Source organism: Massilia sp. Root335 (assembly GCF_001425685.1).
GTDB lineage: Bacteria > Pseudomonadota > Gammaproteobacteria > Burkholderiales > Burkholderiaceae_D > Telluria > Telluria luteola.
This window is the reverse complement of record NZ_LMCY01000019.1, coordinates 163,267-220,937: the sequence shown is the minus strand read 5'-3', so window position 1 is coordinate 220,937 and position 57,671 is coordinate 163,267. Positions and strand designations below refer to the sequence as shown.

44 protein-coding genes and 3 pseudogenes (2 of these 47 only partly in view) are annotated in these 57,671 nt (G+C 57.9%); 19 read left to right on the top strand and 28 right to left on the bottom strand.

All coding sequences use genetic code 11. The features are described 5' to 3' along the window. The 3 genes from ASC93_RS30735 to ASC93_RS29770 form a co-directional block, all read right to left on the bottom strand. Window positions 1-6,285 carry the 5' portion of a non-ribosomal peptide synthetase gene (locus tag ASC93_RS30735; protein WP_157201893.1) on the bottom strand. 5,055 nt of this gene lie to the left of the window's left edge, so 6,285 of the gene's 11,340 nt are visible here — the first part of the coding sequence; it begins with the start codon at window positions 6,283-6,285; the stop codon falls past the left edge of the window. An 85-nt stretch (window positions 6,286-6,370) separates the two neighbouring features. After that, a complete protein-coding gene (locus ASC93_RS29775) occupies window positions 6,371-7,129 on the bottom strand; it encodes an iron-containing redox enzyme family protein (protein WP_082547984.1) in 759 nt (252 codons plus the stop codon). Window positions 7,130-7,153: 24 nt separating this feature from the next. After that, window positions 7,154-8,284, bottom strand: a complete 1,131-nt coding sequence (locus ASC93_RS29770) for an amidinotransferase (RefSeq protein ID WP_229412697.1) — start codon at window positions 8,282-8,284, stop codon at window positions 7,154-7,156. A gap of 1,313 nt (window positions 8,285-9,597) precedes the next feature. On the opposite strand from ASC93_RS29770, the gene ASC93_RS12535 reads away from it, so the two are divergent. Beyond that, window positions 9,598-11,331 carry an ABC transporter permease subunit gene (locus ASC93_RS12535; RefSeq protein WP_056442030.1) on the top strand — a complete coding sequence of 578 codons (1,734 nt, stop codon included), beginning with the start codon at window positions 9,598-9,600 and terminating at the stop codon, window positions 11,329-11,331. Window positions 11,332-11,546: 215 nt separating this feature from the next. On the opposite strand, the pseudogene ASC93_RS12530 reads toward ASC93_RS12535, so the two are convergent. The 5 genes and pseudogenes from ASC93_RS12530 to ASC93_RS12525 form a co-directional block, all read right to left on the bottom strand. Continuing rightward, a pseudogene (locus ASC93_RS12530) lies at window positions 11,547-12,442 on the bottom strand (radical SAM protein); the annotation flags it as partial. A gap of 291 nt (window positions 12,443-12,733) precedes the next feature. Continuing rightward, entirely contained in the window at window positions 12,734-14,791 is a 2,058-nt protein-coding gene (locus ASC93_RS30730; protein WP_157201892.1) for a hypothetical protein, read from the bottom strand. After that, entirely contained in the window at window positions 14,788-15,255 is a 468-nt protein-coding gene (locus ASC93_RS29765) for a hypothetical protein (protein WP_082547983.1), read from the bottom strand. Before ASC93_RS29765 ends, ASC93_RS30730 begins: the two co-directional genes overlap by 4 nt. Next, on the bottom strand, window positions 15,248-16,174 hold the full coding sequence (locus tag ASC93_RS29760) for a hypothetical protein (protein WP_082547982.1): 927 nt from the start codon (window positions 16,172-16,174) through the stop codon (window positions 15,248-15,250). Before ASC93_RS29760 ends, ASC93_RS29765 begins: the two co-directional genes overlap by 8 nt. Window positions 16,175-16,438: 264 nt before the next feature. Beyond that, on the bottom strand, window positions 16,439-17,584 hold the full coding sequence (locus ASC93_RS12525) for a PA0069 family radical SAM protein (RefSeq protein WP_056442028.1): 1,146 nt from the start codon (window positions 17,582-17,584) through the stop codon (window positions 16,439-16,441). A 285-nt stretch (window positions 17,585-17,869) separates the two neighbouring features. Here ASC93_RS12525 and ASC93_RS32050 point away from each other — a divergent pair. Beyond that, window positions 17,870-18,052: pseudogene (locus ASC93_RS32050) on the top strand (IS5/IS1182 family transposase); the annotation flags it as partial. Here the strand turns inward: ASC93_RS32050 and ASC93_RS30725 are convergent. From ASC93_RS30725 to ASC93_RS30710, 7 genes are all read right to left on the bottom strand, one after another. Then, complete coding sequence (locus ASC93_RS30725) at window positions 18,045-18,674, bottom strand: HAD domain-containing protein (RefSeq protein ID WP_229412702.1); 630 nt, start codon at window positions 18,672-18,674, stop codon at window positions 18,045-18,047. The pseudogene ASC93_RS32050 and the gene ASC93_RS30725 sit on opposite strands and share 8 nt — an antisense overlap. Window positions 18,675-18,921: 247 nt before the next feature. Further along, window positions 18,922-19,530, bottom strand: coding sequence for a hypothetical protein (locus tag ASC93_RS12520; RefSeq protein WP_157201890.1), 609 nt, complete (start codon window positions 19,528-19,530; stop codon window positions 18,922-18,924). A 145-nt stretch (window positions 19,531-19,675) separates the two neighbouring features. Then, window positions 19,676-19,834 (bottom strand): antitoxin Xre/MbcA/ParS toxin-binding domain-containing protein, encoded by a 159-nt coding sequence (locus tag ASC93_RS32800; protein WP_368854520.1) that lies wholly within the window; start codon window positions 19,832-19,834, stop codon window positions 19,676-19,678. A gap of 176 nt (window positions 19,835-20,010) precedes the next feature. Beyond that, window positions 20,011-20,394 carry a hypothetical protein gene (locus tag ASC93_RS30720; protein WP_157201889.1) on the bottom strand — a complete coding sequence of 128 codons (384 nt, stop codon included), beginning with the start codon at window positions 20,392-20,394 and terminating at the stop codon, window positions 20,011-20,013. A gap of 39 nt (window positions 20,395-20,433) precedes the next feature. Next, on the bottom strand, window positions 20,434-21,519 hold the full coding sequence (locus ASC93_RS12515) for a CAP domain-containing protein (protein WP_157201888.1): 1,086 nt from the start codon (window positions 21,517-21,519) through the stop codon (window positions 20,434-20,436). A 76-nt stretch (window positions 21,520-21,595) separates the two neighbouring features. After that, window positions 21,596-21,976: a hypothetical protein gene (locus ASC93_RS30715; protein WP_157201887.1), complete on the bottom strand. Its 381-nt coding sequence runs from the start codon at window positions 21,974-21,976 to the stop codon at window positions 21,596-21,598. Window positions 21,977-22,142: 166 nt separating this feature from the next. Next, on the bottom strand, window positions 22,143-22,547 hold the full coding sequence (locus ASC93_RS30710) for a hypothetical protein (RefSeq protein WP_157201886.1): 405 nt from the start codon (window positions 22,545-22,547) through the stop codon (window positions 22,143-22,145). A 223-nt stretch (window positions 22,548-22,770) separates the two neighbouring features. On the opposite strand from ASC93_RS30710, the gene ASC93_RS29750 reads away from it, so the two are divergent. The 6 genes and pseudogenes from ASC93_RS29750 to dmeF all read left to right on the top strand — a co-directional run bounded on the left by ASC93_RS29750 (window position 22,771) and on the right by dmeF (window position 25,920). After that, window positions 22,771-23,103 (top strand): helix-turn-helix domain-containing protein, encoded by a 333-nt coding sequence (locus ASC93_RS29750; RefSeq protein WP_082547980.1) that lies wholly within the window; start codon window positions 22,771-22,773, stop codon window positions 23,101-23,103. Window positions 23,104-23,319: 216 nt separating this feature from the next. After that, window positions 23,320-23,529, top strand: a pseudogene (locus ASC93_RS29745) (YnfA family protein); the annotation flags it as partial. A gap of 139 nt (window positions 23,530-23,668) precedes the next feature. Next, window positions 23,669-23,983 (top strand): hypothetical protein, encoded by a 315-nt coding sequence (locus tag ASC93_RS12510; protein WP_157201885.1) that lies wholly within the window; start codon window positions 23,669-23,671, stop codon window positions 23,981-23,983. Window positions 23,984-24,099: 116 nt separating this feature from the next. After that, on the top strand, window positions 24,100-24,375 hold the full coding sequence (locus tag ASC93_RS12505) for a metal/formaldehyde-sensitive transcriptional repressor (protein ID WP_056442016.1): 276 nt from the start codon (window positions 24,100-24,102) through the stop codon (window positions 24,373-24,375). A gap of 5 nt (window positions 24,376-24,380) precedes the next feature. Then, a complete protein-coding gene (locus ASC93_RS29740; RefSeq protein WP_082548005.1) occupies window positions 24,381-24,557 on the top strand; it encodes a DUF1289 domain-containing protein in 177 nt (58 codons plus the stop codon). Between the two features lie 82 nt (window positions 24,558-24,639). Further along, a complete protein-coding gene (gene dmeF, locus ASC93_RS12500; protein ID WP_056442013.1) occupies window positions 24,640-25,920 on the top strand; it encodes a CDF family Co(II)/Ni(II) efflux transporter DmeF in 1,281 nt (426 codons plus the stop codon). A 302-nt stretch (window positions 25,921-26,222) separates the two neighbouring features. Here the strand turns inward: dmeF and ASC93_RS12495 are convergent, their stop codons facing one another. The 5 genes from ASC93_RS12495 to ASC93_RS12480 form a co-directional block, all read right to left on the bottom strand. After that, on the bottom strand, window positions 26,223-28,505 hold the full coding sequence (locus tag ASC93_RS12495) for a heavy metal translocating P-type ATPase (protein ID WP_082547978.1): 2,283 nt from the start codon (window positions 28,503-28,505) through the stop codon (window positions 26,223-26,225). A gap of 203 nt (window positions 28,506-28,708) precedes the next feature. After that, window positions 28,709-28,882 (bottom strand): hypothetical protein, encoded by a 174-nt coding sequence (locus ASC93_RS32795; protein ID WP_368854517.1) that lies wholly within the window; start codon window positions 28,880-28,882, stop codon window positions 28,709-28,711. Window positions 28,883-28,940: 58 nt separating this feature from the next. Further along, on the bottom strand, window positions 28,941-32,045 hold the full coding sequence (locus ASC93_RS12490; RefSeq protein WP_056442010.1) for a Tn3 family transposase: 3,105 nt from the start codon (window positions 32,043-32,045) through the stop codon (window positions 28,941-28,943). A gap of 116 nt (window positions 32,046-32,161) precedes the next feature. Continuing rightward, window positions 32,162-32,395 (bottom strand): hypothetical protein, encoded by a 234-nt coding sequence (locus ASC93_RS12485; protein ID WP_056442007.1) that lies wholly within the window; start codon window positions 32,393-32,395, stop codon window positions 32,162-32,164. A 92-nt stretch (window positions 32,396-32,487) separates the two neighbouring features. Continuing rightward, window positions 32,488-34,383, bottom strand: coding sequence for a potassium transporter Kup (locus tag ASC93_RS12480; protein ID WP_056442005.1), 1,896 nt, complete (start codon window positions 34,381-34,383; stop codon window positions 32,488-32,490). A gap of 285 nt (window positions 34,384-34,668) precedes the next feature. On the opposite strand from ASC93_RS12480, the gene ASC93_RS12475 reads away from it, so the two are divergent. The 8 genes from ASC93_RS12475 to kdpE all read left to right on the top strand — a co-directional run bounded on the left by ASC93_RS12475 (window position 34,669) and on the right by kdpE (window position 44,344). Further along, complete coding sequence (locus ASC93_RS12475) at window positions 34,669-35,358, top strand: hypothetical protein (RefSeq protein WP_056442003.1); 690 nt, start codon at window positions 34,669-34,671, stop codon at window positions 35,356-35,358. Between the two features lie 43 nt (window positions 35,359-35,401). Then, window positions 35,402-36,184 carry a TorF family putative porin gene (locus tag ASC93_RS12470; protein ID WP_056442000.1) on the top strand — a complete coding sequence of 261 codons (783 nt, stop codon included), beginning with the start codon at window positions 35,402-35,404 and terminating at the stop codon, window positions 36,182-36,184. 112 nt (window positions 36,185-36,296) lie between these two features. Continuing rightward, window positions 36,297-36,386, top strand: a complete 90-nt coding sequence (locus ASC93_RS12460) for a potassium-transporting ATPase subunit F (protein WP_056441994.1) — start codon at window positions 36,297-36,299, stop codon at window positions 36,384-36,386. Then, the gene (gene kdpA, locus ASC93_RS12455; RefSeq protein ID WP_056441989.1) at window positions 36,386-38,191 is read left to right on the top strand and encodes a potassium-transporting ATPase subunit KdpA; all 1,806 of its coding nucleotides are present in this window, start codon (window positions 36,386-36,388) and stop codon (window positions 38,189-38,191) included. The genes ASC93_RS12460 and kdpA overlap by 1 nt, the downstream gene beginning before the upstream one ends. Before the next feature lie 33 nt (window positions 38,192-38,224). Continuing rightward, a complete protein-coding gene (gene kdpB, locus ASC93_RS12450) occupies window positions 38,225-40,324 on the top strand; it encodes a potassium-transporting ATPase subunit KdpB (RefSeq protein WP_056441986.1) in 2,100 nt (699 codons plus the stop codon). 13 nt (window positions 40,325-40,337) lie between these two features. Beyond that, the gene (kdpC, locus tag ASC93_RS12445) at window positions 40,338-40,913 is read left to right on the top strand and encodes a potassium-transporting ATPase subunit KdpC (RefSeq protein WP_056441983.1); all 576 of its coding nucleotides are present in this window, start codon (window positions 40,338-40,340) and stop codon (window positions 40,911-40,913) included. 10 nt (window positions 40,914-40,923) lie between these two features. Further along, complete coding sequence (locus tag ASC93_RS12440; protein ID WP_056441980.1) at window positions 40,924-43,656, top strand: DUF4118 domain-containing protein; 2,733 nt, start codon at window positions 40,924-40,926, stop codon at window positions 43,654-43,656. Further along, a complete protein-coding gene (kdpE, locus tag ASC93_RS12435; RefSeq protein WP_056441977.1) occupies window positions 43,649-44,344 on the top strand; it encodes a two-component system response regulator KdpE in 696 nt (231 codons plus the stop codon). The genes ASC93_RS12440 and kdpE overlap by 8 nt, the downstream gene beginning before the upstream one ends. 52 nt (window positions 44,345-44,396) lie before the next feature. On the opposite strand, the gene ASC93_RS12430 is transcribed toward kdpE, so the two are convergent. The 4 genes from ASC93_RS12430 to ASC93_RS12415 all read right to left on the bottom strand — a co-directional run bounded on the left by ASC93_RS12430 (window position 44,397) and on the right by ASC93_RS12415 (window position 49,543). Next, window positions 44,397-44,639, bottom strand: coding sequence for a hypothetical protein (locus ASC93_RS12430; protein WP_056441974.1), 243 nt, complete (start codon window positions 44,637-44,639; stop codon window positions 44,397-44,399). 412 nt (window positions 44,640-45,051) lie between these two features. Next, a complete protein-coding gene (locus ASC93_RS12425; protein ID WP_056441973.1) occupies window positions 45,052-46,935 on the bottom strand; it encodes a DUF4209 domain-containing protein in 1,884 nt (627 codons plus the stop codon). A 333-nt stretch (window positions 46,936-47,268) separates the two neighbouring features. Beyond that, window positions 47,269-48,321 (bottom strand): DMT family transporter, encoded by a 1,053-nt coding sequence (locus ASC93_RS12420; protein WP_056441970.1) that lies wholly within the window; start codon window positions 48,319-48,321, stop codon window positions 47,269-47,271. Between the two features lie 202 nt (window positions 48,322-48,523). Continuing rightward, window positions 48,524-49,543 (bottom strand): tyrosine-type recombinase/integrase, encoded by a 1,020-nt coding sequence (locus tag ASC93_RS12415; RefSeq protein ID WP_082547976.1) that lies wholly within the window; start codon window positions 49,541-49,543, stop codon window positions 48,524-48,526. Between the two features lie 191 nt (window positions 49,544-49,734). Between ASC93_RS12415 and ASC93_RS12410 the strand changes: the two genes are divergently transcribed. Next, entirely contained in the window at window positions 49,735-50,736 is a 1,002-nt protein-coding gene (locus ASC93_RS12410; protein ID WP_056441967.1) for a DNA-binding protein, read from the top strand. Window positions 50,737-50,827: 91 nt separating this feature from the next. Here the strand turns inward: ASC93_RS12410 and ASC93_RS12405 are convergent, their stop codons facing one another. Continuing rightward, entirely contained in the window at window positions 50,828-51,490 is a 663-nt protein-coding gene (locus ASC93_RS12405) for a VIT family protein (protein WP_082548004.1), read from the bottom strand. A gap of 456 nt (window positions 51,491-51,946) precedes the next feature. Between ASC93_RS12405 and ASC93_RS12400 the strand changes: the two genes are divergently transcribed. Together ASC93_RS12400 and ASC93_RS12395 are read left to right on the top strand one after the other, a co-directional pair. After that, window positions 51,947-53,158 carry a DUF2252 domain-containing protein gene (locus tag ASC93_RS12400; RefSeq protein WP_056441964.1) on the top strand — a complete coding sequence of 404 codons (1,212 nt, stop codon included), beginning with the start codon at window positions 51,947-51,949 and terminating at the stop codon, window positions 53,156-53,158. Between the two features lie 4 nt (window positions 53,159-53,162). Further along, window positions 53,163-53,648 (top strand): MgtC/SapB family protein, encoded by a 486-nt coding sequence (locus ASC93_RS12395; RefSeq protein WP_056441961.1) that lies wholly within the window; start codon window positions 53,163-53,165, stop codon window positions 53,646-53,648. A gap of 51 nt (window positions 53,649-53,699) precedes the next feature. Here ASC93_RS12395 and ASC93_RS12390 read toward each other — a convergent pair whose 3' ends face one another. The 3 genes in view from ASC93_RS12390 to ASC93_RS12380 are tightly spaced (at most 10 nt apart) and all read right to left on the bottom strand, a layout consistent with a single transcriptional unit that may run on beyond the window. Then, entirely contained in the window at window positions 53,700-54,077 is a 378-nt protein-coding gene (locus tag ASC93_RS12390; protein ID WP_157201884.1) for a hypothetical protein, read from the bottom strand. Between the two features lie 10 nt (window positions 54,078-54,087). After that, a complete protein-coding gene (locus tag ASC93_RS12385) occupies window positions 54,088-55,599 on the bottom strand; it encodes an efflux transporter outer membrane subunit (protein ID WP_056441955.1) in 1,512 nt (503 codons plus the stop codon). A 2-nt stretch (window positions 55,600-55,601) separates the two neighbouring features. Continuing rightward, window positions 55,602-57,671, bottom strand: the 3' portion of a protein-coding gene (locus ASC93_RS12380) for an efflux RND transporter permease subunit (RefSeq protein ID WP_056441952.1). Its footprint extends 1,044 nt past the window's final position; only the last 2,070 of its 3,114 coding nucleotides appear in the window; the start codon falls outside the window, past its right edge — the gene reads right to left on this strand; the stop codon is at window positions 55,602-55,604.

Below are 57,671 nucleotides of genomic sequence, written 5' to 3'. Positions count from 1 at the left end.
ATAGTCTGGCAACACGAGTGCCAACGCGTCATGTAGCGTGGCTGCTGAGATGTGTGCATTGTCTTTACACGTGACATACGCAACCAGTTGCTTATCGCCTGCTTTATCTTCTCGCGCAACTGCTACCGCCTCACTCACACCGGGGCAGCCCAGCAACTTGGCCTCGACTTCACCGAGTTCAAGGCGGAACCCATGTATCTTCACTTGGTAATCATTTCGGCCTAAAAACTCAACGTTACCGTCTGGCAGCCACCGCCCAAGGTCGCCTGACCTGTACATCCGAGCCCCGTCTATTGAGCAAAACGTATCCAACAAGAACTTCTCTGCAGTCAACTCAGGCCGGTTGTAATAGCCCTGTGCAACTCCAGGGCCTCCAATATAGATCTCTCCGATGACTCCAATTGGTGTCGGTTCTGCATTCTGGTCGAGAATGTATATCGACGAGTTCGCGAATAGCTTGCCAACGTTATATCGGCGACTTCCTCCTTTGGTCCGCACGTAGCTCGCTGTACAGGAGATCGTCGTTTCCGTCGGGCCGTAAGTATTTATCAAAACGACATGCTTAGGTCTCACGCGCTCCCACAGTTCAACCATTCCTACCGCAAGGAGGTCGCCTGTTACATTGACGAGACGTACATTCCCAAGATCGGTGTAGGCACTCAGTGTCGATTGTTGCCACTTAGAAACTAATTGATGCCAATGTGCCGCGGTTAGGTGGACAACCGTCGGCGCAAGACTCTGATATTCGTTCGTACCAAATAGCTCTGCCGTCGGCGCAAGCGTTGCGCCAGAGAGCAACGCGGGAAAAATTTCCTCTAACGAAAGGTCGAAATTTAGCGAGTTTTGTTGAAGCACTACGTCCTTTTGGGTAAGGGTGAACCACTTTATTGCATCGCAAGTATAGTTCACCAAACTGCGGTGCTGGACCATTACCCCTTTTGGATTTCCAGTAGAACCAGAGGTGTATATAATATAGGCGAGGTCTTCTGGCGTAACCGGCACCCGCTTGACATCCGGATTGTTACTAGCATTTCCCGAAAACGACGAGTCGGCGTTTATTACGACCTTAGTCGTATTGTTAACTGGCAGGCGATCAACCAGATTTTCTTGAACCAATAATACTGAAGGGTTACAGTCGTCGATCATGAAGGATAGACGATCAATAGCATAGTTCGGATCTAGAGGAACATAAACCGCGCCTGCTTTAAGTATGCCGAGAAGAGCCGTTATCATCGTAACGCCACGCTCGACGTACAAACCTACGCGGTCATTTGACTTTACGCCTATCGAGATCAGATGATGCGCAAGTTGGTTGGCCTTAATATTCAGTTCTTTATAAGTTAAAGAGCGTCCTTCAAATACGACTGCGTCGGCTTCAGGTGCACGTGATACTTGCTCTTCAAATAATTGGTGCACACACTTATCGGCGGGATACGGGGAGACTGTCGAGTTAAATTCCTTTAGCACACGGCTACGCTCCAGGCTGCTCAGCAAGGAAAACCTTTCGACGCAACGATACGGATCAGCGACAATACCTTCAATAAGATTTTTGAAGTGCTCCAAAAACCGTTCCATTGTATTGCTGTCAAATAATTCAGTAGAATATTCCAGTTCCCCTCGCAATCCAAAGTCGGTTTCTGTAATGTTCATCGACAAATCGAACTTTACCGCTTTTTGTTGGGTCGCCAATTTCGAGACAGTTAAGCCAGAAAGCTGCATGCTCACTGTCGAGATGTTTTGAAACGCAAACATAACCTGGAACAAGGGATGACGGGAAAGATTTCTGTCGACATCTAGTTCCTGTATTACCCGTTCGAAGGGCACGTCCTGGTGGTGTTGCGCAGCGATCACGGCCTTCCGCGTCCGGGCAAGAAGTTCGACAAAGCTTGGCTTGCCAGAAAGATTTAATCGTATGGCCAAAGTATTCACGAAGAAACCTATTAGGCCTTCTGTCGCCTGCACAGTGCGTCCGGCGATAGGCGATCCGACGACAATGTCTTCTTGCCGACTCCAGCGAGATAAGAGGGCTTGGAACGCCGCCAGCATTACCATGTAGAGGGTTGCGCTTTCTCGCTTAGCTAACATTGTCAGCTCTAGCGTCGCGTCTTTTGATATTGCAAACGAAATGACCGCACCGCGATTACTCGAGATCGGCGGGCGCGGAAAATCTGTTGGAAGCTCTAAAGCTGGAGGCGATCCGGCTAACTGCTGCTTCCAGTAGGCGAGTTGAGTTTTCAGTACCTCTCCTTTTAGCCAGCTCCGCTGCCAAATTGCGTAGTCTGCGTACTGCACGCTGAGCGGTGGTAGAGGCGACCGCCGTCCTTCCCTAAAGGCACTGTACAGAGCAGAAAATTCTGACAACAGTATGTCTAATGACCAGCCGTCCGATACGATATGATGAGTTGTCATTACTAGGACGTGATCGAACTCGTCGACTTTAATCGCACAGGCACGGAACAACGGAGCACTAGACAGGTCAAATCGCTTCGTACTTTCGTCCTTCATAATGCGTAGGGCTTCTCCCTGACGCATCATGATGGGAATTCTAGTTAGGTCAACACTGCTTAATACGAACCTATCTATATCCTCCGTGACCTGAAAACACTCGCCGGAGGTTGACTCGAAGCGGGTGCGCAAAGTTTCATGCCGCTCGATCAATAAAGCCAAGGCACCCTTCAAGGCCACGATATCGAGTTTTCCTTCAAGTCGGAATGCGATCGAAACGTTGTAAGCTGCGTTTTCCGAATGCAGTTGGTCAAGAAACCAGAGCCGTTCCTGTGCGTACGAAGCGGGCGAACGAGTTTCCCGTAATTGCGCAGTCAACGGTGGCACAAGCGTCCCCTGTTCCGACGCCTGCAGGGCTTTTAGACGTTCGGCGAGGGGTCGGACTACGGGTGTTTCGAACACCACCTGCACCGGCAATTCCACTGAGAATTCTTCGCGAATCCGGGCGGCCAATCTTGTGGCTTGCAAGGAGTGGCCACCTAAAGCGAAGAAACTATCGTTCGCACCTACGGCGTTAATGCGTAGTACATCACGATATATCCTTATCAGGATCTCCTCTTCAGGCGTGCTTGGCGCAACATAACGTTGGATCGCATAATCGACTTCGTCAGGCGCCGGCAGCGCCTGACGATCGAGCTTTCCGTTCACATTCAGTGGAAGACTTTCCAGCGTCACAAAAGATGACGGAACCATATAGTCAGGTAGCGTCGCAAGTAAGCATGTCCGTATCGAGAGCGGCGAAATGTCCGCGCCATTTTCTAGACACACATAAGCGACCATACGCTTTTCGCCAACAAAATCGTCTCTCAATATTACAGCGCAGTCGCGAATCCCTCCAATCGCGGCGATCTTCGATTCCACCTCACTTAATTCGATTCGAAATCCACGCAATTTTATTTGCTGATCGTTGCGGCCAATATATTCTAGGACCCCGCTCGAAAGCCACCGGGCGAGATCGCCCGTTTTATATAACACAGCATTGGCTTCATTAGAGAATGGATCCGAAGGGAATCGCTCGGCAGTTAAATCGGTGCGGTTTAGATAGCCTCGTGCGACCCCCGCACCGCCGACATAGAGTTCGCCTACGGTTCCAATTGGAACAGGTTTTCCGGCGCCGTCCAAAATATAAATACGGGTGTTAGATATTGGCGTACCGATAGGCACCGTGGATATTTCTCTAGCCGTGTGCGCATTACAATCGTACATGCTCGCAACAACGGTTATTTCAGTGGGGCCATAGGCGTTAAATACCTTGGTCGCTTTCCCCCAACGACGTGCTAATTCTGGCGGGCATATTTCCCCGCCCATAATAAGGACCTCTAAAAAGGGCAATCCAACAGGGCTCCCCAGCGCGGCAACCGTGCTAGGCGTCAATATAGTATGAGTGATCCGATTATGCTGCAGCGTTCTCTTTAATGGCTCGCCAGGGCGCAATTGTTCTGTTGTCGCCAAGTACAGTCGAGCCCCGTTGCAGAGCGCTACCATGCACTCGAATACTGATATGTCGAAACTTAGTGATCCGGCTTGCAACATCCGGCTCGCCAATCCGATATTGCAGAGTTGTCGTTGCGTGAGCGCGAGATTGGTCACCCCGCGGTGTTCAATCATTACGCCTTTAGGTTGGCCGGTGGAGCCTGACGTATATATAACATAGGCTAAAGAAGATGAACTAAGTCCTGGCACAACCGGATTATTGTCCCAATGCGAACTAACAGGTTCGGTATCGAGGTCGACTATTAGGACTCGAGTATCAATAGATAAAACCCTGTCCCTCAAGAGCCCGTGCGTAAGAAGCACTGCAGGCTTACTGTCATCAAGAATATTGGCAATCCGCTCAATGGGATAAGTTGAATCGATTGGTACATAAGCGCTACCTGCTTTGAGTGCGGCCAGCATGCTCACTATCGATTCCATTCCTCGCTCAAAGAATAACGCAACCGTCTGTCCGGGACCTATGCCTGCCGCGATTAAGCGATATGCTAACTCATTTGACTTTGCATTCAGTTCTTTATATGTAAGCTGTTGTTCGCAAAATACCAAAGCGACATTATTGGGACTTGTGCTGACCTGCTCCTCGAACAGTTGATGCACGCAATCTTTCCGAAGAAAATCAATAGCTGTTGAGTTGAACTTTTCGAGAACAGTGTGGCGTTCAGAATCGGTTAACAAAGATACATTGTCGACTAGGTGCTGTTGATCTGCTGCCATTATCGTCAGCGTCTGACGGAGGTAACTGATATGACGCCGAATTGTTTCAGCGTCGAATAAGGCACATGCATAGTTAAGCGTACCAGCAATTCCCTTTGCGGACTCTTCCAGCTCTAACGTTAAATCAAATTTCGCGGTCCTGTCTTCGATTTCGATTTCGGTAACTTCTACTCCCGGAAAAGTAATGGGAACCCCTTGGCCATCTTTCCATCCAAAAGCGACTTGAAATAACGGACTGATACCTGGACTACGATTCGGGTTTACTGATTCGACAATTTGGTCCAGAGGCACATCTTGGTTTTCGCTTGCATCAAGCATAGCTTCGCGGACTGAAACCAATAATTCCGCGATCGCTTTTCTCTTCGGCAAGACGATACGCAAGGGGATTGTGTTCACGAAAAGCCCAATCATATCTTCGGTTTCCGGTCGTTGGCGATTAGCCACCGGAACACCGATTACGATATCGCTCTGACCTGAAATCTTTGCCAATACGATTGCCCATCCAGTCAGCACGGTCATAAATAAGGATACGCCGCAGCTTTTACTTAAAGATCGCAGACGAGCCGAAAGCGTAGAATCGAACTCTACTGCAATGGAACGGCCGTGAAAGTCCTGCTTAGAGGGACGCACATGGTCGGTGGGTAATTCAAGGACTGGCGGGGCGTTTGCCAGGACATCTCGCCAATAATTTAGCTGACTAGCGAGCCCACCTTTGGTCAACCATTGCCGTTGCCAGACAGCATAATCGACGTATTGAATTTGAAGCGGTCGCAACGGACTGGCTGCGCCGGTTGAAAACGCTAGATAGAGTTGGCTAATTTCTTGCTTCAACAGGCTCATTGAGCGTCCGTCAACGGCGATATGATGCAGCGTCAGCATTAAGATGTGGTCGTCGTCAGCTATTTTCATTAGCTTTCCTCGGATCGGAGAATGGGTCTCCAGATCAAAAGGTGCGGCCGCCTCTTCAACCATCTGGGCATCCAGTCGATGCTGTATATTGTCCGACGTCTCTTCCTGAGTGAAGTCGATGCACTGGAGCTCAAACCCTCCGAAGTCGGGAAGAACTCTTTGCAGTCCGACTCCGGACACTTCTACTATCTGCGTCCTTAAAATCTCATGTCGCTCGATACAATGACAGATCGCATCATTCAAGGCCCTTGTATTTAGATAACCTTTCAGTCGCACCGCAACTGGTACGTTGTATGCTCGACTTGCGTTGTCCAGTTGCGATAGAAACCAGAGCCGCTGCTGCGAGAGCGACAAATCAGACGCGATATCACGTGAAACCTTACGAATTGGCGTGAGACGATGTTTTTGGTGAATTCGTATGATTTTCGCTAGCTCGGATAGCGAATTCGCCCCCGCAATGAGCCCGGCTGACAAATTGACTTGAAAAAGTCTATTTATCTGAGTTGCGGCTTGCTTAGCGCTTTCCGCATTACCTCCGAGCTCAGAAAAGCTATTGTTTCGCCCAATATTCGAAAGGCATAGGACTTGACGCCAGACCGCTGCGATGGAAGTTTCTACCGCCCCCACCGGGGATGTGGTTTCTATTTGATTATTGCCGTCCATATTTCCGTTTTTTATTGAGCTTTTCCGCAATGAGACATGATACTGATGATGCACACACGTCTCGTATGTGCATCATCGATGGTTCTTACCGCGAGGCGGCCAGTAGATCTATTGAGGAACTGGTTAGCACTTCCTGAGCCCGAGGAGGCGCACCGATTTCGGCTGCCATTTCGTTAAACATTCTTGCGTAAGCGGCGTCATATGCACGAACTCCGTCAAAAACGATATCTCTGCTGTTTGGCCGCAATTCAATCCACTTAGTAGCAAAAGTGGTGAGGCTCGACACGTGGCCGTCTTCAACTGCACAGTGAGCGTGAAGATATACCCAGCCCGGATGGTCACGGTTTCCAAGAACGCTTAGCCACCCTTCAAATTCGCGGCGACTGGTCAGCTCGGAGGCTAGGTGCACACCTAAGGCGAAATCTAATGGAGATTGACGGAACCAATGGTTCATGCTTGCTTCCATTGCGGCAGCGCCTGGAGTCGAACTGCACCGACTTTCCATTATGGTTCTATCAACTCCGAAAGCCTCGCCAAACCGTGCCAATAGTTCTGTGTGTGTTTCGCCTCCGCGCAAGCCATACTCATCCGCTGCAGCGTCGAGGACCCATGCGGTCATGGCATGCGCGTCAAAAGGCGCGATTGGCATCAATTCATCGGTCAGTCGGGCTGCTAAGTGCGCAATACCCGACGGTGCCGTTCTGTGTAAGGAGTAGATACTGCAAATATATACTTCAGCGGCCTTCTGTGACATTGGCTGGCATTCACCCAGCTTTCGATTAAATTTCTCAAGAGCGTCGAATGATTTGCCCAACATTTCGGTCAACGTGTTTTCGATAGTCATAGTTTCCTGCTGCTTATTATGAGATTAAAGATCGTTCGTTGCGTGTCGGCGGCGAATATCAGCCGTGGCGCAGTGGAAGGAACCTCCGAATGAGTAGAAGGCACGGAAAGGCACGGGAATCGGCTCGAAGCCCCAATTGCGTAACGCTTTGATCAATGGTTCTTCACTTGCCTCTACAATGACGCGACGCTCGTCCAGAGATATGACGTTCATTACTACCCACGGGCTACACATCCTCATTGGATGAGAGGCCGGCAACGTGGAGCGAGGCGCGGGAAGTAGATCCCATCCCTTAAGGACCGCAGGCACATCTTTTACCCGTTCCGGGTTGATCAAGAGCTTGCCGGGAGCAAGCGGCATAATCGATGCGTCAATATGCATGGGATGGGCGTCGTGAAATTGATGTTCGTGGATGGTATAAGATGGTCCGAGACACCGCCTTACCCACTCGATACCCGCAGCATTGGTTACATGACTACGTTGCACCACAATATCTCGTCCGAAACGGACAAAATCGGCGGCATCAAAAACTGGCTCGAATTCGGTAACAGCTGACTGCCATTCTTCGCCGAACAGTTCTTGACCATTACTAAACTGAGTAGAGAATAACTCAGCACTCAATTCGGGGCGGGGGGCAGGCAACCACCGGGCTCCGTTATTGAAATATTCTTTTAACAGCGCCCGATACGCTGTTCCTTCAAAATACCTACTCCTCCACGCCATCGGAGATTCGATTATGACATCGCCAACGACCAGCAAATAGTCCCGGGGCATCGCGGCATATAATCCTGATTGCTGTGACCAGTTAGGTGTGCTAAATGGCTTGGCGAAAGACTCAGTGCTAGGACGCTTAACCGTGACGCCCTCGGACTTCAATACTGCAACAAGATTCTCTAATTCACGCGAAGCAGCCGCAACCTCATTCGCTGGCCATGGCTTGCCGCCGTAAGCCCGAAAAAAACTTTCCTGTCCATCTGGCACTACGGCTTCGATCATTGGATCCCAAGTAGGAACTGCGGCACCATCAACTACTCCGACAATGACCTCTTCCAAAGTATCCCACTCGTTTGCGCTATATACGCGCTTTTTCGCTGCGCCACATAAAAGGTCGTTGATCGGTTTAACCTCTTCGTAAGAATCGTGCTTGCCCAACATCTTTTTATGCTCCTATTAAGTAAAAATATTTAAACATTAATATCACTCAACCTTGAGGCGTTCCGCCTCGCTTGGTCGAAGAACTAATCCTGTATGCGGCCCCACATAAGAAGCTTAAATCGATTTATTTGATACTGTCGATCTGTTTGGCAACCAATTGACTTAAAAATTTTAATTAAAGCGCTTGTGGGAGTATGCGTACGATCTATTCAACCGACTCCCTCCAGGGCGCACAGATATGAATCTGTTAGTGCGAGACCGGGGAATGGTGAATTTCCAGGCACGCTGAAGTAAACCAACAATCGAGCACGACCGGATTTAAGCATCGTCGCAAAAATTCGAGGTTGGCAAAGTTCTTTGACGCGATTGCTGAGGATGCGAGGTCTATGGAGTTGTAAGCACAAATATGAGCGGTGGTTTAGTCAAGCTTCCATGCCAAGTTGGATAGGTATAAGAATTTATTGAGGTTGAAACTGTGAACCAGAAGCCGACTGAATTTGACTATCAGGATATGTTGTTAGCATGAAATTGTATGCAGACTATCGCCGCGAAATCTCTCCAATTCTCACTCTTCTGTGTTTATTACTAAACCGTAATTTTGACCTGAGTTTCCTTGACGAATGGGAGTTGCGTACGTACTATCCCGCTGTTTAAAGTTCTTTCTGAGCTCTCGTCGCGGGCACGTGTTCGAGTGGGAGTTGTAAGCGGCTTCTGGCTTATCTGTCCGTAGCGAGATAACGTCGCGGATTGCAAAAGTGCCCGCGCGACTCCTCCCCTGCCGTCGTCTAGTGTTATGTGCATGACGGTTTCGTCAGACTGGAACGCTGGGCGGGTGGTTGCGAGAGCACCCGGCGGCAAGACGCAGCGGCAGCCAGTGGGCCGGCGGCGCGGAATGGGAAGCCGCCCACGATCTTGCGATCACGCTCAAGGCGTACGGAACACAGCGAGGCCGCTGCTATACGCAACTTGGGCTCAGGTTCACTGTCTTTCCCGATCGACTGGACCTCGACGCTGTAGTAGGTTAACGCATGGGCTTGCACGGCGAAGAGCGATATCACACATTCGGGTTTACATACGCCGGTAAGGTTCGTCATTGGCCCGGCCGGCGATTGCGCGAGCATTTGAGCGAGACTGAAACAATTCTGCTTTGTCATAGTCGGCGTGCACACACCAGCACTTGCGAACCTAATTTGTACGGTCAGCAATATTGCTTGACGCGGTAGCACATTGTCAGTAGAACCTGCTACTGAACGCATTGGCCTGCAGAGATCGATGCTTTACGCCTACACAAGCTTTCCGCTAAAGAAAAAGTTATGTTCGAACTATTTACGCCTGGCCGTACCGGTCGGTCGCTTTTTGACACGACACCAAACCGTTGGGACTGGGCGCTGCTTCCGATCGTATTGGCGGCGCTGGCTGCCGTCGGCTACGGCGCCATGCAAATGACACGCCCGTTTACTCTGGGCCAGCCTACCCCTATCTCACTCGATCCAATCTACCTGCCGTATTACTTGTTGCGAACGATCTTGCGTATGTTCACGGCACTCGGCTTCGCTTTATTATTTACCTTTGTCTTTGCGGTTGTCGCTGCGAGATCACGCGCTGCAGAGAAGATTATGATCCCCCTACTAGACATACTGCAATCGCTACCGATCCTGGGTTTTCAAGCGATCGCAATTGCCCCCTTCATAGCGCTTTTTCCTGGTAGGTTGCTCGGGGTCGAGTGTGCAGCGATATTCGCAATTTTTACTTCGCAAGCCTGGAACATGGCCTTCTCCTTGTACCAGTCGATAAAGACGATTCCTCCCGAGCTTGGCGAAGCTGCACGTGTGTTTCGCCTGTCCGCCTGGCAGCGCTTCTGGCGCCTGGAGCTGCCTTATGCGATACCGGCCTTGCTCTGGAATATGATGATGTCAATGTCGGGAGGCTGGTTCTTGCTGGTCGCAGCCGAGGCGATTTCCGTGGCTAACCAAGACATCAAACTGCCTGGCATCGGTGCTTATATCGCTGTAGCAATCGATCAGAAAAGCGGCCGCGCGATCGCCTACGCGATCGGCGCCATGTTCACTGGCATCTTGTTGTACGACCAGCTGTTCTTTCGGCCGCTCCTGGCTTGGGCCGATAAGTTTCGCTTCGAAGAGTCGCAAGGAGATGTCTCCCAGCAGTCTTGGCTGCTGGACTGGGGTCGGCGCAGCATTTGGATGCGCGCGCTGACAGACCGCATGTGGGCAGCAGCAGCACGAACGCTTGGATGGTTTGCCCTCCCGCTTGACAGCCAACTCATGCAGGCTCCAGACCGAAAGCGGTTCCGGATCAGCCCGCAGCTATGGAACACGTTATTTGGCGTCGTTGCGCTTGTCGGTTTGCTACGCTTCGTACAGTTCGTGCATACCGAAGTCGGCTATGGCGAAGCTTTGCATGTTGTCGGGCTCGGCTTGATCACGCTAGTACGTGTGATGTCGTTGATCGCCTTGGCATCGCTATTTTGGGTGCCAGTCGCGGTTTGTATAGGACTACGCCCCCGTTACGCACAGAAGGTCCAGGCGCTCGCGCAGTTCCTGGCAGCTTTTCCCGTGAACCTGATTTATCCATTGGTGGTGTATGTCGTCGTGCACGAGCATCTTAACTTGAATATTTGGCTGAGTCCTTTGATGGTATTCGGAACACAGTGGTACATTCTGTTTAATGTGGTCGCAGGCGCTTCCACACTGCCAACGGAACTGCGCCTGGCGGCGGACAATCTTGGGTTAACGGGCTGGTTGAAGTGGAAGCGTGTGTACTTGCCGGCAGTGTTCCCGAGCTTCGTCACCGGCGCCATTACCGCCAGTGGTGGCTCCTGGAACGCGGCCATAGTGGCCGAATACGTAACTTGGGGAAAGACCTCACTGATTGCTGACGGCTTGGGCAGCTATATCAAACAAATGACCGACGCCGGAGACTTTCAAAGAGTCGCGTTAGGGATCGGAATCATGTGCGTGTTCGTGATGCTGCTCAACCGATTTTTTTGGCGTAAGCTTTACTTGCTTGCCGAAGATCGCAGCCGTTGAAATCGATTTAAGCTCTCGAGCTGCACGGCTGCCCGAAAGCAACTAATCGTAGACGATTAATTTCTTGCTGGCCACAGACTTCCATCACGACCAGCATTGCGCAGAATAAACTCTTAGGGTCCGGCAAATGGGGCAGACGTATCGCTGTTACTGACACTCGGGGCGTCGTAGCAGACCGTGAGTGCTCTTATGCACCCACAAGTCGATTAAGTCGATTAGAACAAGTCCATCTGCGCCGCCGCCGCGCTGGCATGTTTGACCACCGACTTTGGCACCACCAATGGCCGCCGGAACTGCGAGCTGTCGATGATGCTGAAGCGGCTCATGCGGCCCTCTATGCTGAGGCGCTTGACGGTCTTGGTGTAGCGCTGACGGATCGGGTCTGCCCAGATACCCTCGCCCGTCGTGTACTTGCCGAACTCGCTGTCGTACTTCTTACCCCCACTCAGATCTTTGATGCGGTTCATCACGCGTTGGGCGCGGTCCGGGAAGTGGGCGTGCAGCCATTGCTGGAATAGCGGGCTGATTTCCCAGGGCATGCGCAGCACCGTGTAGTGGCGTCGACCGCGCCGGCGTCCTTGGCCGCTTCCAGGATGCGCTCGATTTCCGGATCGGTAACGAAAGCGATGATGGAGGCGACGCTGACGCTGACGGCAATGCCGGCCTCGGTCAGGGTGCGGATCGCGCGCAGGCGGCGCGCCGTCGCGGCCGCGCGCGGCTCTAGCGTGCGCGCGATTTCGCCGTCCAGCGTGGTGAGCGTGATGGCGGAGCAAGCCAGGCCTTTTCCCTCCATCGGAGCGATCAGGTCGACGTCGCGCTCGATCAGCGCCGACTTGGTGATCAGGCCATACGGGTGGTTGCACTCGCCCAGCACTTCCAGCCCCTTGCGCGTGATGCGGCGCTCGCGCTCGCAGGACTGATAGGCATTCGTGTTGACGCCGATGGCGATGTTTTCCGGTACGTAGCCGGGCCTGGCCAATTCGCGGCGCAGCAGGTCGACGACGTTGACCTTGGCAAACAGGCGAGTTTCGAAATCCAGGCCAGGCGACAGGCCAAGTTATCTATGTGAAGGCCTGGCAAAGCAATAAATGCATCCATGTTCAAATCCACGATGTCCTACCCGCCAAAATACATACTTATGGCACGCCATCGTTCTGAAGATTGCGTTTTAGCCCGCCGTATAAGTACGTGCTCGAGCCACCACGTTGCGTATGCATGCAGTCGTACTTTGTGATCCGCGCGCTCGCGCCTGCGCCTATCGTGGCCAGCTAAGTATCACTGGCCGTCCACGACTGCAGGCTGCGCGTACTGCGCCTCAGCGGAATTTATGACTTAACCGAGCACGATGTTCCGACTTGCGAATCGGCATATGATGATACGCTCCCAGTTTTTCAATATCTATTTAACTTATTGGAAAGGGTCGAATCAATTTATCTCCCCACTCGATGAGCTTGAACTTCACGTTCAATGTTGCCTGGGTGAAGACACTATCCATTTCGTCAAAAGACGCTGCAACTATACTTTGCAAACCAGGCTCTAAAGCTAAGAGTTGGAAAAGAGCATGCTGGCTTTCGACACGCATAGAATGCTGACCAGGCTCATCGAGCATTAGGACTCCGAGATGGTTTCCTCTTACTTCCCGGTTCGCCGAAGTTTGATAGAGGGCCAAAAGATAACTCCAAATTAGTCGAACAAAATCACTTGCACTCGAGTCCGCCTTAATATCTGTTCTATTCTTCCTATTGATTTCTCGAAGCTCAATGTGTTCCAATACAGGAGTAAGAGTATCTCGGCTGATCTCGACATCTCTAATAGAAGCACTTTCATAACCAAACGAACCTGCGTTTGCCCGGAACCATTTCTCGAAAATAGCAATTTTCTCTTGATCGTTTTCGGCATACCTCTCTTTGGGAAGCTTAGCACGATGCCCTTGGTTCACTTTAAGTTGGCGGGCGAGACTCTCTAGGTTGGGAAGCTTTTCATGCATTAAGCGGTCAATTTCGGCCAACTTTTCGACTTGCGACTCGAGGTACACTTGACGGCGGATCATGGCTTTGGACTGCACAGCGCCAGTGCTGACGTCGCCGCGTAGCGCCTTCAAATGATCACTCTTGGCGGCCAACCGCCGTCCTAGTTCGGACGATATCCGCTCGACTTCTTCGATATCACTTCGAAAGCCTGCGATTTGGCGGTCTAGCATCGAACACTGATTCTTCAGGTAGGCAATGTTTTCGTCCAAATTCATTACAGGGCCAGTTATCGCGCCCCCCAGAAGTGTCTCTGATACATTTTGAAAGCAGGTCGGACATCGGCCTTTGGCCAGATCAAGATCGTAGTCTCCTCCCAGCCCTTTTAACTTCTGCGCAGTGCGATTTCGCGCAAGATCTTCTCGCGCCTCAGATAACAATTCTTCATATTCTTTCAAGGACGCTCGTTTTAGCGTTAGCTGAGTAATACTCTGCTCATGTAAGAAATTTAATTCCCGGAGTTCCGTGGCTGCTGCTTCAAGTTCGGCCACAGCCTCATCACCGGTAGCTTTCTCGTAGTTTTCTATTTTTTCTTCTAGAGCACGATATTCTTCTCTCAACTGAGTCCGATATTGTTGAAGCGTTATTTGGCGGTCTCCAGATTTTCTTATAAGCTGGACAAGCCTCTCATTGAATGAAGAGTCCGGGCGATTCGGGAGTCCTTCAATAGCAAAACCCTCACCATTAGCTGCCCGCGTCAATTCTCCAACAGCTTTAATCCAGTCTTCGTGAATTTGGAGTGACTCGCTGTTCAATCGGTGCTTGAGTGCGTCGGTATCAAAAACCTCCAGTCCAAGCAAGAACTCGACAACTTTGGTTCTAACTTCTCGAATTCCGTAAAATGGGATAGTTGCAATATAGTCAGTCCAACCTCGCTTCTGCTCGACCGCATGCGCGGCGAAAATCGTTTGCAAATAAAGTTTCGCCTCACCGCCAGATGAAGTTGGAACTGCGGGTAAGCGTAGGTTCAAAAATCTCTCAAGAAACCGATGAAATCCCTCTTCCCTTTGTGCTGCACCCGCGTCATGGATGTAAGTCGGCTTAGCGTTCTCAAAAGGTAAGTGCTTTGTCAAGCATCTTCCTTCAAATATTTCAATTAATTTCGTGTGGCGTTGTTGATGTTTAATTGCCCGGCGAAGAGTTACGCTCCTTCCTTCGTCATTTGTAATCTCTGCGAATACTTCTGATACCTGTACATCATGACGCTTGCCCTCATATAAGAAATGATCGCGCACACCATATGGAAGAGATTTCTCATCGCGCCCGCCGACAAGCTCTTCCATACCGATAGAGTACAAAATTGTGTTGAAGAGAGTACTTTTACCTGCGGAGTTACGTCCACGGACGACAGTTAAATGGCTGCCAAACTCAAAACTAAAGCCGTAACTCCCCGTGCCTGTAGAAATATGTAACTTAACAGCATTTATTTTCATGACTCTCCCCATTTGTCTGACACTTCCGAAACCATTGCTTCGGTGAGCGCCTTCCCGAGCGCAGACAAAAACGATCGCTCGCTCTCAAGATTCTCAGTGTTTCTGCAAATGTCTCGTGCAAATTTTTTTCCAATTTCGGATATCTGGTAACCAGTGGAAACTTGATACACCAGGTTCTCCGCCTCGGCAAATCTCAGCGCAATCGCGACAACTGGATCGAACCCCCACGCAGCGAGCTTCAGTTGGCCATTTTTAACAGATTCAATTAACTTCGCTCGGCGCTCTTCAGTCTTTAAAGCCCAGTTCATCAACTGAAGGCGCGGCAACGAAGATTTGCCTCCGCGGGAGGCCAGCTCTAGAATTAAAAGAATCTGCGCGATTTTATAAAGCGGTCTATGCTCGGGAAATACTGGGGATGCACGTCGAATGAATCGCAATGTTCTTGTCTTCGTAAATTCATTCATAATCTAACTGGCAGATAGCAAGCCATCGTGCCATGATGTGTCGCGCCACTTGGCTCGCGCTGGTTTGATTAAATGCTGGTTGCAAGTCATGAACAATCCTTGCAATCAATCCATTTGAAACGTGACTCGTAAGCTCCTCGGCCGAACCATACCATAAAATTGCTTTTTCTCGGACCTCGTTTTCGTACTCATTTATGAGTGCTATCAGTCGCGCATGAAGCAATGGGGCACTCTTTTCAATTCCATGTAAAAAATTGTCCGCCTCGACAAAATTTTTTAATGTGTTTCCCACCAAAGTTTCGAGTAAACGGTCATACGAAGGAGCGCCGCGCTTAGGCTCAAGCCGAGCAACACTTTTTCTTCTTAGGTTAGCCTCATATTCTTCCGGAGGATCTGTCAAATCTTCAAGTTTTGGCGATACAGAGAAGAAATCCAACGCCTCACCCTGTGTAGACTGGATTTGCCGAATTTCAAGCAGATAATGCTCGGCGTCATGCAAGAGGATACGAAAGTCGTCTGCCACATGGGGTAACTTAGCAGCCGAAACTTCTTTTTCCTTTTTTCGCGCATGCCTTAACAGCGCGTTCGAGGCCAACTCCGGCGTAACAAAAACCCAATTTTTAATCTTCACCGATCCTAGAATATCGACAAGATCGTCTTTGTTGTCTCGGAGTTTGTTGATGTCCTCTGTAATCTTATTCCGCTGCTTTTCGTACAGTTCGCTACGCGAATATTGCTTTTCGGGGCAATAGCACTGGAATCCGTACCCTGTTTCTGAGGTATAGCCTTCCAATCCATAGTCCCCCGGGCTTACCGGGATATGCTGATAGCCATCAACACCGTACTTCCTCTTAAATACCAACTGGCAAAGGTTCTCCCAGCTAGTTCCATTGAAGGCTCCGAACGCAGTCGCAAACATGATTGTTGTAGTTGTTGCCGTTATCCGGAAAACTACACACTATTTGGCGTTAATGCAACTTTTTGTCCCCACTAAAGGACCCGATATGCTGGACTAAGCGGTGCTTCTGTACTTCTAGCGCTGACTGGGCGCTGGCTTCCATCACGCCCAGCACCTCACAGAGAAGACTTTTAGGGTTCGGCAAATGGACGCGAACATATCGCTGTTACCGAAACTCGGCGCGTCGTAGCGGACCGTGAGTGCTCTTAAACACCCACAAGTCGATTAGAACAAGTCCATCTGCGCCGCCGCGCTGGCCTGCTTAACCACCGACTTCGGCACCACCTGCGGCCGCCGGAATTGCGAGCTGTCGGTCGTGTTAAAGCGGCTCATGCGCCCTTCCATCCCGAGTCGCTTTACGGTCTTGGAAAAGCGCTGGCGGATCAGGTCGGCCCAGATGCCCTCGCCCGTCATGCGCTTGCCGAACTCGCTGTCGTATTCCTTGCCGCCGCGCAGATCGCGGATGCGGTTCATCACGCGCTGGGCGCGGTCGGGGAAGTGGGCGTGTAGCCACTGCTGGAACAGCGGGCTGATTTCCCAGGGCATGCGCAGCACCGTGTAATGGGCGCCGACCGCGCCGGCGTCCTTGGCCGCTTCCAGGATGCGCTCGATTTCGGGATCGGTGATGAAGGGAATGATCGGCGCCACGCTGACGCTGACCGGGATGCCGGCCTCGGTCAGCGTGCGGATCGCGCGCAGGCGGCGCGAGGGCGCGGCCGCACGCGGCTCGAGCGTGCGCGAGATCTCGCCGTCCAGTGTGGTGAGCGTGATGGCGGCGCAGGCTAGGCCCTTCTCGGCCATGGGCGCGATCAGGTCGATGTCGCGCTCGATCAGCGCCGACTTGGTGATCAGGCCATAGGGGTGGTTGCACTCACCCAGCACTTCCAGCACCTCGCGCGTGATGCGCCGCTCGCGCTCGCAGGGCTGATACGCATCCGTGTTCACGCCGATGGCGATGTTTTCCGGTACATAGCCGGGCTTGGCGAGCTCGCGGCGCAACAAGTCGGCGGCGTTGACCTTGGCAAAAATACGGCTTTCAAAGTCCAGGCCGGGCGACAGGCCGAGGTAGCTATGCGATGGGCGGGCAAAGCAATATATGCAACCATGTTCACATCCCCTATATGGATTGAGAGAAACATTAAAGGGAATGTCTGGTGAAGAGTTACGACTTAGGATGCTTTTAGCAATTTCGCTGACAACCTCGGTTTTGAGCTGACGTTCGCCAGAGGCGTCCCGATCAATGTGCCACCCGTCATAAGTACGCTCCCGCGTATAGACTTCGTAGCGCCCTTGCAGATTACTGGTCGCTCCCCGTCCTTTGTACAGGTGCATTGGTTGCGGTTGGACTTCGCTGAGATTCGCACGGTTCATAGCACTCGCCTAAAAGTACTGTATATCCATACAGCTTAAGACGTAGTGTAACCATGCATCAGGGCGAATGCAACTACCAACACTACTGTATGTGTAAGCGAGTGATACGGGACAACAGATGCGTTACACAACCTGCAAGATGAGTCGGTCTCAGCAACTGACGTGCGATAATTTGCGTTTTGACAGCATAGCTCCGCAACGGTCGCCAATTCATCCAGGCGTGGGCGCATTCATCTTCTTCTAGAAAGTACTGACACTATTTGCCATCACCGCGCTGGCTGAGATATCCGCCGCTCCTCAGCCGAGCATCCATACGGCACGATCAAGGCCTGGATGGGCGCCACGCATTTCCTGACGAGGGGACTTGAACGTGTGAAGACGGGAATGAGCCTGCATGTGCTGGCCTATAACTTCCGACGTTTGCTTACACTGCTGGGCATGGCGAGCATGATGCAGGCGATCAAGGCTTACGCCCGTTTTTTGCGCCGATATGCAACCCTCTGGGACGCGATGCTGCGCGCTCTGTCGAAAAGGTCGACCGTAAGCTGCGGTAGTTTAGGCGTTCGGCCAACTGTACTTCCAGACGCTCACCTGTGCATAGAAGCTTGATTGCTGCTGACAGCTCTTCCGCCAAGCCAGGTTGCGAAAGACCTTGCCAGGGATTTTTCGGAGCTACAAGCAAATGACGCCTGTTGGAAGGCCATCCCTCGACATCATCATCTAATGCCAGCCAGCGCCCAACCCCGCGCTCTTCGGCATCAGCGGTAATGGCGTCATGTCGTCGCGGTGGGGGGAACTTGAGCATCCAACCTTGCCAGATGGTCCCTACTACTCGATTTTGCAGCGCTGGCGGCAGCTGCTGCACAGCGAATTCGTAGCCGAGTGTACGTACCCAACTCGTCGCTAGCGATATACGGACCTCAGGGAATGCCGCCAAAATAGTAACTAATAGCGATGCATGCTCGAATAGGGGACGGTCTGTCGGCTGTCCTTTCTCATATACCCGCGGCCGCAAGGGCTCGGCCTTAGTGGCGCGCACATCGGGTGGATGCAGAACGCCGTCGTAATCGAGATAGAGGATAGGTGCCATCCTAAATAGTGTACTCCTGCAACGGTGAACGCGCTGCATCACGATATCGTGCAAAACCGCGACATGCTCAGGCTTCAACATTGGTAGCCTTCCTCCGGCGTTACTTGACGGCTCAGCGCTGTCGACTGGATGTTTCGTTGCCATGGCATGCTACTCCCATATCGAAACAGCATGCCACAGCTACGTTATTAATTTTGTCTACACCCTCTAAAAGTCTTGTTAGGTCCTACGGAAGGAGTCGAAAAAGTTATGCGAGGTACGTCCCCTTTTGACTGCGAGCAGCTTTGATGACGTCACTAAACCGCTCAAGCGCGTCTTTCGGGGCTACTGGACTCGCCTCGTTACCCACTTGCTTCGCGATCCAGCCATTAGGGAAATGGAACCACGCTGCGAGTGACCAGGTATCCGAACATTCGCCGTAAGCTTTCAAGATTTCACTGATGATCGGCAGCGGTTGATACATCGCGTCGAATTGGTAACGAGGATAGTATTTTTTTCCACCGTATGAGACGCTAAAAATGCGATTACGGCGCCGCCAATCGCTCGCTGGAAGTGACTTTTTCGATGGTGGATTTTTCTGCAGCTTGTTGATTTCTTCCTCTGTCAGCCAGTCGCCTTCTTCAAACACTCTTTTAATCGTAGCCATCTGACCAATACGGTCTTCCATCATGATGCCGCCTGGACGAACTTGGGTGATAACTAATCGCGCCACGTTATCCGCTGATTCAACAAGGTCCTGGAAAGCAGTGCTGCGCGTGAGGATTTGGACTGCTTCTGTCAAAGCTTTTTCCAACGATTCTGCAATGCCGAGCGGGAGGTGCCGCGGCACTTTGACCGTCAAGCTCAGCATCTTCATATCTTCGTCTTCCCTCAACGGTGCACTCATCGTTCCTGCCTTTACCAAGCTACATTTATGGGTTGCCCCCACTCATAGGTGGTTAAACAATGAAACTTATATATCAATAAAATTCACTGCCTAGATCCTGAAATTTTTTTTCTCACTATATATAAACACCGAACTCCAACCGAATAAGATAGTCTCGTAGCGATTCAATGTTCCCTTCCGCAACTAAATCCAACGGCCGCATGCCGTTAAGTGCAATAGCCGGCGTCTTAAACCAGTTTAATGATGTAGCAATATCACCCCCAAACACTTGCATTACACTTGCTCCGATCGTATTCCAAACTTTGGTGACATTACCAACCCTCAACTTCCTCGAAAATTGGTTAGGGATACCTCGATGAGTTGGACTCCAGTAAATTTCCTTTTTACGCGATCTCATACTCATGCTTTACTCCAAATTTTTTGATGACTTGGCGTGAAAATTTGACGAAATCATGAGTTAGCCGTGGCTAACGGCGGAATCGGCCACTCCAGAATCTCTGCCACACGTAGAATCACCCATCTCGCTTCGGCTTCTGTCGTCAAATTTGTTTGAGTCAACCACGGCAAGTATTGCTCAAGTATCGCCGACTCGCTCATATGCGATCGCTTACCCTCTTTGGAATCGCGTGATTTAATTGTCAATTGCTGCGCGATTTCTTCACAGATCCGCCACCGCTCATATAGTTCGGGCGGTGTACATCCCGGTAAGTAAAACTTACCTTGGTAACTCACTACTAAAAATTTCGGCTGAGTTCCTGGAAGCATACCTGTAGACACAGGGTGAGGAAAACCCAAGGGTACTTTCAGATATTCGAGCTCATCATCTTCATTCATGTGCGCATTCGCATTAACGTTCGTGTGCCCGTTCAAGTGTCATGAGCAGCCCATCACGTCTTTGGTGTCGGTCGTGAATACCCAAGTCTTGTCGATCGCCAGACCATTTGCGCTGCCGGTTGCCGTGCCGGTGGCGGTGCCGACAAAATGGACGATGTACTTCGTGCCCGGCGTGAACGGAGCCTTGCCGACGATGTAAGCGACGTTGGCGCTCAGATACTGCAAGTTCTGATCGTTGCTGTCGCGGGTCATCAGGCGCACATCCAGCGGGGTGCTCCGCCCTTCTGGCATCACAGTGAACGAGGTCACTTTCAGAACGGTGCTGGCCTCGGTGGCGATGCTGATCGGGTAGCTGGTCTTAGCGCAGACATTTGCTTGGGTCATCTCGAATTCCTGATAGAACGGATTCGGCGACTCGGTGTGGTGCGTCATCGGTACGCCGGTCTGCTTGTCGTAGGGGAACACGCCCACGTAGTTACCAGCGTTTTTCTGCTGCTTGATGTAGCCCGCATCGATGTACGTCGGGCCGCTGTCGCTGCCCGGTGCGATGCCGGCGTCCGTCAGGCCCTGGACCATCATGGCGTTGCGGTGGAACACGGTGCTCAGCAGAGCCTGTACGGACGTTTGCTGAATACCTTCGAAGGCGATGACTTCGGTGGTGTAGTTGCTCGCGTAGCCGGCCGCGGTCACGCGATCGCCTGGATCCGCGCCGGTGAAGCCCGGCTTGCCTGCTATTTCGTGGTGCGCGTCGGCGCCGCTCTGGTTGGTCTGAACGTAGGCAGCGTGGTTCTTGGCTGCGATGTCGATGTTGGCGTTCTGGCGCACCGGGCCGAGGCCTTCGATGGCGCGGAAGGCGTTGAATTCGTCGAAGGCGACAGCTTGCACGCTGCCAGCCGGGTACGCTGCCGGAACAGCGGCTTGCAGGTCAGCCGCCTGTACAGTGCTGACAGGGGGCGTCGGCACAGGGGCTGGGTTGGTTGCAACGGAGGTAGTCGTGTTCGGAACTGAACTACCTCCACCGCCACCGCAGCCGGTCAGGGCAGCAGTGACAACACCTGCAATCAATATCCCGCAGTTATTTCGTTTCTTGTAATTTTTATCCATTTGATAGTCGATAAAAAACACATAAATTCCGGTTGCATCGAAAAGAAATCCCGAGCAAGCCGCACAAAGAATTTAATTTATATTTACAGGTTAGGTCCTATTGCGGGACGAAGATATTTTCACAGCGGTGGCAATAGAAACTGAGATTCCACTGCGCTTTCGCATCAGGATATTCATCTTTATTGTATTTTTCATTACGCTTTGCACTATTGCGATAATGTTTAATGCAATGAAAAAATATACAAACTCCCGCGATCAGTGCTGAAATCGCACCGACAGCCGAATTAAAGATCATCACACCTAGAAATCCAGCAATTGCACCACCCACCCAGGCGAACCCACCTCCGATAAAAAGACCATAGAATATCCAGCTCTCGGTACGTTTGGTCGGCATCGCCAGCTTTTTGGCAAGCTCAGTTCGCATGGTCGTGTTTGTTGAGCCTTGTGTGCCTGCAAAACCTAAGCTCCCGTCCACCATACCTACGGTCGTCGAGCTAGACGTCGAACGTCCATGACTGGTGCCGCCACTGACGATTGCAGATATTTTCTGAGTGTTCGAACTTCCGCACTTTTTGCAGCTATATTCCACTGGCACCCTCTATATTTTTGTATATTCAATAATAATTCTTGAAATTTTCCTGATCTTACCTGTCGGGCCTATGTTCCTGCCACAAACTCGACATCCTGACAATATCACTCTGCCTTAAATCATTAACTCCCCCAATCTCAATCGAACCATTTGCGCAGGAAAATACATACGCGGACTCGCCGCTGATTGCGTAGCCCTCCGATATTTGAACAATGCGCTTCAACAGGTAGTCCGCGTCTGCATGTCTTCTTGTTTGAATATGGATTCTGAATTCCTCTATTTTTTCCGACGCCAGAAATTCGATAACATTTTCAAACGTATCGAAAATAAAACGTTGCCACCTACTTTCGTCATCGATTGGAGCGACATCGAGATGAAACAAATGACTGTTTAAAGGTAACTCAACGAAGGGATAGCTGCGCAGTCCAGGCTGCCCCGATAGCGCACTGAGCACTGCCATCCCTTCGTTATCCTGAGATTTCTTGTAAACGTAAAACACGTTGGTCCTTGAGCGAAATTTGAGAGGCACGTCGATCGGCTGAGCCAGCGTTTAGCTTACGGAAACAGTGCGGCACGACGTCCCTATCGCGTCCGGCGCGCCGGGCTTTGCAAACTATACACGACAAGTAATTGTCGTGTATAGTAGGTCGTCAGGAGTCGGGCTCACGTGCATCATCGTGAGCATGACGACAACGCCCGCAAAAGCAACAGATGCAAGAAATCTAGTGAGCTTGGCCGTCGGCGACAGGCTGAAGGAGTCTCGAATGCGTGCAAAGATAAGTCAGCTGACACTGGCTTCGGAAGCACACATAGCCCGACAGTTTATATCTGAGATCGAACGCGGCGTCGCTAACCCATCTGTTGTTGTTTTAGCAAACATATGTCATGTCCTGGGTATGACACTAGCTGAGTTTTTCAGTGAGCTCGATATATCACTGCCTCCACAAGAAGACGAGCCTCGTAGGGCGAACGCGGCACAGCCAAAAGTGAAGCCCCCGGGAAGCCGTCTGCGCTAAGCGTTCTTAGGCGGTGATGCGCCCATAGGTTTTGTAAAAGCTCCGTTGCTTTAGAGAATGGAGTCATGAAGACACAATTGAAGTCTTCCCCAACGTCATCAATAACTGTAGGCACGGTCAGCGAAGCCCGCATCGAGTATCCCTTGCATGCGACGGGCATCACGTCAATCGCGGCCAAATCGGCATCACGCCTGGCATTGTGCTGTTGGATTCACCGCCTTGTCTCTTCGTACATTCGCCTGGCTGCTGACCTTACATCCCACTGCCGCCGGCCGCACATACGCGGCCTATGGCGGTGTCTACGGCACTGTGGCCCTCGCGTGGCTATCGCTCGTCGAAGGGATTCGTCCAAGTCGGTGGGATCTGGTCGAATCCATCGTGACCCTGATCGGCATGGCGATCATCATGCTCGCTCCGCGCCAATAGCAATCACTCGGCTTAGCGAAAACTCGCCTTGCATGGCATGCCGTACGGGGCTCAGTGATACCTTCGTCCCTTTCCTCATCATTTGCTCATCGGCGTGAGCTCGGTTACCAAACGCAGCCATGGGAAGTAGACGCTGCTCGTGACAATTGCCTTGCAGGTCGAACTGCTGACGCTCCGACTGTCGATCGCTGCGGTGTTCAGCCGGGACGGCAACAGTAACGGACGCAGCCTGCTCACCACGAGCGCGGTTTCGATCGCACCGCTGGTGGGCACGATTGCCAGCAGTTTCCTCGGCGGCGTACTGTCCGGCGCCTGGATCGAAGGCGTGTTGGCTTTCGCGGTCGCCGCGTCGCTATATCTGGTCACCGAAGAATTGCCGACCGAAGCGCACGAGACAGAGGGTCGGCTGGCAGCATGGCGCCTTTCCTGTTCGCGTTTCTGGCGATTCTGCTGATCGACATAGTGACGAGTCCAGGGTAGTCCGCGCGTCATACATCCGGGCAACGTTTCGCATAAGCGAGATCTCGATCTGCTAGTATACCCCCCTACCCTATATTTGGAGGTCATCGCTTGTCGCATACCACACGAGAAAAGGCGAAGCTGCTCGCCCGGGTCCGGCGCATCCGCGGCCAGATCGAGGCGGTCGAACGCGCCCTTGAGTCCGAGGCTGGCTGCTCCGAAGTCCTGCACTTGCTGGCTGCCAGCCGAGGCGCCATGAACGGTTTGATGGCGGAAGTCATCGAGGACCATGTCCGGGAACACGTCGCCGCCAATGACCTGACCGAGACGGCGCGTGCAGAAGGCACGGACGAACTACTCGACGTCATCCGCGCGTATCTTAAGTAAGCATCCTGGCCGTCAAATCACCATGCGTCGAGCTCTGCCAGTTCGACGGCAAGACCGGCTTCTGCACCGGATGCCTGCGCACACTCGCCGAGGCGCGCGAGTGGAAGAAGATGACCGATCACCGCAGGCACCAGATCATCAACGAACGCGCAAGACGCGAGAAAAAGTTGGCTGGGCGATAGCGCCGCTGGCTGAGGACAACCAATGCAAAATCTGACACACGATCCGATCCCCGCCCAAAGCCGTCTCGAACGGGAAGCGGAGATGAGCAGCTTCGAAGACGCCGCCTTCGGCGCGGGCCACGACCATATCTTCCTGGGCGTCGGCCACGAAAGCAATGAACGCAGGACCTGGGCGGTGATCGCGCTGTGCAGCGCGATGATGCTGCTTGAAATCGTCGGCGGCAGCCTGTTCGGCTCCCTGGCGCTGGTCGCCGATGGCCTGCACATGTCGACGCACGCTGGTGCGATGCTGATCGCGGCGCTCGCGTACACCTATGCGCGCAAGCACGCGAACGACCCGCGCTTCGTCTTCGGCACCGGCAAGCTCGGTGACCTGGCGGGCTTTACCAGCGCGATCGTGCTGGCGATGATCGCCCTTCTGATCGGCTACGAGGCCGTCACGCGCTTTCTCGCGCCGGTGCCCATTCATTTCAGCGAGGCGATTCCGATCGCAATCGTCGGCCTTTTGGTCAATATCGCAAGCGTTTGGCTGTTGAGCGGGGATCACCATGGCCACAGCCACAGCCATGGGCACGGCCATGGCCACGACCATGATGAACACACTCATGAGGAAGAAGTGCAGCGGATCGCCACGTCGTCCGGGGTGGTGTCGCTGTCGATCTTCGAAGATGGGGTGCCGCCCGTCTTCCGGCTGACGCCCGAACCCGCAAGCTTGACGCTACCGCCCTCGGCTCTTTCGGTCACGACGGTTCGGCCCGATGGGTCGCAACAGTCCTTCACGTTTGCCGACCGCCGCGGCTACCTGGAGTCGAAGGAGGACATCCCGGAGCCCCACGCGTTCAAGGCCATCGTGCGGCTGCCGGACGGCGAATATGCGGTTGAGTTCGAAGAGCATGCGCACGACCATGCCGACGGCCATGACGCCGCCCATCGCGACCACAACATGCGCGCCGCCTATATCCACGTCATGGCAGATGCGGCCGTGTCGGTACTGGCTATCATTGGCCTCGTGCTGGCAAAAGAATTCAACTGGCTCTGGATGGACCCGCTGGCCGGTATCGTCGGTGCGCTTGTGATCGCGAACTGGTCGTTCGGCCTGATACGCGACACCGGCGGCATCCTGCTAGACATGAATACCGACTGGAAGATGGCCGACAAGGTGCGCCACGCGATCGAAGACGTTGGCGACAAGGTGCTCGACCTGCACGTGTGGCGGCTCGGCCCGGGCCACATGAGCGCCCTGGTATCGGTTGCGACCAGCGAACCGCGGCGCAGCCCGGCCTTCTACCACGTGGCGCTCAAGCGCTTCAAGGGACTGTCGCACCTGACGGTCGAAGTCAATCCGATCGAGACTACACGCTGAGCGCTATCAGTCGGCTCCCGTTTTATGTCGGCGCAGCGTTCAGCGGAGCCGCCGCGTTTCTGATCCTCGGCCATAGCCGCAAACACAATTAGCGACGATTTAACGCTTTACCTTGCCGAGCGGTCCAGAATCGATTCAGCGGCCACGTCAGATCGCCAGGTCACGAACTACCATATCGACGCAGTACGAGGCCGAACCACGTCAGCGCCGGGCAACCGACAGCAGTCGACGGTAGCGATCGATTTTGGTGCGTGCCAACGGGTTACGATGTCGGCGTTGCTGGCCCAATACGAAGTAGCGAATTAAGAAGCAAGCCCATAGTAAATCTCTTCTTCCTGCGCAAAATGCAGACGCAAGATGGCCTCGAGCGCATACAAGGTACGGCGCAACTCCTGCATGGACGCCTCCTCATCGCCTTCACCCAGCGTCGCATTCGTAAGCCGGTCGACAATGCGGCTGAGGCGATAGATTTCGCGGTGTGTGCTACTCATGGAAGCCAGCGGGTCCTCTCCGCCGATCAAACGCGCCACCCGCGGATAGAGCGTGACATCGTCGTTCGATTCGTGCGGAAGAATCTGGTGACGAAGCGATTCGTTCAGCAATAGCAGCTCCTCTCGCATGACAGGAGCGGGTAGATTCGCTGCCTGATCCGCCAGTCGGGCGAGGCGGTCGAGCACGGGGCGCAAGCGGGCATGTTCTTCCTTCAGCTTGTCCAGATCATTCGCCGATATGCGCTCGGCACTCGTTGCCGTCTCAAGGCGAAGCACGCGCAACGCATTGAGGATCACGGCGACGTCGATCAATTCTTGCAGCAATGCGCCGGCAACCGGCGGCAAATAGCCAAATGCTGCGACAAGCATGGCGGCGATCGACAGGCCCATCCCTCCCGCAACGCTTTGCAGCGCGATGGTCCTGGTTTGCTGTGCGATCCGGACCGCAAAGGCGAGACGGTCCAGGCGGTCGACCAGCAACACCACCTGGGCGGATTCGGCGGCAGCGGCCGCGCCGCGCGCCCCCATAGCTACGCCAATGTCCGCCGCAGCCAGAGCCGGGGCGTCGTTGATGCCGTCGCCAACCATTAGCGTGACCCCATCCCTCCTCGCTTCCGAGATCGCGGCAAGTTTGGATGCCGGCGTCTGTTCGGCCACTACGGCGTCGACCGCCAATGAGTTGCCAATGGTTCGCGCCACGTCGGCCCGGTCACCGGTCAACATCACGATATGACCTACACCCAATGCGCGCAGCATCCGCAGGGCACGCGGCGTTTCCAGGCGAATCTCGTCCGCCATCTGCAGCACACCGCAGAATGTGCCGTCAATCGCGACATATACGCCGGCCGCCCCTTCGTAACCGATGCGTTCGACCAGATTCGCCGCCCAGGCTGGCCATGTCGCGGTACCGAGGACGTAGTCATGGCCGCCAATACTAATTTGCTTGCCGTCCACCCAACCGGACAGCCCGGCGCCTGCTTGTTCGATCACGCGCTCCGGAACCGTCAAGCGCAGCCCACGCTCGATGGCGGCACCGACCACCGCTTGGGCTATCGTGTGACCGGACATTTGTTCCAGCGAGGCCGCCAACCTGAGGAGCTCTTCCTGATCCACGGCGGGGGCGGCCAATATCGCAGCCAGCCGCGCTTTGCCGCCCGTTAGCGTACCGGTTTTATCGAAAAACATGGTTTTGACTTCTGCCATTTTCTCGAGCGCACCGCCATGCTTGATGAGTACACCGCGCCGGGCACAACGCGACATCGCGCTGACAATCGCGACCGGCACGGCCAGGATCAGTGGACAGGGTGTGGCTACCACGACCACTGCCAACGCCCGATTCGGATCGCCGCTGAACAACCAGGACAGCCCTGCGATACCCAGGGCCAGCGGGACGAACATGAGCGCGTACCGGTCCGCCAGCCGCGCCGCCGGTGCCTTCGATTCCTGTGCGGCCCGGACCAGGCGGATGATGTTGGAAAACGTGCTGTCCTCCTCCGTACTGGTCGCAAGTAGGTCGAATGCGTCACCGGCGTTGACAGCCCCGCTTCCGACCGACTTCCCGGGACCGTAGGACACGGGTAGGGATTCGCCAGTCAGGCTCGACTCATCTACAGTGGCGCCGGAAACGAGCGTGCCATCGACCGGCACCGTCTCGCCGGACCGTACCGCAAGGCGGTCCCCAAGGCGGACGGCCGCGAGCGGCACCTGGACGAGCTGCCCGTTTTCATACCGGTTGGCGCAGCGGGGAGCTTTACTCAGCAACGCCGACATTTCGTCCTGCGCGCGCCTTTCCGCATATATTTCCAATGCGCGACCGCTGGCGAACATCAGTGCGATGACAGCCGCCGTGAAATATTCCTGCAAGACGATTGCGCCTGCAATCGATACCAGGGCAATCAGGTCAAGCCCGAATTTTTTGTGCCATAGCGCCACAACCGTATCGGCCAATACGCCGACCAGCACGATCGAGGCACCGCCCAGCCAGATCCAGCCGGCCAGTTGGCCGAAGCCAAAAAGGCGAACTCCGCCACCAGCCACGAGCGACATGGAACAGATACCCAACTGCGCCAGACTGATTCGGTTCGTCAAAGGCATAGTAACTCATCCTTGAGACGCTAGACGGACTGTCTGCGACTTGGTTCTTGTAGAGGTCTAGCGCGCTGCTGCGAACCCTTGATGCATGAGCGCATCCGCACGACACGACAGCCGGTACGCACTGCCTCCAAGCGAACGCAACATCAATAATCCGTGTCCATTGTGCCGACAAGCATAATTTGCCGCACCTCTGATGCCCCGTGTCACGTCGGCGCTCCGAACGCAGTCCCTACAGCAGCTGACAACCCCATGGCCAGCGTACTCCAGAAGGTGACCCGGAGGATTCCCGGTAGGATGTTCGCACCGCCCGTACTCGCCGCAACGCCGCCGAGAACTGCCAAGGCAACCAGGGTCGCGCAGACCAGCGAGACAAGCAAATTGGCTATTTGTGCCCGTCCCCTCGAAAAGGTAAAAGTTTCCGAAACGCGGTGAAACTCAAGTCAACGCCCCCTCATCCCCCTCGTCAAGAGCTTGCCTCCAGTAACCTGGATCGGCGAAGCGCGCTGCCAGCTTATCCAAGTCGATATCGATCGCTTCCGGCGTGAACTCGAACTTTCCGATCAAATTGACGTGCCGCCACGCCACGGGCGAGACGCCGCGCAACACCTTGATCGCCTCTTCGTCCCCCGCCTCCCGTTTCTGCTCGTATACTTTTGATAATAATTCGGTATTGTAATAAATGATCGCGTTCGCGATTAGCCGCGAGCATTCGTTCCAGAGTTGTTGTTCGGCTTCCGTCTTGACGCGGAATTTGCCGTTGTTGACATAAGCCACCGATTTCCGGAACCGATTGTAGGCTTCCCCGCGATTCAAAGCCTTCTGCACGCTTTGCCGGAGCGTCACATCATCGATGAAATCCAGGATGTACATGGTGCGCCGGATGTTGTCCAGTTCCCATAACGCTTTCTTGGTCTGGTTCTGCCGCGTGTAACTCGACAGCTTGCGGATGATGGTCGCCTGAGTGACGTCCTTTTCGGCGAGTGAAGCCATGATGCGCTGAATATTCGGCCATTCGGCCGCGATCAATTCCTCGTAAATCCGCCGCGACGGTTTGATCAGCAAGTCCCCGTAGTCGCCCGGATTCTGGAAGCCGACCAGCTTTTCCATCTTCTTGTGCAGGTCGCGGTAGCGCGGCGCAAACTGGTAACCGAAGGTGAATAGCGACCAGAAATTGACCTGGTTGGTGCCGTGCGTGTCAGTGGAGTGTCGCTCCGGCTTGATTTCCGATGTGTTGTTGTACAGGATGTCAAACACGTAGTGACTCTCGTGCTCGTGCGTGCCGATGATCCTGGCATTGATCGGAACGTGATTGGCGACCAGCGTGTAGGCCGTCACGCCCTTTTGGAGGCCGAAATATTTCGGCGAATGCCGCGCGTTGATCGTGTTGATCTGGGTCTCGACACGCTGGCCGTCGCTGCTGGAATGCACCTCATCGCGGATATCATAGAGGTGGAATGCGGGCAATGCTGCAGTCGCATTGCTGATCGCGTCGTTGGCGGCATGAATGGTCTCCTGCCGCAGGTAATTTCGCCCCGTCGTAAGCAATTGCGCAAAGCTCAAGCCAGACACCTCGGCCATTTTACCAAGTCCCATGTTCGTGCCCATGCCGACTATACAGGCCAATAGTTCGCGCGGGTCCGGCTCGTGCTTGACGTAGCGATCGAGGACATGGCTGAACGCCTTGAGAAAGCCGGTCCGCTTGTGGACGAACCAAAGCACGTCGGCGATGCCGATGCTGGGGAGCTTGCCGTAGAACGGACTGTTCATCGGCTCTTCCTCGCTCGGATACTGGAGTGTCCACTTCCGCTTGTCGCGGCGACCGGTGACCTTGATGTGTTCGTTGACGGCGTCCTCGATGCGCTGGTTTACGGTGGCGAACTTCGCCTCCAGTTCCGTGCGCCAGTTCGCCAGCGTCTCTTCGATTGGCGTCAGCAACACTGGTGCGCCAATCTCCTTCAGGACGACGTCCTTGTGCTGCCAGCGCGCATCGCCAATCAGGTCGTCTTCGAAACGGCGGAACTCGACGCTGTCGCGGACATAGAGGTCGCCCGCCTCCAGAGCATTACGCAACAATCGATAGACCAGGAATTCGTAGCGGTCGACGTCCAACATGGTCTCCGGTCCGGCGTCGTCGCGAACATCTGCCTTCTCCCGTACCGCGAACAGATAACGTTGCAGGCTCTTGGGGATAACCTCGGTCGGAAACAGATCCGGCTTGCTTTGCCGCGGCGATTTGCCGTCGCGCAGCAACGTCTGAAGGAAAACGACCGCATCGAGCAACGGCGCATCTTCCACTCGGCCGGCAAAATCCAGCGCGCAGAACAGATGCCGTAAATTTCGCTTGAATTGGTGCGACAACGTCGAGTAATGCGCCCATTCGAAGGCGGCCTTGTCGAACGCGACGTTGCGCAGGTAGTTCGAGACGACCGGGAATTGTTCAGGTTCCAGCAGCGCAAACGCCTTGTCCTTGACGTCGTTGAACGACGCACTGTCCGGGATCGACGTGTCCGTGAACAGGTTCAGCACGTCGCCCGCGGCGCGCAGATTCTCGGTGGCGTCTTCCATGGCCTTTTGCAATGCTTCATCGGCCGCCCGCCGGGCCTGCTTTTCGTACTGGTCGACGAGGTGGATGAGCGCCTCGATCAGGTTATCGTTGATCTGCCGGAAGCGGTGATACGCGAAACACAGGAGATAGAGCCGCGTCGCTTCGAGCGACATACGGCGCAGCTTGTAGACGGTATAGAACTTGACGAGGGAGGCATAGTACTTGCCGCTTTCGGTCGACAGGCCGGCCGTTTTCAGAAACGTCTTGGCGAACATATGGATCGGTTCGAAGACGTTGCGCCGCTCGACCTCCTGCCGCAACTCCTTATAGCTGAAGTCGCGCGCTTCGCGTTTCAAAGCACTGATGCGATAGACCTGCTCGTCGGATTGCAGCAAGTCGTCGATCTGTTCCCTGGCCGCCGAGGGCAATGCTCCTTCGAGCAGCGTCGTGATCCGGTTGCGTTCGTGCGTGACGACGCGCCCGACCAAGTCTTGCAGAAACGTATAGCCGGGCGCGACGATGCGCTGGGTTTCGAGAAATTGCAGCGCTTCGCGCAGGATGAAGACCGGCTGCGTGGAGAGCATCGCGAACCGTCGGGCCTTCTGTTCCAGCTCGACCTTGACCGCCGGGTCGGCAACTCGGTAGTTGACCAGATCCAGGATGATCCGTTGCTGCTCCAGTCGCGTTGGCTTGGACAGCGCTTTGAACTCGCCGAACTTCTTTCCCGGAAAAAGAACCCGCACGAGATAGGCGATGTCATCAGCGACCTGATGCGGCTCGTAGATGAAAAAGCGCTTTTTCGCTTTGAAATAGCCAAGCTGGAGCGATAAGTGAATGGCAGCGGCGGCAGTATGCACGCGGTCCACCGCGTCGCGCTCCGCGGGGCTGAAATCGAAATACAGACGACGATCATCGTCGGTGAATCTGGGTATCTCATAGAGGGAGGCGACTTCCTCGGCGGAGAGGATGGCAAGGCGACGTTCTACAGATGGCATGGCTTGTTGCTATTGATGAAATTATGAGGCCGGCGTCTGCCAGGGCCGCTCGATCGCAAACAGGGCCGTCATTGACATGTAGATATTCCTTCTGTCTTGGTAATCTGGCACCACATTCATGCCGACAATTCGCGCGGCCGAAACGCTGCCCACCACAGCATTCGGAATGCGCCCGGCACGTCGAGGCGATCGGCGCATGGCATCGGAAAATAGATTTTCTTGACTGGCGTGACTCCGTTGCCCAAACATAGCCAGTCGATGGCGATCCAGTACATCGGCGCGTCACACAGTTCGTCGAAGAGCCATGTGACTGCCAGGATGGTAGTCCAGGCGACGAGCAGCGCGAGCACTCGGTACAACCAGCTTTTGAAAACGCTCCGCTTGATCAAGATTGCTTAGCTTGACACTTGGGAGGCGGTCACATGTAAATACTACGTCCCGCTCAGATCGCGATTTGAGCACCCAATTCGATAACGCGATTGGCCGGCACGCGATAGTAATCGGCGGCGCTCCGGGCATTGCGATAGAGGAGTGCATATAATCCTTCCAGCCAATGTGGAAGGCCTCCGCGCTTAGGCGTTGGGACCACGGTCTGGCGTGCGATGAAGAACGATGTCTCCATCACATCAAACGACAAACCCTGATCCGCGCACAAGGACAGCGCATGGGGAATGTCGCGCCCGTCCTTGAAACCATAATAGAGGTTGACCTGGAAGCAGTTGTGTCCGAGTGCCTCGACACGGGCACGCTCCCCGTCACCGATACAAGGAACGTTTTCCGGGTGCACAGTCACAAACAGGATGCGCTCGTGCGCCACCTTGTTATGGACGAGGTTATGCAGCATCGCGTGCGGTACGCCTTCGCCAACACGACGGAAATACACAGCGGTGCCTGCCACTCGCGGCGGTGGCTCGATGAACAGCGATTCCAGGAATGCGTCAAGCGGTACTGCATCCTGTTCTAGATTGCGCGATACCCTGCGGCTACCGATTTCCCAGGTCATCATGACGGTTAGAATGACCGCACCGACCACCAGCGGAAACCAGCCGCCCTGCAGGAACTTGAGCGTGTTCGCGGCAAATAGTGTGACGTCGATTACGAAAAAGAATGCGGTCGCCGCCAGGCTCAGGGCCAGGTTGTATTTCCAGCAGTAGCGGATGACGAAGAATGTAAGAATTGTCGTGATCAACATGGTGCCGGTCACTGCGATGCCATACGCCGCGCCGAGCGCATCGGACGAGCCGAATCCCACCACGGCGAGAATCACCGCGATCAACTGCATCCAGTTCATCAATGGAATATAGATCTGGCCCACCTCATCCTCGGACGTGTGCTCCACCTTCATGCGCGGCAGCGCGCCCAGCGAGATCGCCTCGTGTGTCATCGAAAACGTGCCGGAAATCGTCGCCTGCGAAGCGATTACGGTCGCAACGGTCGACAATACCACCAAGGGGTAGACGCTCCAGGCACCAAGTTGCTGAAAGAATGGATTGGCGATCGCGTCCGGGTGAGTCATGAGCAATGCCCCTTGCCCCAGGTAATTCAGCGCCAATGCGGGAGCGACAATCCCGAACCAGGCCATGCGGATCGGGCGTTTGCCGAAATGCCCCATGTCCGCATACAAAGCTTCTGCGCCGGTAAAGGCCAGCACGACGGCGCCAAGGGCAATGAAGGCAAGCGTCTTGTTGCGGACCATGAAAGTCAGCGCGTGATAAGGATTGACGGCGGCCAGCACGCCTGGCGCTTTCAGGATGTTGATCACGCCCATTGCGGCGAGCGCGAAAAACCATAACAGCATGATCGGCCCGAACCATTTTCCGATGCTGCCCGTGCCCTTGTGCTGCACCAAGTACAGGACAACGAGCACGACGATTGTAAGCGGTACAACATAAGGCTTGAGCGCCGGCGTCGCCACTTCAAGCCCTTCGATGGCCGAAAGTACGGAAATCGCCGGTGTGATCACGCTGTCGCCGTAAAACAGTGCGGCGCCCAGCAGGCCGATCAGCAGTAGGCCGTAATAGCGGCGCGAGCCATCCTTGACCGATGCACTTGCCAACGCCATCAGGGCCATGATGCCGCCCTCTCCGTGGTTATCTGCGCGCAGGATCAGAGTAACGTACTTCAGCGACACGATCAGGACAAGCCCCCAGAAAATCAGCGACACCGCACCCAGCAGGTTCGGTGTGTCCAGCATCAGTCCGAACTCCTTCGAAAAGATCGTTTTCATTGTGTATAGAGGGCTGGTGCCAATGTCACCATACACGACGCCCAGTGCGCCCAGGGTGATCAGTGCAAGCCGTCCAGTCTTTTCCTGCGGCGTGTTTGCTGCGTTATCCATCCGTGTTCTCGCGTTCGATTCTGTTCAGTGAAGGTGTGCCAATGCACAGCCAGCAACATCGTACAGACCGGCACATAAAGATTTTGTAAAAAGACGCCGCGCCGTCGGTCCAAGTGTGAGAGCGCTCCTGTAAACAAACCGTTTATCTGTGCGGATCGTCTTTTTAGAAAATCTTTACGTTTCCGAATCTACACTGCCTCGTATCGAAACACGCGAAATCAAGAGGCATTTCATGGTTGCATCGGCAATTGGTGACAGCAGTCTGCCTGTCCAGGAGGTCAGACCATGATCGTCACTATCGTCAACTGCGCGCCGCCGCGCGTTGGCGCCGCAGTGGCCGAGAACCTGGCCCTGCTGCGCGCCCGCATGGCGCGTAAGGTACTGCTGCTGGACGCCGGACCGGGGCAGGATTGCGAGCGCTGGGGTGTCGAGCGCGCCCGCGCACATTTGCTGCCAGCCATTGCCGTGCGGCCCCTGCACGGACCGGGTTGTGCCGCAAGGCTCGAGCGCCTGCTGCCGGACTACGACGAGATCGTCATCGCCACCGACGGTTGCGGCAGCCACGAATGCCGCTGGGCGCTGATCGCGGCGCATGTTGCCGTCGTTCCCCTGGCGCTTGACTACGCTGACATCGACGCCCATTACGACTGCATCGCCAGGCTCAACAGCGCTCGTATGTTCAATCCAGGCTTGCGGGTCTTGTTTGTGCCGATGGCTGGCGAACGCGACCCGGCCCCGGACGAGTTGGGCGCAGTACGTGCCTATGCGGCCCAAGTGATGGCGGCCGGCCTGGCGGGCGCCACTGTGCACCTGCCAGCGCTGGCTTGGGGTGACGATGCGCCCGGCCGCTGCGTCTGCGACATCGCAAATAGTACTGGCGCCGCCGAGATGGCGGCGCTGCATGGGGAGGTCTTCCGGGCAGGGCGCACCCGCGCGCTGCCGCAGGCGGTCTTCAGGCCTGGCTTGAACACATGAATCGAGTCGACAGTTTCAACAAAAACAAGGAATAGAAAGTATCATGAATAAATCCCTCCTTACCCTCTCCATCCTGACCGCGCTGGCAGTGCCGCTGCACGCCCAAGAAACACAGCCCGCCACGGGAACCAATGCGCAGGCGAACGCACAGCCCGACAACGTCGTCACGTTCAACGCCGCCCTCACGTCCGATTACCGCTATCGTGGTATCTCGCAGACGCACATGCAGCCCGCGCTGCAGGGCGGCGCGGACTACACGCACAATCCGAGCGGCCTGTACGCCGGCACCTGGCTGTCGACGATCAAGTGGACGAAGGACGCGGGTGGCGGCGGCGACGTCGAGTGGGACCTGTATGCCGGCAAGCGCGGCCAGTTGACCGCCGACGTGAGCTACGACGTCGGCGTGCTGAGCTACGTCTATCCGTCCAACGGTCTGAAGGACGTGCCGGGTTCCGCCAACGCGAACACGACGGAAGCCTACGGGCAGCTGGGCTACGGGCCTGCCTACGCCAAGTATTCGGTGGCACTGACCAATCTGTTCGGCTTCACGGACAGCCGGCATAGCGGCTACCTGGACGTCGGCGCCAACGTCGAGCTGGGCGACGCCTTCACGCTGAACCTCCACGCCGGCCGCCAGGACGTGCGCCACCACGACGCCGCCAGCTATACCGACTACAAGGTCGGCGTCACGAAGGACTTCGGCATCGCCAGCTTGACGGCGGCCCTCGTCGGCACGAATGCCGATGAAACCGCGTACGCGTCGCCCGCGAACGGCAAGTTTCTCGGCAAGAAGGCGCTGGTCATCAGCGTCAGCAAGACCTTTTGATCAACCGTCATAACGAGGTCACGATGGATATCGTCTTCATCGGCGCGATCGTGCTGTTCGCCGCCCTGATCTGGGGCATGGCAAGCGGCTGCGCCAAGCTGGGAGAACGCAAATGAACCTGTTCTACCTGATCGGCGCGGTTGCATCCGGCGCCCTGCTGGTGTACCTGCTGTACGCCATGTTCTGTGCGGAGGACCTGTGATGGACATGCATTCGCTGGCGCTACCGGCGCTGTTTTTCGCGATCCTGCTGGCCACGTCGTGGCCCCTCGGGATCCTGCTGGCCCGTGTGGCCGAGGGCGGACGCGTGCGCGGCTTCGGCTGGCTGCAACGGGTCGAAACTTTTCTCTACCGCGCGGCCGGCTTAGACGCGAGCGCGGGCATGGATTGGAAAGCCTACGCCCTGGCTCTGTTGGCATTCAATGCGCTCGGCACGCTGGTCGTTTATCTGTTGCAACGGACGCAGGCCTGGCTGCCCTTCAATCCCCAGGGCATCGCCAACATCAGCCCGGATTCGGCGTTCAACACCGCCGTCAGCTTCGTCAGTAATACCAACTGGCAGGGCTACAGCGGCGAGCAGGCGATGAGCTATCTCACGCAGATGCTGGCGCTGACCTGCCAGAACTTCTTCTCGGCCGCGACCGGCATCGCCGTCGTGTTCGCGCTAATCCGCGGCTTTTCATCGAAGTCGGTGCGCTCCATCGGCAACTTCTGGGTCGACCTCACCCGCAGCACCCTGTACGTGCTGCTGCCGCTGTCGCTGGTGTTCTCCGTATTCCTGATGGGCCAGGGAGTGATCCAGAATTTCTCGAGCTACCAGCAGGTCCAGCTGCTCGAGCCGCTCACGTACACGCAGCCGAAGACGGGTGCCGACGGCCAGCCCGTGCTGGACGCGAAGGGCCAGCCCGTCACCGAGACCCTGACCACCACCACGCAGACGATCGCGATGGGTCCGGTGGCGTCGCAGGAAGCCATCAAGATGCTGGGCACCAACGGCGGCGGCTTCTTCAACGCCAACTCCGCGCACCCGTATGAAAACCCCACCGCGTTATCGAACCTGTTCCAGATGGTGTCGATCTTCCTGATCCCGGCCGGCCTGTGCTTCGCGTTCGGCCGCCTCGTCGGCGACCGGCGCCAGGGCTGGGCGATCCTGGCCGCCATGACGGTGTTGTTCGTCGTGATGGCGGGCTGCGTGATGGTGGCCGAGCACCAGGCGCATCCGGGATTGACCGCACTCGGCATCGACCAGCAGGCCAGCAGCCTGCAGGCGGGCGGCAACATGGAGGGCAAGGAAACGCGCTTCGGCATCGACGCCTCCGCCCTGTTCGCCGCCATCACGACGGCCGCCTCGTGCGGCGCCGTCAACGCGATGCACGACTCGTTCACGCCGCTGGGCGGCGCGGTGCCCCTGCTGCTCATCCAGTTCGGCGAGGTGATCTTCGGCGGCGTCGGCTCCGGCCTGTACGGCATGCTGATCTTTGCGATCATGGCCGTCTTCATTGCCGGCCTGATGATCGGCCGCACGCCGGAATACCTGGGCAAGAAGATCCAGGCCTACGAGATGAAGATGACGTCGGTCGCCATCCTCGTCACGCCCGTGCTGGTCCTGGCCGGTACCGCGATCGCCGTGCTGGCGGCGGACGGCAAGGCCGGTGTCGCCAACCCCGGCGCGCACGGCTTCTCCGAGATCCTGTACGCGTTCAGCTCGGCCGCGAACAACAACGGCAGCGCGTTCGCCGGGCTGTCCGCCAACACCCCGTTCTACAACTGGATGCTGGCGATCGCGATGTGGTTCGGCCGCTTCGCCATGATCGTGCCCGTGCTGGCGATCGCCGGCTCGCTCGCGGCCAAGCAGCGCCTGCAGACCACGGCCGGCACCATGCCCACGCACGGCCCGATGTTCGTGGGCCTGCTGGTCGGCGTGGTCGTGCTGGTCGGTGTGCTGAACTACGTGCCGGCGCTTGCTCTCGGACCGGTCGTCGAACATCTGCAGTTGTTTGCCAAATAACCTGGAGTCGTCATGTCCCAACTGAATTCCCCGATGACGGCGCCCGCGGTCGCGCCGTCCGAGTCGACGGCCGGCAAGCGCCTGACCATGTTCGACACGAGCCTGGTCGGCCCGGCGCTGGTCGACGCCTTCAAGAAACTCGGTGTGCGCACGCAGCTGCGCAGTCCCGTCATGTTTGTCGTGTACGTCGGAAGCATCATCACGACGCTGCTGTACGTTCAGGCGTTGTTCGGTACTGGCGAGGCCCCGGCAGGCTTCATCCTGACCTGCGCCGTCTGGCTGTGGTTCACGGTATTGTTCGCGAACTTCGCGGAAGCGCTGGCCGAAGGCCGCAGCAAGGCCCAGGCCGCGTCGCTGCGCGGCCTGAAGGAAAGCGTCGTCGCCAAGAAGCTGGCCACGCCCAAGCACGGCACCACGTGGCTGCCGTGTCCCGCCACCGACCTGCGCAAGGGCAACCACATTTTGATCGAAGCGGGCGACGTGGTGCCGATCGACGGCGAGGTGGTCGAAGGCGTCGCCTCGGTCGATGAAAGCGCGATCACGGGCGAATCGGCACCCGTGATCCGGGAATCGGGCGGTGACTTTTCCAGCGTCACCGGCGGCACGCGCGTGCTGTCCGACTGGCTTGTCGTGAAAGTCACCACGAACCCGGGCGAGACCTTCCTCGATCGAATGATCGCGATGGTCGAAGGCGCCAAGCGTAAAAAGACACCGAACGAGATCGCGCTCACCATCCTGCTGGTGGCGCTCACCATCGTGTTCCTGGTGGTCACTGTGACCCTGCTGCCGTTCTCGCTGTATTCCGTGGAGGTGGCCAAGGCAGGTACGCCGGTCACGATTACCGTGCTGATTGCGTTGCTCGTGTGCCTGATTCCCACCACCATCGGCGGCCTGCTGTCGGCCATCGGCGTGGCCGGCATGAGCCGTATGATGGGCGCGAACGTGATCGCGACGTCCGGCCGCGCGGTGGAAGCGGCAGGCGACGTCGACGTCCTGCTGCTCGACAAGACGGGCACTATCACGCTCGGCAACCGCCAGGCGGCCGCCTTCCTGCCGGCGCCGGGCGTGACCGAGCGCGAACTCGCCGACGTGGCACAGCTGGCGTCTCTGGCCGACGAAACGCCGGAAGGCCGCAGCATCGTCGTGCTGGCCAAGCAGCGCTTCAACATTCGCCAGCGTGAGCTGGAGAGCCTGCATGCCGTGTTCCTGCCGTTCTCGGCGAACACCCGCATGAGCGGTGTCGATTGCGGCGAGCGCCAAATCCGCAAGGGCGCGGCCGACGCCGTGCGGCGCCACATCGAGGCACTCGGCATGCCGTTTCCGGCCGAGGTCGTGCGCACGGTCGAAGACGCCGCGCGCCGCGGCAGCACGCCGCTCGTGGTGGCGGATAGTAACCGCGTCATGGGCGTGGTCGAGCTGAAGGACATCGTCAAGGGCGGCATCAAGGAGCGCTTTGCCGAACTGCGCCGCATGGGCATCAAGACCGTGATGATCACCGGCGACAACAAGCTGACGGCCGCAGCGATCGCCGCCGAGGCCGGCGTCGACGACTTCCTCGCTGAAGCGACGCCGGAAGACAAGCTCAAGCTGATCCGGCAGTACCAGTCGGAAGGCCGCCTGGTTGCGATGACGGGCGACGGCACCAACGACGCCCCCGCGCTGGCCCAGGCCGACGTGGCGGTGGCGATGAACTCGGGTACCCAGGCCGCCAAGGAAGCCGGTAACATGGTGGACCTCGACTCGAACCCGACCAAGCTGCTGGAGATCGTCGAGATCGGCAAGCAGATGCTGATGACGCGCGGCTCGTTGACCACGTTCTCGATCGCCAACGACGTGGCCAAGTATTTCGCGATCATCCCGGCCGCCTTCGTCGGCACCTATCCGCAACTGAAAGCGCTCGACGTCATGCACCTCGCCAGCCCATCCTCGGCCATCATGTCGGCGCTGATCTTCAACGCCGTGATCATCGTGTTCCTGATCCCGCTGGCTTTGCGCGGCGTGCGCTACCGCGCGATCGGCGCCACGGCCCTGCTGCGCAGGAATCTCTTGATCTACGGCGTCGGCGGTATCATCCTGCCATTCATCGGCATCAAGCTGATCGACATGCTGCTGGCGGCATTCAACCTCGTCTGACAAGGAGAACAACATGCCCTCCATCATCCGCCCCGCGCTCGTCCTGTTTGGCACCCTGACCCTGCTGTGCGGCGTGCTTTATCCGGCCGCCGTCACCGGCATCGGCCGCGTCGCCTTCCCCCACCAGACCGAAGGCAGTCTGCTTGAAGCCGGCGGCAAAACCGTTGGTTCCAGTTTGATCGGCCAGCCGTTCTCACAACCAGGTTATTTCTGGGGCCGGCCGTCGGCCACCGCGCCGATGGCGTACAACGCGGCCGGCTCCAGCGGCTCCAACCAGGGGCCGACCAATCCGGCCCTGCTGGACGCAGTCAAGGATCGCGTCGCCGCGCTGAAGGCGGCCGATCCCGGCAACCGGGCGCCGATCCCCGTCGACCTCGTCACCGCGTCGGCCAGCGGCCTCGATCCCGAGATCAGCGTGGCCGCCGCCGACTATCAGGCGGCGCGCGTCGCCGCGGCGCGCAAGCTGCCCGAAGCGCAGGTGCGCGCGCTCATCGCCCGCTACCGGCAGGCGCCCATCCTGGGCTTCCTGGGGGAGGCGCGCGTGAACGTGCTCGCGCTGAACCTGGCCCTGGACGGCAAGGCGCAGTGAGGACGCGGGCATGAGCGTTCCCGGTGACGAGGTGCGGCGCGATCCGGACGCGCTGCTGGCCCAGGTGCAGGAAGAAGAACGGCGCGCGGCGCGCGGCCGGTTGCGCATTTATTTCGGCGCGTCGGCCGGCGTCGGCAAGACCTATGCGATGCTGTCCGCGGCGCGCCAGCTCGCCGCCACGCGCGCCGTCCTCGTCGGCATCGTCGAAACCCACGGACGCGCCGAGACCGAAGCGTTGCTGGATGGGCTGGACGTCCTGCCGCGCCGGCACATCGACTACCGCGGCAAGGCGTTGACCGAGTTCGACATCGACGCCGCGCTGGAACGGCACCCGCAACTCGTGCTGGTCGACGAACTGGCCCATTCGAACGTGCCCGGTTCGCGCCATCCCAAGCGTTGGCAGGACGTCGACGAGCTGCTGGCGGCCGGCATCGACGTGTTCACGACGGTCAACGTCCAGCACCTGGAAAGCCTGAACGACGTGGTCGGCGGCATCACCGGCGTACGCGTCGGCGAGACGGTGCCGGACTCCGTATTCGACGCCGCCGACGAAGTGGTGCTGGTCGACCTGCCGGCCGACGAGCTGCTGGGGCGCCTCAAACTCGGCAAGGTGTACCAGGGCGCGCAGGCCGAACGGGCCAGTCAGAATTTTTTCCGCAAGGGAAACCTCATCGCGCTGCGCGAACTGGCGCTGCGCCGCACTGCGGAACGGATCGGCGACGACGTGCGCGCCTACCGGGTGGAAAAATCGATCGACCCGGTCTGGCGGACGGGCACCGCGCTGCTGGCCTGCGTCGGCCCGGACGCTGGCGCGGAAGGCGTAGTGCGCAGTGCTGCCCGTCTTGCGGCGCAGCTCGGTGCCGACTGGCATGCGGTGTATATCGAGACGCCCGAGCTACAGCGACTGGATACAGGACGCCGCGCGCAGATACTGGCGACGCTCAAGCTGGCGCGCGACCTCGGCGCGGTCACGAGCACGTTGTCGGGGGACCGGGTCGAGTCGGCGCTGATCGACTACGCCCGCAGCCACAACCTGGCGCGTATCGTTCTTGGCCGCAGCCAGCGCGAATCCCCGTGGCGCACATCGTGCAGCCGGCGCATCGCGCACCTGGCGCCGGACATCGAACTGGTCGAAATCATCGTACCGGGCACGGCGCCGCCTGGGCTCGTACGACATCCCCAATGGACGGGCACGGCCGTCAGTAACCTACCGCCTCGCCAGCACCTGCTGGCGCACGCCATCGCCGCCCTAGCGAGCCTCGGCATGGCCTTGGCGGTCGCGCCAACAGTCGGCTTCCTGGACCTGGCCAACATCGCCATGTTGTTCCTGCTGGTCGTGCTGCTGGTCGCGGTGCGGCTGGGCCGCGGTCCATCCGTGACAGCCACCTGCGTCGGCGTGGCCTGCTTCGACTTCTTCTTCGTGCCGCCGCGCTTTTCGTTCGCGATCTCGGACTTCCAGTACCTGGTCACCTTTGGCGTCATGCTGGCCGTCGGCACCATAACCGGCCACCTCACGGCCGGTCTTCGCTTCCAGGCCCGCGTCGCAGCGCTACGCGAGACCCGCACCCGCGCCCTGTACGAGTTCGCGCGTGCGCTGTCCGGAGTGCTGCAGACGGAGCAAATCCAGGATGCGACCCACGACGCTGTCAAGCGCACGTTCGGCGCACGCACGACCCTGCTGCTGCCCGACGCGGACGGGCATGTTCACGCCGTCGACGGGGATGGCGCGACGATCCCCGGCCTGGACACCAGCATCGCGCAATGGGCTTTCGATCACGGCGCCAGCGCCGGCATGGGGACCGATACCTTGCCGGGCAGCCCCGTGTTCTACATGGCCCTGGTCGCGCCAATGCGCACCCGCGGCGTGTTGGCGATCGAGGCTGCGCATACCCCTTGGCTACTGGCACCCGAGCAGCGACAACAACTGGACACGTTCGCAACCCTGGCCGCGATCGCGCTCGAGCGGGTGCACTACATCGAAGTGGCCCAGGACGCGCTGGTGAAAATCGAATCGGAACGGTTGCGCAATTCTCTACTCGCGGCCCTGTCGCACGACCTGCGCACACCGCTCACTTCCCTGATGGCACAGGCGGAATCACTGGCACGCTCGGTTCCGCCGCTGGCGCCTGCCCAGCATGCGATGGCCGAAGCGCTGCGTCAGGAAATGGACAGGATGAGCATGCTTGTGATGAATCTGCTCGACATGGCGCGCATCGAGAGCGGAGACGTCAAGCTCAAGCTCCAGTGGCAGGCGGTCGAGGAGGTCGTCGGCAGCGCCCTGCAAGCCAGCCGCGCGGCGCTTGCGAACCACGAGGTGGTGACCGAGGTACCGGCCAATTTGCCGCTCGTGCAGTACGACGCCGTCCTGATCGAACGCGTGCTGTCCAATCTGCTCGAGAACGCGGGCAAGTACACGCCGGCAGGCAGTACGATCACCGTCTCGGCCAGGCAGCGCGGTACTTGGCTTGATGTCGTGGTAGCCGATAACGGCCCGGGCCTGCCGCCAGGTCAGGAAGAAGCGGTGTTCGAGAAGTTCGCCCGCGGCGAACGCGAGTCCGCCAAGCCGGGAGTTGGCCTGGGCCTGGCGATCTGCCGCGCGATCGTGAGCGCGCATGGTGGAACGATCCGCGCCGCCAACCGCCCGCAAGGAGGGGCTGAATTCACGTTCACGCTCCCGTTGGGAACGCCGCCCGCCATGCCGATGCTGGATGCAGAACTGGAAGCCGAGGAACAAGATGAGTGATTTCATTGGCAGCGCGCTGCTGGTCGAAGACGAGCCGCACATCCGGCGCTTCGTGCGCAATGCGCTGGAGAAGGAAGGTTGGCAGGTGCACGAAGCCGAGACCGTGGAGCGCGGGCTAACAGAGGCCGGCACCCGTAAGCCGGACGTCGTCATTCTCGACCTGGGCCTGCCCGACGGCGACGGCGTCGACTTTATCGGCGATTTGCGCAAGTGGTCTGCGGTACCGGTCATCGTGCTGTCTGCGCGCGTCAGCGAGGAGGAAAAGATCCGGGCGCTCGACAAGGGCGCAGACGATTACCTGACCAAGCCGTTCGGAGTGGGCGAATTGCTGGCGCGGGTCCGGGCGTCGCAGCGTCGCCAGCGAGGGCCGGCGACCGAGGGCGACGGCAAGGTGCGTTTCGGCGACGTGGTTGTCGACGTGCAGAACCGGCAGGTCACCAAGGGGGGATGCGCCGTGAGGCTGACGCCAACCGAGCACAGGCTCCTGGCCATGCTGGTCGCGAATGCGGGCAAGGTCATGACAACGCCGCAGTTGCTGCGCATGGTCTGGGGGCCGAATCAGACCGATCAGGCGCATTACCTGCGCATCTATATGGGGCACCTCAGGCACAAGCTGGAGGACAACCCAGCGCAGCCTCGGTACATGATCACCGAATCCGGTGTCGGTTACCGGTTTCAGCTGTCTTGAGCAGGTCGAGCCTTATCGAATAGGCTGGCTGTCCACTCGACGGAGGGGGCTGTCATTGTTCGAGCTTCGCTCCGCACTTGGAACAGTAGGCGGGCTTCGAAAATGCATTCTGGCTCCTGAGGGTGGCGCCGCACGAATTGCAGAACCGCACAGTCCGCAGGTTGAGCAGCGTGATGAGCGCCACCGCAGGCACTGCAAAGAAGAACGTTTCCAGCGGAACGCCCATCGTCCACGTGAAGCCAAGGAACAGCACTCCGACGATACCGAGGAACGGCGGCCATACCTTGCGTTTCAATGCAGCGTTCTTGTTGAGGTAGAAAAAGCCCGTTCAGACGATCCCGAGCACTACCCATACACCAAAGAACACCGGAAAAACTTGATCGGCATTACCTTGTGGCACGAAGCTCTCCTATGACGCTCAACGTGTTATAGATCACAAATGCCAATTTAACATGGGCGACGGCGATATAACATCAAAATTCCTTACCCGGGGCAATCAGGGAAAACGGGAAAATCGGGCGCTAAGCACTGACGACATGAGATTGGTCCAAGTCATAACTACAGGTGATGATCTGCTTTGGGGGGCAATTCAGGTCGACTTGAACCGCGGACATAGTTATGCAGCCCGGTTTATGCAGCCCGGTCAAAAAAATACTGTTCACGCTGGCCGGTACAGCCTGCGAGCCCGCTGCAATATAGGGTGCGTCTCATTCGCGAGCGCTCGGCGCCGCAGGTGGTTCGGAGGCATCCGGACAAATTGTATCGTCAGTATCCGGTTCCAGATGCCCGAACGTGCGGATCGCGAATAGTGAATGGATGACCCAGTTCGCCATGCCCAGCCCGAAAGCGTCCGCGCTTGCCAACCCGTGGGCTACCCGGTTGCGCAGATTAAGGCCCTTCGGGCTGGTGTAGAGCGCGCGCATGTGCAGACGGAACCATGGATGGGCGTGCGCCTTGAACGTCCTGTTCATGAGCAATGTCCCCATACCGATCGTCTCGAAGCCTCCTTCGTGCGCATTGTGCCGCATGGGAGATTCTCCATACGCCCGCAGCATTTCCCGCAGCCCGGCTTCCACCTGCGGCACCAGGACATGCACGGCCTTAATAAAGTCGCCGGCGAACCAAGCCTGAATGCCGGCGCGCAACAAGCCATGCGTTGAAGGTGGAAACAGCGGGCTCTGCGCCAGGAACGCGAGCAGCGCCTCGGCATCGGTGCTCCATCGAGTCTTCAACCGGGCGAGCGCCTGGTGTAGCCAAGGACTGGAACCGCCGATATAGGTCGCGGCCGCGTTGAGGACACGTCCCGGAATGTCGTCCTTGACCGAGCCGATAGTCGCCGTGGTAAAACCGTTGTCGTCCGTAATCGTAATCGAGATGCTCGCGTGCAACGGGGCGTTGGCCGCGTTGGACTCGACCTGTCTATGCAACTCATCGGGATCTGACATCAAGTGGAAAGCGATACGGCCGATCGCCTGCTTGGGCGAGTCTGCCATCAATTCGTCCAGCCAGCACTCCATGTCCTCGTTGGTGACGCTGATCGGCACGGAGGTCAGACGCATGGATTGCCTGGCTTCCTCCGAGCGCGCGATGATTTCGGCGTCGACGCGCGAGGCGTCTTCTGGCAAATTGCTTTGCCGGTAGCGGATGCTGAGGTCTTCGAGCCAAGCCGTCGCCGTCATCGCGTTGGCCTGCTTGGCGAACGCTTCGAACGCGCCGGCTGCCTGCTTCAGGGCGGCCATGCCCAGCTCCGGTTGTTTTGACTTGGCGGCCCAGCGTGCAATGCGGTCGGCCGCCTGCAGCGCCAGGTGCGGCTCGAACCGTTGGCGGTCAGTCAGGTCGGAGCAGGTATTGAGCGCTTCCGTCAGCCAGCCGGCGATCTCTGAGCGCTCCACCTCGGTCAACGTCAGCCCCTTGCGATCGAAGACTAGATCATCGATCAGCCACCACTGGTCCATGTGTCCGGCGGCCCGGTTTGCCCGGTTGAAGTCAAAGGCCGCCTTTTTCGCGCGCTCGATCAGCGTCGCGTCCTTGACTGAGATCGCCAAACCCAGCGCGCGCTCCAGAAACCGCCACGCCTTGAACAGTTGCAACGGAACGCTTGCGTCGGCCATCTGCGCCGAGTCCAGATAAGCGAAGGCTGTGCGCTGGGCCAGCTCGCGGGGCAGTGCAATGGGAGCCTGATCAGAATGCTCGCGGTTCCAGATGCGCCCAATCTCCCACGCCAGGTCGGCGTAGCGCGCACGAAGCATGGGATGCGGCGTCAGTTCCGCGCGTGTCTTCCAGTATTCAACGACCTCGGCATCGATCTGTCGGGCGTCGGGGACATGGACGTCACGACCATTCGCGTCGGTACCAGAGGAAACCGGACCAAAATAGGCGTCCCATGGCCCACGGTCAGCGGACGTGGTCGGCATGAAGCGATGCGCTACGATCTCGGCGATGCAACCGCGCCGCTCAGCCTCGTTCAGCGTGGCGACATCCGGCGCCAGAGCCTCCAGTTCGGCCGACCAAGGATGCTCGTCCAGCCAGGACGGTGCGGCGGCCTCTAGTTCCGACAGGCGAAGGGCTACGGCGGCGGGGACCAGTATCATGCTTTCGTCCTCACTAAGTTTTACGGTGCAACAGTTTGCGGGCCGCGTTCTCCTCGAACAAACCCGCTAATCGATGTAGCCTTGCACGGTACCGTCGTGGCGCCAGGCGCCTTGCCGCTTGATGTCGCGGAGGCCGGCGTCGACGCGAAAGGCGCTGGTGGCCATGCCTCGCCGCAGGCTGTGGCTTGAAAGTTCCGGTACGTAGTCGAGCTTGGAGCAATCAGAGAAAACGGGAAAAATCGGGCGCTAAGCACTGGCGACATGAATGGCCCGTATCATAACTGCACGTGATGAACGGAACAACGTGTCAGAGCGCTTCGAGGCAGCGCGCGCCTAGTGGTCGTGCCGGTGGTGGATATCCGGGTAGTGTTGATGTGAATGCCTGAGCTTCGCGTGCACATGCGGATGCACGTGCGGCTCGATGCCGTCCCAGTCGAAATCATGGCCGTGCTGATGGTGCGTGTCGTGGCGATGCGCATGCGCGTGATCCATGACCTCGTGCTCATGCTCGTGTTCGTGCGTTTCGGTCAGGTGCAGCCAAATACCACCGCTCATCAGGGCGGCGGCCACCCAGAACACAAGACCGGGCTGCTCGCCCAGCATCAGCAGCGAAACAACCGCGCCGACGAAGGGCGCCGCCGAAAAATAGGCACCGGTGCGCGCGGTGCCGAGGTGACGCAACGCTAGCACAAACATCACCAGGCTCACGCCATATCCACAGAAGCCGACCACCCCGGCGGCCGCGGCAACCGGCACCGGCGGCAAGTGAAATCCGAGTGTGGTGGCGATTGCCAGATTGACCGAGCCGGCCACCAAGCCCTTGACGCAGGCGATCTGCACCGCGTCGCTGGCCGATACCTTGCGTGTCAGGTTATTGTCGATGCCCCAGCAGAGACAGGCACCGACGATGGCGAGCGAACCCCACGGCACGCCCAAAGTCGGGATCTGCTCCCACGACAGCAACACACCCGCGGCGACGATCAGCAACACCCCGATGAAGATGCGGCGATCAAAATTCTCCTTGAACACGAACCAAGCCAGCATTGATGTCAGCACGCCCTCCATGTTCAGGAGTAGCGAGGCAGACGACGCTGGCGTCATGGTCAGGCCGAACATGAGCAGCACTGGACCGCCAATGCCGCCGGTCACAATCGCGCCACCCAGCCACGGCAGATCCGCCCGCGTGATCCCCGCCGTTTCCACCGCACCGGCGCGCTGTGCAAAGGCGCGCAACAGGTAGAAAGCCAGCAGACCAAGGCCGCTCCCCAAATAGAGCATGCCGGCGAGCGCAACGGGAGCGACCTGGCCGACGAGCGATTTGGCAAACGGCGTGCTAACTCCAAACAAGGCGGCAGCAATCACCGCATAGATGACTCCCTTATGCATGAAGGTATCCTGGTTCGATTCTATTGAGGTTGGAATTCGTGGTGACCGCGGAGGCGGTGCGTTGTCAGTCAACGCAGGGTTCGCACATAAGCAGTAGCGCGTTCCATTTTGCTACGTCTGGCAGCATAGTCGATCATCGCGTGTCGGGGCAAACTGGCGGCACTGTGTATAAGCCAACAAGTCGAGTTCGCCGTCCCTTATTTTAGCTCGACTTGACGCGCGATCGGAGCAGACTACTGGCCGCGTTCTCCTCGAACAGCCCGGCCTCCTCGATGTAACCCCGCACCGTGCCGTCGTGGCGCCATGCGCCTTGTCGTTTGATGTCGCGGAAGTCGGCGCCGGCGCGGTGGGCACTGGTGGCCATTCCTCGCCGCAGGCTGTGGCTCGACAAGTCCGGCACATAGTCGAGCTTGGCCAGCTGGGCGGCACCGGCCAGGATGGTGTTCACGCTGGCCGGGTTCAATCCGTCGACGCCCACCACGCCCCATTTGGTGATCGACCGGAAGACCGGTCCGCCGGCCACGCCGGCCGCCTCCAGCCAGCTTCGCAATGCTGTCGCCGGGCAGCACGGGCCGGGACTGTAGGGGATGGCCTTGGTTACTCCTTCGCCGGTTTGATCCGTTTTCGAGCGCGGAAGCGTGATCGTGATCCCCTGCGGGTCCCATGTGATGTGGTCGACCTCGATGGTGACAAGCTCACTGCGCCGGAATCCCCCGAAAAAGCCGACCTGCAGTAGGGCGTTGTCGCGTAGCCCCTTCAACGTGCCCTGGGCGGCCAGGACCGCCACGATCGATTCCAGATCCTCGATCGGCAGCGCCTTGGCCTTCCGCTTTGGGCGGCCGTGCGTGCGTGCGATCCCGGCTAGGGTCTTGCGCACGGTCGGCGTGGCCGCGGGATCCGCAAAGCCCTGATGGACGTGCCATTGCGAGAGTGCCGTTAGACGCAGTGCGAGCGTGCGCGGATTGAGCGCGTCGGCGAAGTACACCAGGTAGCGGATGACCGCTGGTTCGTCGGCCGGAAGCACGCCGCCCCAGTCCAGGTAGTGCCGGATGGAGGACCGGTACGTCCGACGAGTGTTGTCGGAGGTGGCGGCGGCCAGGAATGCCTGGTGCCGCGCGGCCACGGCGCATTCATCCTGCTGCGTTATGGCGGTATGGATCATCAGCGTCGACCCGGCGTCGGCCGCGTCGACCGGTTCGATGGCGGCTGGTTCGCGTGGCATGGGGGGCGTCGCGCGGATTGCGTTCTCGTAATGGGATTACGCGCAGGATAACACGATGCCGGCCGGATGAGTCGCGATAACGAACATTATCGCAAGATAAAACAATGCGTGACGCCAGAAACTAGAAATCATAATATATCATGATATTACGTATTATGGAATACGTTACCTAATTTCTCGAAAGGCCCACCATGGCACGCGCCGGCATTCTTTATTCCCAGGTGGTCAAGGCCGCCGCCGCGCTGGCCGCCGCCGGCGCTAACCCCACCGTGGACACGGTGCGTGCGGCGCTGGGCACCGGCAGCAAGAGCACCATCGCGCCGATGCTCAAGCAGTGGAAGCGCGAGCACCAGGGCGAGACGGCCGCCGCCGGCGCCGGCCTACCCGCCGACATGCTGGAGGCCGTGAAGGGCGTGTATCAGCGCCTGGAGGCGGGCGCACAGGAGCAAGTCGAGCAGCTGCGCGCCGCGCACGAACAAGCCCGCCAGGAGGCGACCCAGCAGCTGGAGGCGGAACGCGCCGGCGGCCGACAGCTGCGCGCCGAGCGCGAGGCGCTGGCCGCCGAACTGGCGCAGGTGAAGGCGGCATTCACGCACGAGCGCGACGAGCGGCAGCACGCCGCCGTGACGATCGCGGCGCTGCGGGCCGAGAACGACGGACTCACTCAGCGCCTGGCGGACCGCGCGGCCGAGGTCAAGTTGCTGGCCGACCAGTTGGCGCAGGCGCGACAGCAGTTCGACTACTACCAGGACAAGGTGGCCGAGCAGCGGCAAATCGATCGGCAAGCGGCCGAGGCGCGTATCGCCGCCCTGGAGCGGGAGCTGGGCGCGGTGCGGAGCAATTTGCAGGAACACCGCGAGGCGCTGGCCGTGCTGCGTGGCGACAAGGCGCATCTGGAAAACAAGGTGGCGGAGCTGGGCGAGGCGAGCAAAGCGCAGGCTTTGCAACTGCACGAGGCCACCGAGGCGCTGGGCGCCGCTCGCGAGATGGCCAACGCCCGGCAGTTGGAGACGGAGATAGTCGGACAGCGGCTGGACGACGCCGAGCACGAGATCGTGTGCATGGAAGACAAGATCAGCGCGCTGGAGAAGGCGAACGCTCAGCTACTGAAAAAGGCAGACTCTCCGGCGCCGAAGCCAACGCACGCCGAGCGCAAAAGCCGCAGTAGCGAGTTGCCCGCCAATGAGGAATAAAGACCCCCCGCCTTTATTACTTTTAGGATTATGTGTCATTTCCGGTTTTATCCCGGCACATCCCCAAGAGGTGGCCGCGCTGAAGGCTTGGCTAGAGGTCGCACCCGGCCCGGCGATGACGCCAGCGGTGGGCAAACGAAATTAGTGGGCGAGAATTTCGCGTTCCCGTAAAGAAAACTCGATAGGTTAGAAGAACTTTTACCTTTTCGAGGGGATGGGCATAAATAGCCAAATTCGGTCCCTGCGCCAGCGCTGTCACGGCGAGCGGTAACGCAGCCCCCATCGAGAAGCTCGCGGCCGACGTCCAAGCCGCCTGCAGAGGGCGCGCCGCCGTCAGGTCCGAAATGCCCAGCTCATCTCGCGCATGCGTCGCGAGCGCGTCGTGTTTCATGAGTTGTTGAGCGACCTGTGTCGCAAGCGCTCGGTCCAATCCCCTCTGGACATAGATCATAGCCAGTTCACGGTGCTCACCGAGAGGGTCATCCTCGAGCTCGGCCTTTTCTTCGGCAATCGCAGCCTTCTCTGTATCGGACTGCGAGGAGACCGATACATATTCTCCAGTTGCCATCGACATCGCACCGGCGACCAGCCCCGCCACTGCGGTCAGAACGATATTCCGATGTGCTGCATGCGCCGCTGCCACCCCCGTTACCAGGCTTGAGGTTGAAATAATTCCGTCGTTTGCCCCGAGCACGGCAGCGCGAAGCCATCCAATATGTTGTATACGGTGCCGCTCGCGGTGTCGTTTCTTCATAAAGCCCTCCAAATTGGTCATTTGCGATTCCTATGGAGAGCGGAATGATAGACGCGTTCAATTGAAAATACTATTTGAGATAGGATGAATCAATTTGGTTATCATTCTCATTTGGCTCGACAGCTTTTCGAGATATTGCCTCGTTCGAATAGATTTGTTGTCCTTGGACAAAAATGCCCCAGCAACTCGGGCAAAAATGCTGCTCGTCGGCAGCAAATACCAAGATAGGTTACCGGCTGAACTCGGCAAAGAGCGGACGTACACACATCGAAAATGGATCGTGTTGGATGGCGTACTCAAATCGCAAGGCCCCTGCACTCGATATCGGATCAATTCTCTAACTGCTCGAAAAGAGTACGTAGTTCGAGATTACATCTTTGCCAGCATTGATACTCAGCCAGGCGCATCGATCTACAATTGGGATTCCATTTGACCTGAGTGATTTCGAAGGTATCGATGAATATTGTCAAGCGGATCTTGAAGGAAAACTATGGCCGCGACCCGGAGCGTCTGGCCATGAAATACCGAGCCCTGCGCGACAGCCCGTTCGCGTTCCTTCGCGGGACCTGTCACCTGTTCTACGACCGGCTTGCGGAGTCGGGATTCGACGTGACCGCGCCGGCAGTGTGGTGTTGCGGCGACCTTCACCTTGAAAACTTCGGCAGCTACAAGGGCGACAATCGCTTAGTTTATTTCGATATCAATGATTTCGACGAAGCGGCGCTAGCGCCGGCCAGTTGGGAACTGGTGCGGCTTGCGGCCAGTATGCATGTCGGCCTGACGGCACAGGGCCTGGCAGAGGAATGCGTAGTTGCCCTGGTCGAGCGGATGATTAGCCAGTACGCTCAGACGCTTGCCCATGGCAAGGCCAACTGGATCGAGCGCGATACCACCCAAGGTGTGGTGCGCGAACTGCTAGACCACTTGCGAGAGCGCAAGCGCGTTGACTACCTGAACAGCCGCACGCGTGTGGTGCGCAGGCGCCGAGTCCTGCACATCGACGGCCGCCGGGCCTTGGCGATCAGCCAGGCCGAGCGCGACGATGTCGAAGCGACCTTTCTGGCTTTCGCAGGCCGACAGCTGCACGCGGACTTCTTCAAGGTGCTTGACGTTGCAAGGCGCATCGCCGGCACTGGCAGCCTGGGAGTCGCCCGCTACGTCGTGCTGGTCGAGGGACGCGGATCGCCCGACCGCAACTATCTGTTCGACCTGAAGCAGGCCGTGCCGTCGACGCTGGGACGTCAGTTCAAATCGCTGCAGCCGCGCTGGGACGACGACGCCCAGCGCATTGTAAGTGTGCAAGAACGTATGCAGGCGGTGACCTCGGCGTGCCTGCATGCGGTGACGCACGCAGGCGCGCCCTTCGTGCTGCGCGCCTTACAACCCAGTGAGGACCGCCTACCATTCGACCGCTTCGGTGCTCAGCACGACCTGTTCGAGGACGCCATCGCCTTGCTGGCACGATGTGCGGCCTGGGCTCAATTGCGCAGCAGCGGCCGACAAGGATCAGCCAACGCGGATGAACTGATCGCCTTCGCCGGCAAGAAGAAATGGCAACGCCAAGTGGGACAGGCCGCGGCGGCCATGGCAACACAGGTGAACGCCGACTGGACGAGCTATGCCGACGCTTATGACACCGGACAATTCCAGATCGATGTAGAGGCGTGAAGCCATGCATTATTTAGAGATTCTGCTGCGCCTCACCGCCTCGGTCCTGATCGGTGGCCTGATCGGCCTGGATCGCAACCTGCGCGGTAAGCCGAGCGGAATCCGGACCCTCGGCCTGGTCAGTCTGGGAGCCTGTCTGCTGACAATGATTGGCATGAACGCACTGATCGCAGACGGTCGGGCCGATCCCGGCTCGCTCAGCCGTGTGATTCAAGGCCTGATCACCGGCATCGGGTTTCTCGGCGCGGGCGTCATCGTCCATGAGAACGGCAGCGATAGGATTCGCGGTCTCACCACGGCCGCCTCAATCTGGATCACTGCAATCCTAGGCATCCTATGTGGGATGGGTTCCTGGGAAATTGCCGGTATCGCGCTGGCTTTCGTTTTTCTGTTGTTCGTGCTCGGCAAGCCGATCGAGCGCGCGCTGCACCGGCGCTGGTTGAAGAAACCAGCCGCTGAGCAGCAGGAGATCAGCTTGCATGACGAGTGAAGTGCCCGGACAATGTCAGTGTGCCTGCCCCACTCTCCCATGTTTTTAACTTCAACGAGCGGGCTTCAGGCGCGCCATAGGTTGACTGCAATCACGGATATTGACATATACCCACTCACCTTCTTGGGCATTCAAATCGTCCGGGATCGTGACAATCACATGCCGCTGTTTCGGGATGCTGTTCATGTACTTGGTACCACCCGAAAACTCAAACCGAACATACGCATATCGAACGTTTCCGGAGTTGGGTACCCCAGCCGCGTCCCTGCGGCAGTCGAATCCGGTTATCGGAAACGCTGCCGTGGCGCTGCCGACTTCCTCAACCTGACCAATACGCCAGTTCCCTTCATAAGGATGGCTTGTGTCGTACGCCGTCGAACAGCCTCCCAGCAGGACAAGCATCAGCAAGGACATCAGTTTGGTTTGCATGGTGTTCCTCCTAACGACCGGCATGATGGGTCGTGTCCTGCCCGAGCGCAGAATTTGCAGCGGGGTCTTGCCGAGACGTGTTCCACCAGCCGCCACCGAGCGCCTGGAACAATGCGACCGTGTCGGCAAACCGTGCCGCCCGAGCTTGGACCACACTGATCATCGTCTGGCGATACGCTTGATCGGCCAGAAGGACCGCCGGGTGCCCGACCGCACCCACCTGCCATTGCCGCTGCGCGATCGCCAGGCTCTGGCGAGCCGCCTGCTCGGCCGCCAGGCTGACTTCCAGCGCCTTCGTGTCGAGCACGATTGCGTGCAGCGTGTCGGCCACGTTCTGGAATGCCGTCAGCACCACCCCACGGTATTGGGCCGCCGCCTGGTCGTAGCCCGCTTCGGCGGCACGTTGCTGGTGCAATAGCGTGCCGCCCTTGAAGATCGGTTGCACGAGATCGGCTCCGATACTCCAGGCGCCAGTGCCGGACTTGAACAGGGTCGACAGGCCCAAGGACGAACTGCCAAGCGTTGCCGACAGCGTGATATCTGGCAGACGCGCCGCCTTCGCCACGCCGATCTGGGCGCTTGCCGCGTGCAGTTGCGCTTCGGCGGCGCGAATGTCGGGCCGCTGCTCGATCAGGCGCGCGGGAAGGCTGACCGGCAATTCCGGTGGAAGGGTCAGCGCGTCGAATTTGATCGCCTCGACAGTATCGCTGGGGAGATGGCCTGTGAGCGCTGCAACAAGGTCGTGCTGTTGGGCGAGCTGCTTTTCCAGCGGTGGCAACCCGGCCTCGGCCTGCGCCAGCAGCGTCTCCTGAGCGGCGATGTCGGATGCGCCGCTCTGTCCGGCTTGCCGTTGCTTGCGCACGACGTCGAGCTGTTTGCGCGCAAGGGCGACAAGCTCAATCATGGCGTCGAGCTGGGCGCGAAGCGCGGCTTCCTGGATGGCCGCCGCCACTACGTTGGACGCCAGCGTCAGCCGGGCCGCCTCGTTCTGAAAGCGCGCTTGCTCGAACTGGGCAGTCGACACTTCGCTTTGCCGGCGCGTGCCCCCGAACACGCCCGCCACGTAAGCGATGTTCAACTGCGCCGTATGCAGCGTGTACAGGTCGGCATTCGATGCGAGCGGGCTTGCGAGCGGATCCGAAATCTTCTGGCGCGTCGGCGTGTAATGCGCCTCGACGCTGGGAAGATAGGCGCCGCGGGTGGCGGCCGCGTTTTCACGGCCGACCCGTAATGCCGCCTCGGCCGACTGCACATCTGGACTGGCGCGTTCGGCGGCATCGACCAGCCGATCCAATGCATCCGAACCGAACAGGGTCCACCAACGCGCCGGCACATCGGCTCCCTCGGCAAACCCTTGGACTGCCGGGCCGCCGGACGCCGCAGCGTACGCATTCAACGGTCCGGGGATGTATTGCTGCGCCGCCGGCGCCGGCGGCTTGCGGTAGTCCGGGCCGACCGCGCAGCCGGCCATCATCGTCGTCAGCATCGCTAGTGAGATTGGAAAAAGAATCCGCTTGCTCATGCTCAATCTCCTTCCACGGCCGAGAACGGGACCGGGCTTTCCGGCCGGGGCCGGCGCGCAATATAGTCTTCAATCAGGTAATACAGCGCTGGCAGCAGCACCAGCGTCAGCGCCGTGGCGGTGACGAGGCCGCCGACGACCACGGTGGCTAGAGGCCGCTGCACATCGCTGCCAAGGCCATGCGCAAGCGCGGCCGGGACCAGTCCGAGCGCCGCTACCGTGGCGGTCGTCAGCACCGGACGCAGACGTTCACGCGCAGCATTGATGACGGCCCCCTTCAGGTCGTGCGGCATCTGCTTGCGCCAACGGTTCAGGTTGGCCACCATCACCACGGCGTTCAGCACCGAGACGCCGAACAGTGCGATGAACCCGACCGCAGACGACACGTTGAACGTCATTCCCCTCAGCTCCAGCGCCACCAGGCCACCGAGCAGCGACAGGGGCACGACGAGCAAAATCAGGCCGGGCTGACGCAGATTGCCGAATTCGCCGAACAGCAGCACGAACATCAGCGCCAGGGCCGCCGGTACAATCACGGCAAGGCGCGCCTGCGCGCGCTGCTGATTTTCGAACTGGCCACCCCAGGAAATCTGATAGCGCGAATGATCGTAGGCGATCTCCCGCTCGATCCGTCCCTGGGCGTCGGCCAGGAAGGAGGACAGGTCACGCCCGCGCAGGTTGGTGCGTACGGTCAGATGGCGGCGGCTCATTTCGCGTGTGATCGTCGTCTCGCCTTCGGCGATGCGCACCGTTGCTACTTGGGACAAGGCGATGTGCGCGCCGCTCGCAGTTGTCAGCACCAGGTTGCCGATCTGCTGCGGGTCGTTGTGAGCAATGCCGGTGAACCGCGCCGTGATGTCGTAGCTGCGATCATCGACATATACCTGGGCAATGGGGCCTCCACCGATGCCGGTCTGAATCAGCGCCATCACGTCGGCGACATTGATGCCCTGGCGCGCGGCCGCGGCGCGGTCGACGTCGATGCGCACCTGGGGCAGCGGCGGCTCCTGGTCGACGATGACGTCCTGGGCGCCGGAGACGGTCTTGAGCAGGCGTTCGACCGCCGTCGCCAAGCGGCGGGTCTCGTGGAAATCGTTACCGTAGACTTTGACGACCAAGTCGCTGTGCGCCCCCGCCAACTTGTCGAGCACGCCGTCGATCATCGGCTGCGAGAAGCCGACGTCAGTGCCCGGCAATTGGCGGTAGCGCGCAGACAGCCGCTCGATCAAATCCTGCTTGCTCATTCCAGACGGCCATTCGCTGTACGGATGCAGCGCCACCGCGCATTCGATGTGCGAAGGCGTGAAAGGATCGGTCCCATCGTCGTTGCGGCCGAGCTGCGTGACAACGTGAGCGACCTGTGGCTCCTCGAGCGTCACTGCACGCAGCTTGTCGGCCATCTCGGTCGCCTTGTTGAGTGAAATCCCTGGTGGAAGCGTGACCTGCAGCCAGATCGAACCTTCATCCAGGGTCGGCAGGAAGTCCCGGCCGATCGACATCCCGAGGAGCACGACCGCCACCAATGTGGCGCCGGCGATCGCGAGCACTGCGCCTGCCCTGCCCACCAGCTTGTGCAGCAGCGCCTCGTAGCGCGGCGCGAGCCAGGTCAGCAGCCGGTTGTGGAAGACCTTGCGCGGCTTGTGGAATGCCCAGTACGCCATTCCCGGGATTAGCGTCAAGGTCATCAGGAGCGCACCGAGCAGGGCAAAGCCTACCGCGAACGCCATCGGCGAAAACAGTTTGTATTCGATGCGCTGGAAGGCGAACAGCGGCAGGTAGGCGAGCATGATCACGACCATTCCGAAGAAGGTCGGACGCATGACCTGCAGCGTGCCCTTGAGCGCATCCTCGGCCGTCATCAAGCCGTCCGGCTTGGCCTCGCGCCGCTGCAAGATATTTTCCAGCACAAAAATCGCACCATCGACGATGATGCCGAAGTCGATCGCGCCCAGCGAAAGCAGGTTGGCCGGGATCTTGAAGTGATGCATGAGGATGAAAGCGATCATCAGCGACACGGGGATGGTCACGGCCGCGATCAGCGCCGCGCGCGGGCTGCCCAGGAACAGCACGAG

Bases quoted from the DNA above. Each gene is read 5' to 3' on its own strand.
- ASC93_RS29775 (WP_082547984.1), bottom strand. From the start codon at position 7,129: ATGACTATCGAAAACACGTTGACCGAAATGTTGGGCAAATCATTCGAC.
- ASC93_RS29770 (WP_229412697.1), bottom strand. From the start codon at position 8,284: ATGTTGGGCAAGCACGATTCTTACGAAGAGGTTAAACCGATCAACGAC.
- ASC93_RS12535 (WP_056442030.1), top strand. From the start codon at position 9,598: ATGTTCGAACTATTTACGCCTGGCCGTACCGGTCGGTCGCTTTTTGAC.
- ASC93_RS30730 (WP_157201892.1), bottom strand. From the start codon at position 14,791: ATGAAAATAAATGCTGTTAAGTTACATATTTCTACAGGCACGGGGAGT.
- ASC93_RS29765 (WP_082547983.1), bottom strand. From the start codon at position 15,255: ATGAATGAATTTACGAAGACAAGAACATTGCGATTCATTCGACGTGCA.
- ASC93_RS29760 (WP_082547982.1), bottom strand. From the start codon at position 16,174: ATGTTTGCGACTGCGTTCGGAGCCTTCAATGGAACTAGCTGGGAGAAC.
- ASC93_RS12525 (WP_056442028.1), bottom strand. From the start codon at position 17,584: ATGAACCGTGCGAATCTCAGCGAAGTCCAACCGCAACCAATGCACCTG.
- ASC93_RS30725 (WP_229412702.1), bottom strand. From the start codon at position 18,674: ATGGCACCTATCCTCTATCTCGATTACGACGGCGTTCTGCATCCACCC.
- ASC93_RS12520 (WP_157201890.1), bottom strand. From the start codon at position 19,530: ATGAAGATGCTGAGCTTGACGGTCAAAGTGCCGCGGCACCTCCCGCTC.
- ASC93_RS32800 (WP_368854520.1), bottom strand. From the start codon at position 19,834: ATGCAAGTGTTTGGGGGTGATATTGCTACATCATTAAACTGGTTTAAG.
- ASC93_RS30720 (WP_157201889.1), bottom strand. From the start codon at position 20,394: ATGAATGAAGATGATGAGCTCGAATATCTGAAAGTACCCTTGGGTTTT.
- ASC93_RS30715 (WP_157201887.1), bottom strand. From the start codon at position 21,976: ATGGTGGACGGGAGCTTAGGTTTTGCAGGCACACAAGGCTCAACAAAC.
- ASC93_RS30710 (WP_157201886.1), bottom strand. From the start codon at position 22,547: ATGGCAGTGCTCAGTGCGCTATCGGGGCAGCCTGGACTGCGCAGCTAT.
- ASC93_RS29750 (WP_082547980.1), top strand. From the start codon at position 22,771: ATGACGACAACGCCCGCAAAAGCAACAGATGCAAGAAATCTAGTGAGC.
- dmeF (WP_056442013.1), top strand. From the start codon at position 24,640: ATGAGCAGCTTCGAAGACGCCGCCTTCGGCGCGGGCCACGACCATATC.
- ASC93_RS12495 (WP_082547978.1), bottom strand. From the start codon at position 28,505: ATGCCTTTGACGAACCGAATCAGTCTGGCGCAGTTGGGTATCTGTTCC.
- ASC93_RS12490 (WP_056442010.1), bottom strand. From the start codon at position 32,045: ATGCCATCTGTAGAACGTCGCCTTGCCATCCTCTCCGCCGAGGAAGTC.
- ASC93_RS12480 (WP_056442005.1), bottom strand. From the start codon at position 34,383: ATGGATAACGCAGCAAACACGCCGCAGGAAAAGACTGGACGGCTTGCA.
- ASC93_RS12475 (WP_056442003.1), top strand. From the start codon at position 34,669: ATGATCGTCACTATCGTCAACTGCGCGCCGCCGCGCGTTGGCGCCGCA.
- ASC93_RS12470 (WP_056442000.1), top strand. From the start codon at position 35,402: ATGAATAAATCCCTCCTTACCCTCTCCATCCTGACCGCGCTGGCAGTG.
- ASC93_RS12460 (WP_056441994.1), top strand. From the start codon at position 36,297: ATGAACCTGTTCTACCTGATCGGCGCGGTTGCATCCGGCGCCCTGCTG.
- kdpA (WP_056441989.1), top strand. From the start codon at position 36,386: ATGGACATGCATTCGCTGGCGCTACCGGCGCTGTTTTTCGCGATCCTG.
- kdpB (WP_056441986.1), top strand. From the start codon at position 38,225: ATGACGGCGCCCGCGGTCGCGCCGTCCGAGTCGACGGCCGGCAAGCGC.
- kdpC (WP_056441983.1), top strand. From the start codon at position 40,338: ATGCCCTCCATCATCCGCCCCGCGCTCGTCCTGTTTGGCACCCTGACC.
- ASC93_RS12440 (WP_056441980.1), top strand. From the start codon at position 40,924: ATGAGCGTTCCCGGTGACGAGGTGCGGCGCGATCCGGACGCGCTGCTG.
- kdpE (WP_056441977.1), top strand. From the start codon at position 43,649: ATGAGTGATTTCATTGGCAGCGCGCTGCTGGTCGAAGACGAGCCGCAC.
- ASC93_RS12425 (WP_056441973.1), bottom strand. From the start codon at position 46,935: ATGATACTGGTCCCCGCCGCCGTAGCCCTTCGCCTGTCGGAACTAGAG.
- ASC93_RS12420 (WP_056441970.1), bottom strand. From the start codon at position 48,321: ATGCATAAGGGAGTCATCTATGCGGTGATTGCTGCCGCCTTGTTTGGA.
- ASC93_RS12415 (WP_082547976.1), bottom strand. From the start codon at position 49,543: ATGCCACGCGAACCAGCCGCCATCGAACCGGTCGACGCGGCCGACGCC.
- ASC93_RS12410 (WP_056441967.1), top strand. From the start codon at position 49,735: ATGGCACGCGCCGGCATTCTTTATTCCCAGGTGGTCAAGGCCGCCGCC.
- ASC93_RS12405 (WP_082548004.1), bottom strand. From the start codon at position 51,490: ATGAAGAAACGACACCGCGAGCGGCACCGTATACAACATATTGGATGG.
- ASC93_RS12400 (WP_056441964.1), top strand. From the start codon at position 51,947: ATGAATATTGTCAAGCGGATCTTGAAGGAAAACTATGGCCGCGACCCG.
- ASC93_RS12395 (WP_056441961.1), top strand. From the start codon at position 53,163: ATGCATTATTTAGAGATTCTGCTGCGCCTCACCGCCTCGGTCCTGATC.
- ASC93_RS12390 (WP_157201884.1), bottom strand. From the start codon at position 54,077: ATGCAAACCAAACTGATGTCCTTGCTGATGCTTGTCCTGCTGGGAGGC.
- ASC93_RS12385 (WP_056441955.1), bottom strand. From the start codon at position 55,599: ATGAGCAAGCGGATTCTTTTTCCAATCTCACTAGCGATGCTGACGACG.